Consider the following 57,671-nt stretch of genomic DNA (forward strand, 5'->3'; position numbering starts at 1 on the left):
GGGAGGTTTACCGAAACAGTCAAAAATTCGCAGGTTGTAGGAGAACATTCTTTCAGGAAAGAGTTCTTCTAATTTTGCCTGAATTTCTAGATGTATCAATAGCCAAATTTCTTGTCCTTGGTGTTGCCACACTTTGACTAATTTATCTACATATCTTCTTCCTTGTTCAGCGTTGCGGGCTATTTGTTGAAATTCTTTATCTAGAAATTCGTGGGGACGTTCCCAGTTAATTAATGCGGCTGTTCGTGGGAAGAAAAATTGCATTGCTTGGGGAAAGTATGCTTCTAATATTTCTTTCCATGGACTGTCTTGGTCGGCTCTTTCGCGTTTTTTGGTCATTTGTTATTTGGTAGATGGTACGGTTATTTTATATTGTTAGTGATGCTTTAAGAAGGTCTGTTTACGGAAATTTTTAGATAAATTAACTACATTTTTTTATCTCACGCAGAGACGCAGAGACGCAGAGGAAGAGAGAAACAAGAGTGTGGTATAGATCCCACTATTAACACTTCTTAAAATCAATCTTGCTTAGAGGGTGTTTGAAAAGTCGGTCAGTTTGTAAAAAAGCCCTCTCAGTATACGCTATGAATAGATAATAGACAGCACCGAGAGAGCAACATGAGTAAGGCATACCCCAGCAATCTGACCCGTGAACAATATGAATTTCTGAGTGAGATGATTCCAGAATCCAAACCCGGTGGTCGCAAGCGTGAAGTCGATATGTGGGAAGTTTTGAACGCGATTTTTTATGTCTTGCTAGAAGGGGTGCAATGGCGAGCGCTACCAGGGGACTTTCCAGCTTGGCAAACATGACCCCTCAAAACTTTTCAAACACCCTCTTAGAAAATCGACTACCTCAAATCAAAGCCAAGATTATGGTTTGTCAAAAATCTGGTTGCGTTAAAAAGGGTGGTAAAGGATTATTATCTGAATTAGAAAAAACTTTGTGCAATCACGGTTTGTTAGATAAAGTAACTATTGAACACACCGATTGCCAAAAACGTTGTAGCAGCGCACCCAATTGTATTTTAATGCTTGGTAAAAAGCAATACAAGGAAGTTCATCCTCAAGCGATCGCCTCTTTGTTAGAGAATCATTATGAAAGGTAATTGGTGATTGGTAATTGGTAATTGGTGATTGGTATACAAGATTTATTCCTCCCCTGCCCCCCTGCCTCCCCTGCCCCCTGCCCCCTGCCCCCTGCCCATTTTGATCCCTACAAATTAAAAACCCCTTTCCGACGTGGAAAGGGGTTTAAGGCATATTAATCCAACTTACATTGAGTTATAAATTACCTTTATTCATCATCGAAATCATCATCATCATCATCTTCAAAATCGTCATCCTCCTCTTCTTCTTCCTCTACAAGGTCACTGACCTCATCAGCAATCAACTCATCTTCATCATCCAAAATAGACTTTTCGGTGCGTCTACCACCATAACTACCATCCCCCAAACCAGGAGAATCTAAGTTATAAAGCTTCGCAGTGCGGTCATCTAGCACCATATCCAAGGGATCATCTACTTCATCTAATACCCCATTACCAAGGTCAGTAGTGTATTCCTCAATTGCTCCTGGTTCATCATAGGTATTGTAACCAGTACCAGCAGGAATTAACCGCCCAATAATCACGTTTTCTTTTAATCCCCGCAGCCAGTCAGATTTGCCCTCAATGGCAGCTTCCGTTAACACCCTGGTGGTTTCTTGGAATGATGCTGCTGAAATAAAGCTGTCGGTGTTTAAAGATGCCTTAGTAATCCCCAACAACATGGGTGTATATTGAGCCTTCGCACCGCCAGTAATTGCCATTGCTTCGTTCACCTGCTCAACTTGGCGCAACTCTACCAACTCACCAGGTAACATAGTGGTGTCGCCACCGTCATCAATCCGCACCTTATTAGTCATTTGGCGGACAATAACTTCTATGTGTTTATCAGAAATTTCAACCCCTTGGGACTGATAAACCGTTTGCACCTCATTAACTAAAAAGTTTTGAACCTTTTGCAAAGCATGACTAGCACAGGCATAAATCCCATCTTCCAAGTTGTCAGATACACTACCCAAACTAAAGAAGATTTCTAGTATCTCATGGGGATTACATGGTCCATCAGTCAAGGGTTGACCAACCAAAACGTGAGCGCCATCAGGAACTATCAGGTTTTGTCCAGGACCAAGGGGATAGTCAGTCACAGCACCATTGGATTCTATAACTTTAATAGCATAGGCTTCACGAGCCGCAGGCATCGCCTCATCCCCATCTCCATAAACCACCTTCACTTCTCCAGCCCGGCGGTTCAAAATACAGGCTTCTTTTGGTTTACGGGCTTCTAGCAGTTCTTCAATCCGGGGCAAACCTTGAATAATATCTCCTGTTTTCGCCCGTTCAAACACCAACAGCACCAAATTATCACCCCGTTGTACCAAATCCCCATCTTCTACCTGCAACACCGCCCCAGGGCTGACCCGATAAGGACGGCCAACCCGCAGAGTCAGAGTATAAGAGCCAGATTCAGCCAGGGCTGAAGAAGAAGCAGAAGCAGAAGACCCCACAGATGGTTTTATTTCCACCACTCGTCCCGATTCATGAGCGATCGCACCAGGGACTATTTCTGTTCCTTCTACCAACAAATCGCCCTTCTTCAGTTTGGGCAAGCTAGGAATCGTCATCGTAATCATGTCACTGTGACGCAACACCAAACAACGGCGCAATTGTTCATTACCTTTTTGCGCTCCCCTAACTATCCCCCCCTCTTTACACAAAATTTGAGTCCGGGCTACCACAGATCCAGGGGCAATGGTTTGTCCATCTTCTACTTCTAAACTGGTTTGGGTACTACCTTGGGTAGCATCGGCGGCAATATCCCGACGAATGACTAAAGACTCTAAAATCACCAATTGCAGCCTTAGTGGTTCTGAGGCAACCGGTTCTTCTGGTGTATTTTCACCATCCCCACTCACAGCCGGAACTGTTTCTAGGTCTGCTACTTCATTGTCCAAATCTCCCGACTTAAACCAAGTGGCGTGGTTTCCACCATAAGGGACTGCGTTGGCATCTACATCTGCTATTAACTCAATATCGGCAGTTAGAGGAGAGGCGTTATGGTCATGTTCTCCTTCCTGCTCAATTTCTAAAACCAATTGAGTCCGCAGCAGTTCCACCCCTTCCACAGATTTGACCCGTTCTGAGTCTTTATAAGGCAACCTCTGTACCGCCCGCAACTGAATCGAACGCCCGGTTTGTTGACTAATTGAGGTCGTGGAAGGAACATCTGGGTTACTAGGAACAGCAAATTCAACCACCGGACGGCTTAACAAGGCTGGACCCTCTGGCGAGTCTATATACTGGATGTAGCGCAACTCTGTCGCCACAGTTCCTTGTAACTCTTCTCCTGGTTGCAAAAAGGTGTCATTTCTGCCTATCACCGCCTCTGGATCATCCACCATCAACAGTTCACCGGGCTTAATCACCACTTCCCGCAAAATATCGTTCTTTTGGGTAACTTCTATCACCCCACTGGTTTGGCAAAATATATCTTTAACTACCTCAGTCCCAGCTTCGATAAATTGCCCATCTTCTACCAACAGCAAGGAAATATCTTTATTCACTTCATGGGTTTCTTCAGGAATCCACAGCAGTGTTCCCCCTGTCACCACCTCATAACCTTGCTTGGCTTTACCTTTTTTCTGCACTTCCACCCCAGCGAACTTCAAAAAGCCCCCGGTGGTAGTGCGATAACGGTCATCAATTAACTCTGCTACTACCTGCCCATTTTGTACCTTTGTTCCTGGGGTAGCTCGCAAGTTAAAGACCTGATTGTTGCCAGTGGTAATTAAATAGTGATTCCTTCCTTGGGAACTCTCAACTGTCACCGTTGCCTGGTCTAAAACTACGGAAGCAGTGATGATTTCAATTTCCCTTGTTCCCTTACCAGGAGTGGCTTCTGGCAACCGCACTACTCCACCATGCACCGTCGTTAATTTGGTTTCTGCTAATACCCCGTTGGTGGCAACAGCATCACCATTGTTGACAACTAACTCGGCTCCTGGGGGCAGGTTATACACCTCACCAGAAAGAATCCAAATCAATCCCCCCCTCGCGGCGGTGTTGGTAGTATTGCCTTGACGGTCGGTTTTTTGTTCCGATGCCACATCCGCGAATTTCACCTCTCCTGCCAGGTCAGAGGCCACATCCTTCACGGCTTTTTCTGTATTCGTCCTGGTGGTTCTGCCTCCCAAGGCTACTTCCGCTAACAACTGCCCGATCTGTACCTGTTGCCCATCTACTATATATAATGTTGAGCCTTGGGTTACTTGAATTTCTTGGTGGGCATCGGGGGTTTTGGCTTCTATGGTTAAGGAGCCATTAGCCTCCACATATAAAGCGTCTTCACCGTGTCTGGTGCGATGAACCCTAGTCCGCAGTTTGCGGGGAATTTTTACTGTCCCGGCAATTTTGGATCTCACCTGTTGGGCAACTTCCCCTGTGAATACTCCCCCGGTGTGGAAGGTACGCATGGTTAATTGTGTCCCTGGTTCACCGATACTTTGAGCAGCAATAATCCCCACTGCTTCTCCCAGGTCAACCATTTTGGCATGGGCTAAACTCCAGCCATAGCAGTGTTGACACACAGAACGAGCAGCTTCACAGGTGAGGGGAGAACGAACTATCACTTCTGTCACACCAGCTTTGGTTATTTCTGCGATTATCTCTTCAGAAATTGGTGTGTTACGTGGGGCGACTACTTCTTTGGTGGTAGGATGAATAATATCTTCTGCTACTACCCTACCCATTAACCGATTAGCTAAGGGAATCAACACCTTGCTACCTTCGGTCATATCCCGGATGGGAATACCACGGGTTGTACCGCAGTCAAACTCCCGAATAATCACATCCTGAGATACGTCTACTAGACGGCGGGTGAGATATCCAGAGTCGGCGGTGCGGAGGGCTGTATCTACCAATCCTTTTCTCGCACCATAGGAAGAAATAATATATTCTGTAACGGTTAATCCTTCCCGGAAGTTGGTTTTGATAGGCAAGTCAATAATTTCCCCTTGGGGATCAGCCATCAGTCCCCGCATTCCCACCAATTGCCGGACTTGGGATATATTGCCTCTCGCGCCGGAAAAGGCCATCATATACACAGAGTTGAGGGGATCTGTTTGTTTAAAGTGGGTGACTACTTCATCTTTTAGGGCTTCGCTAGTTCCATTCCAGGTATCAATTACCTTTTGGAAACGTTCTACTTCGGTGATTTCTCCCCGTTTAAATCGGGCTTCTGTGCTGAGGATTTCGGTTTCGGCTGCTTCTAAGAGCGATCGCTTAGTAGGCGGAACCATCAAATCATCTACACTAATAGAAACACCCGCTTTGGTGGCATAGCGAAAGCCCAAGTCCTTCAACTTGTCAGCCATTACCGCAGTCCGGGCTGTCCCATAATGGGTAAAAGACCAGGAAATCAATTTTCTCAGTTGACCTTTGTCAACTACACGATTACGAAAAACAATTTTTTCTGTCATTGGTAAAAGGGAATAGAGGGCAGGGGGCAGGGGGCAGGGGGCAGGGGAGGCAGGGGAGGCAGGGGAGGCAGGGGGAAACATGAAACTTGTTACCCATCACCAATGACCCATCACCAATCCCCAATCCCCAAATCCTGATTAAAATTCAATCGCTTCTTGAATTGCTTTGTTGTAAATTACTCGACCTGGAGTTGTGTATATATATTGAGATATTAAATTTCCTTGGGCATCTTGGCGGACACGGCGGAATTTATAGAGCAGAGTCTGACTACCGTCTTCATTTTTAACGACTTCCAACGGCTCAGTATCCGGCTGACTAGTTTCCATCTCCCCATCAAACCGCACATAAACATAAGCATGGAGGTCTACTTGATCTTGTTGATAAGCCATAATTACATCATCAAGAGAGTAGAAATAATTACCAGCACCTTTAGTTGCCGCCGGATTTTCTGCTGTCAGGTAATATGCCCCCAATACCATATCTTGACTAGGGGTAATAATTGGTTTACCTGTAGCCGGAGACAGAATATTATTAGAAGCCAACATCAATAAACGCGCCTCTGCTTGACTTTCCAGTGACAAAGGTACGTGTACCGCCATTTGGTCACCGTCAAAGTCAGCGTTAAAAGCCGGACACACCAAAGGATGGAGTTGAATTGCTCTTCCTTCTACTAAAATTGGCTCAAAAGACTGAATCCCCAAACGGTGCAACGTTGGAGCGCGGTTTAACATCACCGGATGTCCCTCAATCACCTCCTCCAACACATCCCACACACTAGGATCATTGCGAGAGATCAATTTTTTAGCCGCTTTAATATTATTCACCAGCCCAGAGCGAATCAGACGGTTAATCACAAATGGTTGAAATAGCTCAATTGCCATTTCCCTTGGCAAACCACATTGGTGAATTTTCAGCTTGGGACCAACCACAATTACCGACCGTCCCGAATAATCAACCCGTTTACCCAACAAGTTTTGCCGGAATCGTCCTTGTTTACCCTCGATAATGTCTGACAAAGACTTCAAGGGGCGGTTATTTGCCCCCACCACCGTCCTGCCCCGGCGACCATTATCAATCAAAGCATCTACCGCCTCTTGCAGCATCCGCTTCTCGTTACGGACAATGATTTCGGGTGCTAAAATCTCTTGCAACCTAGCCAGACGGTTGTTGCGGTTAATTACCCGGCGATATAAATCATTTAAATCACTGGTCGCAAATCTACCACCATCCAACTGCACCATTGGGCGCAAATCTGGAGGAATCACCGGAATCACCGCCATTACCATCCATTCTGGTTTAGAACCAGTGGCGATAAAGTTATCAATTACCCGCAGCCGCTTAATCAACTTAGCCCGTTTCTGTCCCTTAGCATTGCCAATTTCTTCCCGCAGACTTTCGGCCTCTTCTTCTAACTGAATATCTGCCAATAATCGCAGCAGCGCCTCAGCCCCAATGCCTACTTCCACTCCCACCAATTGGGAATCTTCACTATAAATTTGGTCTTCAATTTCTAGCCACTGGTCTTCACTTAGCAATTGTTTGTAACTGAGGGTGTCCGCATTTCCTGGAGAAAGCACACAGTAGGAATTGAAGTAAACGATTTGTTCTACATCCCGCAGTGGCATATCTAGGAGAATAGCAATATAGCTAGGAATACCCTTGAGATACCAGACGTGAGCTACCGGTGCCGCCAACTTAATAAAGCCCATGCGGTGACGGCGTACCCGTGATTCAGTAACTTCTACCCCACAGCGCTCGCAAACTATGCCACGGTGACGCACTCTCTTATATTTACCACAATGGCATTCCCAATCTTTCGCCGGTCCAAAAATCCGCTCGCAGAACAAGCCATCCATTTCTGGCTTCAGAGTCCGATAGTTAATCGTCTCTGGTTTAGTAACTTCACCCACAACCTGGCCATTGGGCAAAGTGCGCTCACCCCACTGACGGATACGTTCAGGTGATGCTATACCGATTTTTACGTAGTCAAACTGATTAGTTTGGGCGGGTCTCATAATAATTAAAAATGAAAATTGGTAATTGGGGATTGGGGATTGGTGATTGGGGATTGGTGATTGGGGATTGGTGATTGGTAATTGGTGATTGGTAATTGGTGATTGGTAATTGGATAATCTTTAAATCCGTGTCATCCGTGTAATCCATTAAATCCGTGATCGTAATTTGTGATTTGTGATTGGTGATTGGATAAAAATCTTACCCATGACCCATCACCCATCACCCATCACCCATCACCCATTACCCATTACCTACTCTTCGTCTTCTAAAGATTCACGGGAAAGAGATTCGTAGGTGGGTCTGGGGGGTGTGCGGCGATTGGCTTGGTCTGCCATCAAATCCACCTCCACATCCAAAGAACTGCCGTCTGCCTGAGTCTCAACCTTATGGACGGCAATATCTAAGCCCAAAGATTGTAATTCTCGCATCAGCACTTTAAAAGATTCTGGAGTTCCAGGACGAGGAATGGCTTTGCCTTTGACAATGGCATTTAAGGCTTCGTTCCGCCCTTGCATATCGTCTGACTTCACTGTTAGTAGTTCCTGCAAGGTGTAAGCTGCGCCAAAAGCTTCCAGCGCCCACACTTCCATTTCTCCAAATCGCTGACCGCCTTGCTGGGCTTTTCCACCCAATGGTTGCTGGGTAACGAGAGAGTAAGGTCCTGTGGAACGGGCGTGAATTTTATCATCCACCAAATGCACCAATTTCAGCATATAAGCCACTCCCACGGTTACAGGACGGTCAAAGGGTTCTCCGGTACGTCCATCAAAAACCATGATTTTTCCAGGGTTATTGGGGTTATATACCCAGTCTTTACTTGTTTCATCCCTAGCCTCTTGTAGCTTGCCGTGGACAATGCGCCGGGAAGATTCTTCCCCATACATTTCGTCAAAGGGGGTTATTTTAAACCGGACTCCTAAGTTGTGACCCGCCCAACCTAACAAACACTCAAATACCTGACCAACGTTCATCCGGCTGGGTACACCCAGGGGGTTAAGCACAATATCTACTGGTGAACCATCAGGTAGGTAAGGCATATCTTCCGCCGGCAAAATCCGGGAAATAATCCCTTTGTTGCCGTGTCTTCCTGCCATTTTGTCGCCGACTTGGATTTTCCGCTTTTGGGCTACATAGACCCGAACTACCATATTTGCCCCTGGTGGTAATTCATCCCCTTGTTCACGGGTAAACAGACGGACATCTACTACCCGGCCTTTTTCACCGTTGGGAACTCGCAGGGAATTATCGCGGACATCTCTGGCTTTTTCCCCAAATATCGCCCGTAATAGTTTTTCTTCTGGTGGTTGATCAGATTCACCTTTGGGTGTCACCTTACCAACTAAGATATCACCGGCTTCTACCCAAGCCCCAATGCGGATGATTCCCTGTTCATCTAATTGTCTGAGGGCATCTTCCCCGACGTTAGGAATTTCTCTGGTGATTTCCTCTGGGCCAAGTTTGGTTTGTCTAGCCTCAATTTCAAATTTTTCAATGTGAATGGAGGTGTAGATATCATCTTGAACCAAGCGCTCGGAAATTAAAATCGCGTCTTCGTAGTTGTAGCCTTCCCAGGGCATATAGGCAACGACGATGTTTTGTCCCAATGCCAATTCTCCCCCTTCTGTGGAAGAACCATCGGCTAATACTTGTCCTGCAACTACCTTTTCGCCAATGCGGACTAGGGGCTTTTGGTTCAGGCAGGTGTCTTGGTTGGAACGTTGGTATTTGGAAAGGGTATATCTGATTTCTTGGGGAGGAGATGAATTGTCCCCCTGTTCTCTGGTTCTGACCCGAATCTCGGCGGCATCTGCATAAACAACGTCGCCGTCTGCGCGGGAAACAATTACCATCCCTGAGTCTCTGGCTCCTTGCGCTTCTAAGCCAGTCCCTACTAGGGGACGTTCTGGCTTGAGTAGGGGAACTGCTTGACGTTGCATATTGGAACCCATCAGCGCTCGGTTAGCGTCATCATGTTCCAAGAAGGGAATCATGCTGGTTGCTACTGAGACGATTTGCACTGGGGATACTGCTACATAGTCTACCTGTTCTGGGGTGGTGGTTGCCCAATCTTGGCGATAGCGGACGGGAACTTGTGGCCCTTTGATGTAGCCGTTTTCATCTAGGGGGATATCACCTGTGGCTGTTCGTAGGTCGTCTTCTTCGTCGGCGGTCATGTAGACTGGTTGGACATCAAATCGCACCCGACCGTTTTCTACTGGTCTGAAGGGTGTTTCTAAGAAGCCGTAGGAGTTAACGCGGGCGTGGGTGGCTAGAGAGCCAATTAGTCCGGCGTTGGGTCCTTCTGGTGTTTCAATGGGGCAGATTCGCCCGTAGTGGCTGGGGTGGATGTCTCGCACGGCAAACCCTGCCCGTTCACGGGTCAGACCACCTGGACCTAAGGCGCTAAGTCGGCGTTTGTGGGTCAGTTCTGCTAGGGGATTGGTTTGATCCATGAACTGACTTAGTTGGCTAGAACCAAAAAATTCTTTGATTGCTGCTACTAAGGGTTTGGGGTTGACGAGGGAGGCTGGGGTGAGGACTTCGGCATCGGATACGGTCATCCGTTCCCGAATGATCCGCTCTAGTCTGTTTAAGCCTACTCTGACTTGGTTTTGTAGTAGTTCTCCAACGCTTCTGACTCGGCGATTGCCTAAGTGGTCAATGTCATCTATGTTGCCAATGTCGTATTCTAGGTTAATTAGGTAGTCTACGGCGGCAAGAATATCCCCAGAGGTCAACACGCGCATGGTGTCGGGGACGGAAAGTCTTAATTTTTTGTTGAGTTTATATCGGCCAACTCGTCCTAAGTCGTAACGTTTGGGGTCAAAGAAGCGGGAGTCTAGGAGTTGTTGTCCACCTAAAACTGTGGGTGGTTCTCCTGGTCGCAGTTTGCGATATAACTCCATTAAGGCTTCTTCTTCGGAGAATTGCCCTTCTTTTTCAATGGTTTTTTGGAAGTATTCTGGGTGGCGTAGGGAATCAAAGATTTCGTTGTCTGATAAACCTAATGCTTTGAGCAGGACTTGGGATGATAGTTTGCGGGTTTTGTCGATGCGTACCCACACTAGGTCGTTCCGGTCGGTTTCAAATTTTAACCAGGCTCCCCGGTTGGGTATGAGGCTGGCTGAATAGGTACGTCTGCCGTTTTTATCTATTTCTGATTTGTAGTAAACTCCTGGCGATCGCACTATTTGGTTGACTATTACTCTCTCTGCTCCGTTAATAATGAAAGTACCCCTATCTGTCATTAAGGGCAGATCACCAATAAATACTTCCTGTTCTTTAATATCCCCTGTCTCTTTGTTTAACAGCCGTGTAGGGACATACATCTGGACTGCATAAGTGCTGTCCCGTCGTTTCGATTCTTCGACGCTGTATTTGGGTTCTTTGAGTTTATAGTTATGACCTAAAAAGTGCAGTTCTAGTTTGCCAGTGTAGTCTGTGATCGGACTAAAGGAGTTCAGTTCTTCTATTAGCCCTTCTTCTAAAAACCAGCGAAAGCTCGAACGCTGAATTTCAATTAAGTCTGGCAATAGAAAGGCTGGTTCCATATATGTTTCGTTAGTCATGCCTCTACCTTTGTCAACCTGGTTAAACTTTGATTAATTATTTGTTGTCAGTTATGATTTTTGCCATTAATCCCTGATGTTTGATTAATTGGCCGCAGCAATTAAATCGGAGATGGATGATTTTAACAAGGGGTCAATCACCCTACATTAGGCAGCAATGATCACCAAAACCCAGCTAAAAATTTGATATAACAAGAGCAGGTGATTGTTTTTTCCTGGTTTTGATTTGCTTTCCTCACTACATTCCAAAGGGCGCGTTATTTTATATCTGTATCTGCTGATCTACACTGTTGTGTCTTGAAAAAACACCGTCTATACTCACAGTGAGATACCCAAGATGACAAGCTATGTCAGGACTGCCTTTGAATTACTATGGTTTTACTCACAAGGCAATTACGTTTAACAATTTTTTTCTATAGGTTCAATACGCAAAGACCCACTTTTGGACAAAATGGCAAATCAATCTAGGTGTCCACGGTTTTTTATTGATTGAGAGCATCCGCTTGTTGTAGAGATTGTAGGTGGAGTCAATTGATTCATAATTAAAGGTTAAATTATGAATATAAATTGTGAACCTGGTGTATGGCTAAAATAAAGTTAATAACAGCACAGGTTAGTAGCTACTAGCGAGAGATAATAAATTCCTTCCTTATATCATTATGGCGCAAGCAAAATGGTTTGGAGGGAATAATTCTAGCACATTCTTGATCAGGAATTTGCAGGATTAATGGATGATGGCGGATTATTTTTGGGATTTTTACTTATTTTCTCCTTGATCTTCCTAGAGTTGGATTTTTGGTTATTAGTAGATTTTCTAGGTTGATCATGCTAGTCCGAATAGTTTGCAAGCGTTTTTTGTGGTTTGTTCAGCGATCGCTTCTACTGTTTCCCCCCGCAATTTGGCTAGTTGTTCGGCGACGTGCAGCACGTAGGCTGGTTCGTTGCGCTTTTCTCCTCGTTTGGGTACGGGTGAAAGGAAGGGGCAATCTGTTTCTATTAATAGGCGATCGCTATCCACTATAGTTGCTGCGGCTTGGATGGCTTTGGCATTTTTAAAGGTGACTGTGCCACTGAAGCTGATGTAGAAGCCTAAGTCTAGAAACCATTTTGTCTCTTCTGGCGTTCCTCCCCAACAGTGCATCACGCCACGTACCCTTTCTCCTTCAGCTTTTCGCCATTTTTGCAATACCTCTCTCATTTGTTCGGCTGCATCACGGCAATGGATGATCACTGGTAAATTTAGTTCAGTGGCGATCGCTAGTTGGGACTCGAAAACCATGATCTGTTGGTCATGGTTATTTGCTTTGTAGCTATCTAGTCCCATTTCTCCGATTGCTACCACTTTGGCATCGCTTCTAGCCAAGGTTTTGATAGTCTCGGCTGTTTGCTGATCCCATTTATCTGCATCTAGAGGGTGCAAACCAACAGCAAAGCTAAGTTCGGGAAACTGGGCTGCTATGGCTTGGATGCTGACAAATTCCCCTGGATGAACACAGGAATGGACTAAATGTACTACTCCGGCTTGCTGCCAGCGCGATCGCACTGCTGCTAAATCTGACTGGAATAGGTCAAAGTTGATATGTACGTGGGTGTCTATCAGCCGCATGATTTGGGTAGCAGTCATTGATTGGGATGTTTAGGACATTAGTTTGTTAGTTTATGACTAAGGACTAATGACCAATTGCCATTATGCTGTTTGGGTGATTGGCTTCAGTTTGTGAGCTAATCTTGACTTTTTCCTAGCCCCGTTGTTGGGATGCAACACACCGCGCTTTACAGCTTTATCTATTTTGCTGTAAGCCTCTGACATCCTAGCCTCTACCTGTTGTTGTAGTTCTGGGGTAGGATTGGCCGCATAAGCATCCACAGCAGTAAAGTATTTTTTCATCAATGTCCTTACTGCCGATTTATATGTTTTGTTACGAACTCGGTTACGTTCTCCGATTTCGGCGCGTTTTAGAGCAGATTTTGTATTCGCCACAGTCAATTCCAAAAAATACTATTAATTATGTACACACACTACCAGGCTTACTAATATAACATAAAAATTGCCAATGTGAAGATTTCTTCCAAAATTTTTCCAAATTGGAGATTGGGAATAGGGGGCAGGGGGCAGGGGGCAGAAGGCAGGGGGCAGGGGGCAGGGGGCAGGGGAGGCAGGGGAAGCAGGGGAGGCAGGGGAGGATTAGTGATTTCGCAACCAAGGTGATGGGAAATAGGCTAGAATGAGGTACTCAAACCAAAAAATCAAACAATAATTTGGAAAACCTTGGGAGTATCAAAAAAATCCAGGTTAAGCTAGAGAAGAGAATTAGAGAGAGCTTGATCCTCAAGGGAAACAACTCTGACTAATTTTCAGGTGAGAATATTCTAATTTTGGCATAGTCGTTACTCCATGCTGCGAATTATTACTCAGCAGGCAGAGGTTAGAGCAGAACTGCAACGGATCTGCGATCGCACCCAAAATGAGCAGGTGGTTCACAAAGAGGCCACCGTGCGGGAAGTCTTGCAAGCAGTGAAACGCCAAGGCGATAAAGCTGTATTGCACTACACAGCCGAATTTGATCAACGAAGCTTGAAGCCAGAAGAACTAAGGGTGACAGGTTCAGAGTTGGATGCTGCTTACCAGCAGGTGTCAAAAGATTTGCTGGTAGCGATTCGGTTAGCTTGCCGCAACATTGAGGCCTTTCACCGTCAACGAGTACCAAAAAGCTGGGTACAGTTTGGCGACGATGAAGTGGTACTGGGTAAACGCTACACCCCTGTAGACCGGGCGGGCTTATATGTACCCGGTGGTCGTGCCTGTTATCCTAGTACCGTACTGATGAATGCGATTCCCGCTAAAGTTGCGGGTGTACCCCGTGTAGTTATGGTGACTCCACCGGGGGCGGGGAAAACAATTAATCCAGCCGTCTTGGTAGCTGCCCAAGAAGCTGGTGTACAGGAGATTTATCGGGTTGGAGGCGCTCAAGCGATCGCGGCTTTAGCCTATGGTACAGAAACAATTCCCAAGGTCAATGTAATTACTGGACCGGGTAACATTTATGTAACTTTGGCGAAGAAATTAGTCTATGGTACAGTGGGCATTGATTCCTTGGCGGGGCCTAGTGAAGTGCTAATTATTGCTGATGAAGCAGCCAATCCCGTCCATGTTGCTGCGGATTTATTGGCACAGGCCGAACATGATCCCATGGCGGCGGCAATTTTGTTAACAACAGATGCCGGGTTAGCAAAAAACGTCAAACTAGCAGTAGAAAGACAACTGGTAAATCACCCCCGACGGATAGACACAGAGAAAGCGATCGCTCACTATGGATTAATTGTAGTTGTGGAATCCCTAGAAGCCGCAGCAGAATTATCCAACGAATTTGCCCCCGAACATTTAGAATTAGAGGTTAAAGATCCTTGGGCTTTAATCACTCAAATTCGCCACGCTGGGGCTATTTTTCTCGGTTATTCTACCCCAGAAGCAGTAGGAGACTACTTGGCAGGGCCTAACCATACCTTGCCTACTTCCGGTGCAGCCCGCTATGCTTCTGCCTTGGGTGTGGAAACCTTCCTCAAGCACTCTAGTATTATTCAGTACACACAAACGGCATTGAAAAACGTAGCTAGTGCGATCGATGTTCTAGCTACCGCCGAAGGTTTACCTTCCCATGCCGATTCTGTAAGGCGACGAGTTGAGGAGGAAGAGTAATTTAGTTGGCAAAAGTCACTAAATAGGTGCATAATAAAACCCTGTGACTTTACCCAACTAAAACACCGAGAAATCACTATTTAATAATAATTTGGGATAGTTAGTTATTGTGTGGGATTTTAAGAATAGCCTGTTAGTAGGGGTAATTAAGGGCATTAAGCTACTTATCACACCCCTACGGTTAATCTAAAATCTCTAATTGTTAGAAGGGGTCTACTCTGAGGAAATAAAGGCGTGTTAAAAACTATTTTAGTAGCCATGGATGGCTCGGAAATTACTGAACGAGTAATTCAGACTTTAAATGATTTAGTGCTATTACCAGACACTAAAGTTATTCTTTGTCATGTATTTTCTACACCAGAGTCAGAAATGGAATTACCAGCAGATATTCCTCAGTCAGAGTCAGCCAATTTTTCTTATTTTCAAATCGAAAAGCGTCTCCAATCTTATCAAGACAAGTTATCAGTTAAAAGTGAACTAGAAATGGTGACAGGTGATCCGGCTGATGAAATTGTGCGGTTAGCTAATATTTATAAAGCTGATTTAGTGGTAATTGGTAGTCGGGGTTTAACAGGAATGACGCGAATTGTGAAAGGTTCTGTTAGTAGTCAAGTGGTGGAAGAGGTTAATTGTTCAGTTATGGTAGTCAAACCACTGAATAAATAGATTTTAGTGAAAGCCCTAATTAGTTATTGATTAAATTAGAAATTAGGCGATGTTACAAGATTAAATGTTCTTGAAAATTGAGAATAACAAAAATTTTTAAATATTGATAAAGAAAAGTTGGATATCTGGAAAATTTTACTGATTACTATTAAATCTCAAGAATTACAAAATATAGCCGTAAGTAGGTGGGCGTTAAAAATTGTCGTTGGGGGAAGGTAACAGGTAACAGGTAACAGGTAACAGGTAACAGGTAACAGGTAACAGGTAACAGGTAACAGGTAACAGGTAACAGGTAACAGGTAACAGGTAACAGGTAACAGGAAGAGAGTTTTGGGCGATTTTACTTTTCTTTACATACCTTGAATTTTTTCTGTTTATCTACTTATGCACTTGAATTAGATATACTTGACAAGGTAATAACTTGCGTTTTTACATTCATAGGACTTACGCACGAATTACGGAATGTCAAACCGCAGAGGACGCAGAGGACACGGAGAAATAAGAGTTTGAGAGGTTTTTTGCATAAGTCCTAATCCATATATCCTTTTTAAGTAAAAGCTCAATTTACGCCCTTGCGGAGTATACATGATCAGCCCTCTCCGAAAAAGAGGGGATTCGGGGTGGGGTTTTTGTATTTTGCTCAACCTATAAAACACCATAACACATTACCAAAAAACAAAAAATGCAAATTGTTAAACGTAATATAGAATTAAGAGTTGATGATAGTTTAATGCGGGTTTATGTTGCTTCTCCTAAACCAGAGGGTAAATATCCAGGGATTGTTTTTTATAGCGATATTTATCAATTAGGTGATGCAATAATTCGTTTAGTTAATTATTTAGCTGGTTTTGGTTATGTTGTCGCAGCACCGGAAATTTTTCACCGGATTGAACCTTTGGGTTCTGTAATTGAACCTAATGATCTTGGGAGAATGCGCGGTAATGATGATGCACGACGGACGTTAATTTCTGAATATGATGCTGATTCTCGTGCTGTGATTAATTTTCTCAAAGATGATAGTTCAGTTATTACTGATAAAATTGGAACTTTGGGTTTTTGTATTGGTGGACATTTGGCTGTTCGTGCTGCTTTTGAAAGTGAAATTAAAGCTTGTGTTTCTTGCTATCCTACAGGTATTCCTATTGGTAAGTTGGGTAAAGGTGTAGCAGATACCATCCACCGATTTGAAGAAATAAAAGGAGAAATGTTGTTAATTTTTGGAAATCAAGATCCGCATATTTCTGAAAATGATAGACATACTATAATTAAGGCTTTAGAAAATGCGAAAATTCATCATCAATTTTTTTGTTATGAAGCGGAACACACTTTTATGAGAGATGATGGTTATCGTTATGATGCTGTTGCTGCTACCTCAGCATGGGAGCAAATTATGGCTTTTTTGGAACGAAAATTTAAAAGGTAGACTAATAAGCTTTTAATTTGGATATAGCGGTTGTTAAGCGAGAATACAAGAACCCCACCCCCAACCCCCTCCCCGCAAGCGAGGAGGGGGCTATGATGTATTTCATTCTCTTCGTTTAAAAAAGACCGTTTTGCTAAATAAAAACCTGCAAGCGGAGAGGGGGCTATGATGTTTTCAAGTTCAAATCTCAGCCGTATCGAGTATAATTGGGGTGGGTATCTTGGCTGCTCTATCTACAAGAAGGTATAATTTATTTAGTAGGATTTTCTGATGGTTTTTGAGTCGCTAAATATTGACGCAAGCTGAATAAACTGAGGGTTTGAGCTAAATTGATGGGTAACATTGATATACCTTCTAAACGAGATTGTACCCAACCATCCCCCCAGTACCATTCGTGAAAGCCGTCTATACTGCCACTCAGAAGTAAGCGCAAACAATTAGGTTTAACGACATCTACGTGATGATCAATCTGAATTGGACCTGTCCAAGTGGTAAAGTGAGATCCGGGTTGCAGTTCTTCTGGTATTCCCTGGGAAAAAGTTTGTCCTAAGAGCCATTTTTTTAGTTCGGCTGGATGTAATATGCTGTCATGAATAGCATCGGCGGATGCTTGGATTTCGATTCGCAGTTGGCTTTGTTGAAATGTACCTAGCATTGGTGATTGGTGATTGGTGATTGGTGATTGGTGATTGGTGATTGGTGATTGGTGATTGGTGATTGGTGATTGGTGATTGGTGATTGGTGATTGGTGATTGGATGATCGTCCATTCCGTGTCATCAATGTAATCCATTGAAACCGTGATCGTGATTAAATAATCTTCAAATCCGTGTCATCAGTGTAATCCATTGAATCCGTGATCATGATTGATGATTGGTTTAAAATAAAAAAGTCCTCTTCTTGAGAATTGTAAGGTTTTTCATGGCGGATCAATTAATTCGCGCTACGGCGGCTGATGGTGGTATTCGGGCGGTAGGGGTGATTACTACACGCTTAACTGAAGAGGCACGAGTGCGACATAAACTTTCTTATGTGGCTACGGCAGCATTGGGGCGTACTATGTCAGCAGGACTGTTGATGGCTTCTAGTATGAAACGTGTGGGGTCTAGGGTCAATGTTCGAGTTAAGGGCGATGGGCCTTTGGGTGGAATTTTGGTCGATGCAGGATTGGATGGAACTGTGCGGGGTTATGTACATAATCCATCTGTGGAATTACCTCCCAATGCTAAGGGTAAACTGGATGTAGGGGGCGCTGTGGGTAGTGGCTATCTCTATGTTGTTCGGGATATTGGTTATGGTTTTCCCTATTCTAGTACGGTTGAACTTGTTTCTGGGGAGATTGGTGAAGATGTGGCTCATTATCTGCTAAATTCAGAACAAACTCCTTCCGCTTTGGTTTTGGGTGTGTTTGTGGGGGAAGGGGGAGTGACGGCATCGGGAGGAATTTTGGTGCAGGTGTTACCGAAAGCGGCTAGAGATGAGGCTTTGGTTGAAATATTAGAATCACGGGTGGCTGCTTTGTCAGGGTTTACGCCGTTAATGCAAGCGGGTAAGTCTTTGACGGATATTTTTACTGATTTACTGGGGGATATGGGGTTACATATCTTTCCTGAAAGTCAAATTTTGCGCTTTCACTGTGGTTGTTCTTTTGATCGGGTATTGGGGGCGCTGAAAATTTTAGGGCGGGATGAGTTGCAAGATATGATTGTTAAAGATGATGGTGCTGAGGCGATTTGTGAATTTTGCGGGACTGTTTATCAGGCTAATAAGGATCATCTGACTCAATTAATTGTTGATTTGCAGGTAGAATCTTCGTCATTAGGATAAAACTTGATGAAAAGATTAATTTAGCAAGATAGCTTTTTAATCATAGGGAAGGTAATATGGCAAAAGTGGCATTATTGGTCTGAATGCTATTTAATTACTTTGGTGTGAGATATGACAGAGCGGGATATTCCAGAAGGTTGGTCTCTAGCCAGAGCAAGAAAGCCAGATATAAATAAGAACTCATCCCCAACTCCACAAGCTGGAAAATCTCAAAATTCTGGTGTCCCAGCTACTGGTTATAATTCTAAGTCTGTGAAGCAAAGAAAAAAGCAAAATCCGGCCGGATTATCTATAAATAACGATTCAGAAGCTAATTTTGAACCTAGTCATTCTACAGTGATGCGATCGCGCTGGCTGAAAAGCTGGATTGTGTGGGCAGTGTTGCTGACGTTGATTCCTGGCAGTATAGGGTTTATGGCAACGGCAATGCTGCTCAAATTACCAACAGCGCCTAATTGTCCGGCGATTTTTTGGCCTTTGGCTAGTGCATCGGTAAGGTTACATTGCGCTCAGTTGGCGGCTTCTAAGCAGTCGGTGAAGGATTTGTTGCAAGCGATCGCTCTGGTGAGATCTTTGCCGGGGAATCACCCTTTACGGGGGGAAATTGATCGTTTTTTAGAGGAATGGTCACGGGATATTTTACGGTTAGCTGACCAGAGTTTCCAATCGGGGAATTTAAAGGAAGCGATCGCTACTGCTCATCAAATCCCAGAAGATTTGACTTCTCAGCAATTGGTGGATCAACAAATAGCTAAATGGCAATCTATTTGGACAAGGGCAGAGGGAATGTACCAAGAAGCAGAGAAAGAACTGCGTCAAAGACATTGGCAATCTGCTTTTATGCTGGCAGCTAAACTGTTGCGTGTGGATAATAAATATTGGGCAACTACAAAGTACGACCAATTGAATCGGATTATTATCACAGCACGGGATGATGGCGATCAACTCTACAAAGCCGAAAATCTAGCGAAAAGCAACAGGGTAAATGATGTCCTTAAAGCCATCCAGTTGGCTGAGTCGATTAAGCCAGATAGTTATTTGTATCAAAAGGCTCAGGAATTGATTCTGGGATTTGGCCGCAGAATGCTGAAATTGGCACAAAGGAAGATGGATCAACGGGATGCTGATACAGCGTTGGGAATTGCCAGAAAAATTCCGAAACTGGAAAAATTGCAGATAGAAGTTGATGATTTTATTGCCCTGGGTGAGGCACAAAAAAGTGCTTTTACTGGTGACATTTCTGGTTTAGAAGCGGCTATTTCTCAAGCCCAACAGATTGATATTTCTAGGGGTGTATACGACCAAGCCCAACAATTAATAGCTAGTTGGCAATTAGAAATTGAAGATGTTGCCAGGTTAGAAAAAGCCCGAACCTTAGCTAGTCAAGGAACTATTAACGATTTAGCAGCAGCAATTTCCGAAGTGCAGCTAATCCCCACGACCAATCCCCGCGCTCAAGAAGCCCAGAAAGAGTTAGAACGCTGGAATTATCAGGTACAGACGATTGAGGATCAACCGTTTTTGGATCGGGCTGAACAGATCGCCATATTAGATGATACTAACTCTTTGCGAACAGCGATCGCTGAAGCTAGTCAAATTTCCTCTGATCGAGCGCTATATTCCCAAGCCAGGAGTAAAATTCGGGAATGGACGGGAAAAATTCAAAGAATTGAAGATCAACCTTATTTAGATCAGGCCCAAGCATTAGCTGATAGTGGAAATTTACCTGGTGCTATTGCTACAATTCAAAGGATAGCCTCTTCCAAACGGGCGCTGGCCAATCAAGCAAAAACGGCTATAAATGGTTGGCAACAGCAAATATCTGATCAACAAAATTGGAAAAAAGCCCAAGCATTAGCAGCAGCAAGCACTCCCCAAAGTTTGGTGGAAGCGATACGATTAGCTAATCGGGTGTCAAAAAATAATGTTTTACGGATGGATGCCAACTTTGCAATTGATCAATGGAGTCAGCAATTATTACAAATAGCCAGTTCTGAAAGTGAGGGTGATATTGCCAAAGCCATTGATACTGCTCAGTTGATTCCTCGTAGTAGTAATATCTACAGGCAAGCTCAAGAACAAATTCGTACTTGGAGGCAACTGCTCAATCCTGAGCCATCACCTGAAGTATTACCTGATCTATCACCTCCACCTGAAGAATCTCTGCCATCACCAAGTTTGTAAGGAGACAAGGGAGGTAAAAAACTTTTAAAATCCTCCCTCCTAAGATTAATGTAAAGGTCATGTGTGTACAGGGTAGCTTGAGAAAGTAGGAAATTTATAATGCAACTCTTAAACCAAATCGCTGATACTACAGACAATCGCATCTTACTCTATGGAGTAACTTGGGAGCAATATGAAACCCTGGTAAATCTATTTATTGATCAATTTCCTGGGTTAAGAATGATTTATTTAGAAGGAACATTAGAAATTATGGGAACTTCCTCTGAACATGAAAGATTAAAAACAATTATTGCTCGTTTAATTGAAATATTCGCTCTAGAAAAACAAATTAATCTGAATGGTTACGGAAATACAACCTTTCGTAAACAAGCTAAAGAAAGAGGATTAGAAGCAGATGAATGTTATTATCTGGGAGAATTTTCAGAGTTTCCTGATATTGCTTTAGAAATTGCCCTGACTAGCGGTGGTGTTGATAAACTGAAAGTCTATGAAGGATTAGGTGTTTCTGAGGTATGGTTTTGGAAAAATAACCAGTTTTTGATTTATCATTTTACTGATGGGAAATACCAACAAATTGAACGCAGTCAATTATTACCAGATTTAGATTTCTATTTATTAAGTCAATTTATTGATTATTCTAATCAAACTCAAGCAGTCATTGGTTATCAGAAGGCATTAAGAGAAGGTCAGTAACTATTAGACATCTGATGAAAATTAAATATGGATTTTCTAAAACCCTTGTAGAGACCTTCCATGGAACGTCTTTACCTTTTTTCCTGGAGATGTCTATTTGATTGACAAATTTGCCTTACTACTGTTAAGGCTGAATAACTCACTCCTGCTGTACCTTCCCCTGGATGAGTAGAATCACCAACTAGCCAGAGATGGTTAATGGGGGTGCGATTGGCGAAACCAAATGGTCCAAAGGTGGGGATTCTTTGACCTATACCACCAACAATACCGCGATCGCGTGCCGTGTAATTAGCAAAAGTCCGGGGTGTAGCTGCTTCTACATGAATTATTGTTTCTGGTTTCAAATGAAAATATTCAGAAAGACGAGAAATTGCTTCTTGGGTATATTGTTGTTTTAACCCTGGATAATCTTGACTTTTCTCCCAAGGTGTGGTATTAACAAAAGAAGAAGCGATAATTGTGGCTTTTCCCTCTGGGGCGCGACCATCTCCTGGATGACTGACGGAGACAAACAGGGAATTATTTTCGCCAATTGTGCCATTGGCATCATACATAAATTGCAGGTGAGGTGGACAATTTGCGGGAATTGCACTGGCATCTACACCTAAATAAACCACAAAAGCCCCTGATGATGGTGGTAGTTTTTCTACGCGCTGTTGATATCCTGATGGGGTTTTATTTCCTAATAACTGGACTAAATTCTGAACGGTGACATTAGCTACTACATGATCTGCCGCTTGAGTTGAGATTTCCCCGGTTTTCTGATTTTTAATCACTACACCGATAGCTTGACCATTTTCAACTTGAATCTGTTCTACGGTGTGACGCATTAACAATTTGCCACCATCTCTTTGCAAGGATTCAACCAGGCGATCGCTTAGTACCTGCATACTACCTTGGAGGTGAAACAATCCTTGGGGTAGTTGGGATACACTCAAAGCTGTGGCAGCATAAAGTAAAGCTGTTTCTTCAGCATTGACTTGAGAATAAAGTTTGAGTTGTAAATCTAAAAATGTTCTGAGTCGATAATCATTACCCAAACCATACAACCGCAAAGCATCACCCACAGTCATAAAAGTAAAGGGTGCTGTAATCAAGGTATTAGGACGCAACGCCTTAGTTAGCTGCCACAAATCCCATAAATTACGGGGTGGTAAAACTGGATCACGTCCTTGAAATTCCCAACTAGGATTAAATAAAGTGGCTAATAGTTGCCAAAACCCTTCACTACCAGGAAACTGTCTTTGGCGTTCTTCTCGCCATTTTTCAGGATCACGCCAAACGTTGATGGGTGTGACTTCCCCAGGAAGATAGACTGCACAAGCGGGGTCACAAGGGGTAGCTGGGGGTAAATCTATTTCCAATTCTGAGAAAATCCGGTGGTGGATTCCCCCTGGTTCTAAACCCGCAACCTGAGTTGCACCGACATCAAAGGTAAAGCCTTGGCGTTTAAATGTGGAAGCGCAGCCACCCGGAACTATTGCTTGGTCGAGAATCAGGACATTATAACCTCTGTGTGCCAATAATGCCCCGGCTGTAAGTCCACCGATACCCGCACCAATGACGATGATACGGGGTTGATTTCTCTTATCAGAAAAGTTTGACATTGATGATTAATTTTATAATTCTTAATATTACTAATTATTAGTTTACACTATAAATTTTATTTATTGCCCAATACAGTTAGAGGATGTTTGAAAAGTTTTCGGCGAATATAATTCGCTACTACACAAACGAAGTCCACCTGCGTGGACTAATGAAAAATCAAGGCTTTTGAACCCACGTTCGCGTAGCGTTCCGTAGGAATAGGTGGGTTTTGTCTGTGTAGCCGCGATTTATAATCGCCAAGGAATGTATGAATTTAGACTTTTCAAACAACTTCTTAGGGATAAGAATCTAGATCGAAGATTTCAGGTTGAGAAAAAGGGCAACTATCAGGAAATACACTAATAGGTAATTTAGTTTCTTTGCTTGCAGATTTTCTAGCCATTTGATAACATTTATTAAATACCATATCCAGATATTTTTTTTCTAAACTGGGGCTATCTTCAAAAATAAATAAAATTTGACGACGTTGTTCATCAATAGTTGACAACCAACTATTAGATTGATTTTCTGGTTGATATTTCCATTTTAATAAGTGGATTAGTAAAATAATTAATCTATTTTGTAATTCTCGTTTATCACTTTTGCCCATTGCTTCAATTTCTTCAATGAGATGCTCTAAATCTAATTGATTAAAATCTTGGTTGCGTAAATGCTGTAATGTAGTTTCTATCCATTGTTGATAATCGGTTTCATGGAGTATTGATTTTGCTTGAGTTGTCATGGTCAAATCCTCAAAGAAACGAAGATAAATATATTATACCAAGTAGTCGTGCAAATTAAATTTGAGGGTGAGAGGGGCTGTTCCTTCATCTGTGGTGATGTCTACACCTGCTTGCACAACTGGAGCAACGTTACTGACGTTGGTGGTTATTGTTTGGGATGTGTTTGCACCATTTGTATCGCTGACTGTGAGGGTAACGGTGTAGATGCCGTTGTCAGCAAAGATGTGATTGACGTTTTGTCCAATTACTGCATTTGTTCCATCGCCAAAGTTCCAATTATAGGTGAGGTCGTTACCAGGGTCGGTGGCTGTGGCGCTGAAGGTGCTGATTGTACCTTCTTGAATGTTTGATTCTACCGTAACGTTGTTGATCGTGGGGGCGATGTTGTTGACGGTGACGGTGACTGTGGCAACGTTTGAGATGGCGTTGTTGTCTAGGATGATGTAGGTGAAGGTGTCTGTACCGATGAAGTTGTTGTTGGGTGTGTAGGTGAGGGTGCTGTCGGGGTTGATGATAATGTTGCCGTTTGCTGCTGTACCTAGTTGGACTGTGCCGTTGGGGGTGCTGTCGTTGGCTAGGACGTTGATGAGTAGGGGTTGTCCTTGGTCGGTGGTGGCTGTGTCGTTGTTGGCTATGGGGGTGATGAGGTCGTCGTTGAGGAGGATGACGTTATCTATGGTTATTTTAGCATCTTTGGCTCCGAAGCCCAGGAGGTCGAAGTAGAGGGTGGCTAGGGTTCCGGGGGCGATGGTGCTGATGTCAATGTTGACGGTGCGGGGTGTGTTGAGGGCTATTTTGTCGCCGGAGGTGTTTGCGCCTGCGATTTTGACGTTGTTGCTGAAGTAGGTGTTGCCGGTTTGTTGGAGGTTGAGGAGGGAGTCGGTGTGGGTGAGTCCGGTGGCTGTGCCGATTAGGGGGGTGAGGGTTTGTGTGTCTAGGAGGGCGACTTCAAAGGCATCGTTGGGGGCAAGTTTGTTGGTTCCTAGTTGGGTGTCTAGGATGGTGAATTGCAGGTATTTGGCATTGTCGGGGATGATGAAGGTTTGGGTGAGGTTGCCCAGGAGGGGGGAGTCTTCGGTGAGGACTGCGTGGGAGTTGAGGATGGTGGTTGCTCCACGGGTTGTCCAGTCGGTTTGGCTGTCGAAGTCGCCGTTGAGGATGCCGAGAACCAGCCTACTCCGTTGGCATCATGGTCAATGAGGATTGTGCCACTGTTGGGGCGACCGTATTGGGCGTAGTTGGTGATTTGGGCTTCGGCTAGTTGTCCGGTGGGGAGGTCGGTGATTTGGAGGTTGATGTTGAAGGTGGGGTCGAAGAGATTTAGTGGGTTATACTTGAGAAGTCTATAACTTGCGTTTTTACATCAATATATCCCCTTTAGGCAAAAGCTCAAATTGTAACCTTGAGAAGTATATCTTTATATGTGTTAGTTATAGGAGTTGAGTTGTGGAAGACGAAGAATTTTCGCCAAGCTTGGAAGTTGAAGAGTTGCTGGAAAGGTATGCTGCTGGAGAGCGAGACTTTAGGGAAGTTGACTTGAGTAGCTGCGATTTGACTGGTGTCAATCTTTGTGGTATCAACTTGAGTGAATCCGATTTTACTTATACCAATTTTACTGGTGCTAACCTCAGTAGGGCTAATTTTAGTAAGTGTATGATGATTACTGCTATCTTGGAAGGTGCCGACCTGAGTTACGCTAACTTGAGTGGTTCCGATTGGACTGAGTGTGACTTCAGTGGTGCTAACTTGGTTGGGGCTAATTTTAGTGGTTCCGAAATGTTCACCGCCATTTTGAGAGGAGCCAACCTGAGTGGGGCTAATCTCAGTAATGTGGGTTTGAATGTTGCTAATTTGGTTGGTGCTAATCTCACCGATGCTGATTTGAGTGGAGCTTCTCTCGAAAGTGCTGACATCACTGATGCTAATTTGACTGGTGTTAAAAATGCCAATATCAGCGGAGCTATTATATACATCACAACTACTATGCCAGATGGTAGTGTTGTGGAGCATCGCCAAATTTGTGAGTAAAGAATAACTATTCTCTAAAGGCTGTTGATAAGTATCTGTCCCGATAAATTTCTCGCCCATTAAAGGCGTGGATAACTTAGGAGACCATCCTGTGGGGATAATACCATTACTAAAAAGCTCGGTATTATCTTCAATTTTTTCTTGGAATTTTTTGTCAATATTTGAGAATAAATCATATCCGGTTTGATTCTCAATCCAATTAACAGATTTAACTGTTGATTTCCATTCGTTGGGAGTACTAGATATTCCTGCTGCTGGATCACTAGGTCTTGAGTATTCACGATTTTCCAGATAAAAACCAATAGTATAAGAATTATTTGTAGGTTCTTTATCTGGGTCAATTACTAACATCGCTACCCAAATATTTTCGGAAATGGTAATATTGCCACCACTCGCTATTACTTTGGCATCTCCACTTCCATCTTTTAATTGTTTAATCCCGTCCGTACCTGCTGTTATATAGACTTCTTTTTTACCTTTTGTAACCAAGTTTCGCGCAAAATCTTCGATTGCTCTCCATTCTCTCTGATTATTAGCAGACTGTTGTGGAACAATATTTGATATCAAATTCACTGCCACTATATCTTTGTTATATCTACCTCGATGTAAGACTGGTGTCAAATGTCCACCATCGTATGAAACACCATCAACTTTTGCACCATAAGGGTTTGTAATAGCAGCAAAATCAGGAGGAAGTGTGGGGTCTTTAGTGAAGTTTCGCTTATTTTGTTGGTCTGCAATAGGATATCCTTTACCTTTGATGTACAACCAATATTTATCTAATTGCCAACTAGCCCAATTAGCAGTGTTAGTAGTTCCATTGTACGATAAGGTATATTGTGGTTTTTCGATCAACAAATTATCTTTATACGGATTAGGATCGGTATCACTGTACCTTGCTTCTTTTGGATTACCAAACTTTAGTGCGATCGCTGATCTTGTAGGTTGGGTTGAGGAACGAAACCCAACATTAACGATATCTAATCTAATCTAAAAGAATTAATAACTATAAATGAACTGTACAAATATTTCTACATCATAATATACTCACTTTAACAATACCTTTTCCAAATTGAAAAAAGTCTTAATTTATAGGTTGGTTTGTTCGCGTTAGCGTTGCCAAGCAATGGAATGAAACCTAACGCATTTGTTGGGTTGCGCTGTCGCTTAACCCAACCTACGAAAAATGGACAAGTTGATTGTGTTTACTAGTACAGGAGTTGAGGTATGAACAGAGAGGAACTGGTTAGAAAATATGCTGCTGGGGACAGAGATTTTAGAGGAATCGATTTGAATGAGGCTGATTTGGGAGGAATCAATTTGAGTGGGGCTGATCTGAGGGGAAGCAGCATGAATGAAATTTGTTTGGAATGCGCTAATTTGAGCGGCGCTAACTTGGCTAATGTCCGTATGTCTATGATCATCTTGGAAAAGGCTGACCTGAGTGCTGCCAACCTGAGCGGTGCTAATTTGATGATGGGCATTCTCTTGAATACCAACCTCAATGGAGCTAATTTGAGCGGAGCCAATTTGACTGGTACTGACATGAGGAATGCTAATCTGAGCAATTCCAATTTGACTGGTGTTAACCTCGATGGCGCTAATTTGAGTGGTGCTAACTTGAGTGGTGCTAACTTGAGTGATGCCATATTTTGTGAAACTATCATGTCGGATGGAAGTATTCGGAACGATAGTTGTTCAGGGTGTAATATCAGCTAAAAGTAGACTACGCAAGCTGACAGCATTGATAGGATCAGTTCCAGGGGTAAAAGCGCGATCGCTGATCTTGTAGGTTGGGTTGAGGAACGATACCCAACATTAATCAACTATAATTAACTGTTATCAATATCCGCTTCAATTATTGATAATTTGATTGCGTAAGTCCTGTCAACGAAAGAGAATCGGCTTACAAAGTTAGATCAATACCATTTATTTATGGATGTAGAAACGTTCCATGGAACATCTCTACATTATTGATTTGACTATTAATTAACACACAGTCTCACGAGTCGATTCTGCATTGATGGGTTTAATCAAGTAAATCCGTAACATATACCAGACGATCTTGATTATTAAGGGGATTTTTTGGAAAAACTTGACAATTCCCCAGCGTTGACTATTTTGAAGTGCGAGCAATTTCTGGTTACTGATAGCACACTGTTCTAAAAACCAGAAGAAATAAGGATGATCTGTATTTAAGATAATTGGAAATGCTCTAGCAGCAGTTTTGTTGGTTTCTATGATTACCTGATTGTTGTATTTGCGGGGATGAATACCAAGAATTTGATAGAAATTTGCCCGTTCAAATACTGTCATCGTGTGAGTAACGAATACAGTTAATAAGAAAAACCGCACCCATAAACGAGCTTTCCAATTATTCCATAGTTGGGGTTGAGAACGTAATAGAGCTTTGAAGAAATCTCCGTGTCTATTTTCATCCTGACACCAGCTTTCAAATTTTTTGAAAAGGGGATAAAACTGGTATTCTGGATTTTTGGCTATATGATTAAATACCAAAATATAACGCCAGTAACCAATTTTTTCTGACAGATAAACGGTGTAAATAACCCATTCTGGGGGAAAAAATGTATAGGTGCGATTTTTAGTTAGATAACTTAGATCGAGAGAAAGATTAAAGTCAGCCATTGATTTATTCAAAAAGCCGGCATGACGTGCTTCATCTCGTGCTAAATAACCAAAAGCTTCTGATAATAAAGGGTTACTGTCTTTAAGACGACGTGATAATTCTTTAAATAGTAAAAACCCGGAAAATTCCGAAGTACAAGAACGTTCTAAAAAGTCAATAAATGCTAATCGCTTTTCGCCAACTATGTGTTCCCAACACTGTTTAAATTCTTCGTCACGGATGAAATGATGACGGTTATAATCTGCTTTAAGTTCTTCAATTACTGCTCTTAATTCAGCTTCATTGGCTGAAATATCCATTTTTGCCACAGCATCAAAGTCAGTTGTATAAAACCGTGGTGTTAATAATGTTTCCTGAACTGGTGCTTTTACACCTGGTTTCAGTAAATCAATTTGGTTTTTTTCTATAGACTGAACCATGATACTCCTGCTCTAATTACATCCCTTCAAAAAATATCTAAGCATAAATAGTTGTTAGTAGTCATCAGTTTATTTATGGAAATATTTAGCACAGAATGTTTTTTTAAAACATTGCCTGAACAGAGTTTAAATACTTATTGGTAAAGTTGTTTTGTTGATAAAAATCTAAAGAAATATTAATGTATTTATAGTTATACCCAGATTAATAGTTAAATGTTTTTATAAGGGATAGAAATGGCGGTAATCTGCATTGGCTGTGAATAAGCTGGATGAAGTAGTGTAGAAACCCCAAGAACTAGAATAGGAATTTTCTCACTTTGGCATCGACTTTAAAGTGGTAGATGAGTTGCTGAATGTGGGGAAATATTGTGCTGGAATAAGAAGGAAGTCATAATGAGTAATAATCTTGCCATCAAACTGCGTTCTGGAACACAACAAGCTCACACAAATGCAGAAAATGTAGGCTTCATGAAATGTTTTCTCAAAGGAGTTGTAGATAGAAATTGCTTTGCTAAGTTTCTAAGTAATTTATATTTTATTTACAGTGAACTAGAAGCAGCTATTGATAAACATAAGCAACATCCTGTGATTAGTGTTCTTTATTTCCCTGAACTTAATCGCCACAGTTCTCTAGAAAAAGATATGGTATTTTATTATGGGAATGAATGGCGAAAAATAATCAGACCATCAACGGCTGCGGAAAACTATATTACTCGGATTAAACAACTTTCTGACCATGAACCTGTTTTGTTAATAGGTCATTCTTACACGCGGTACATGGGAGATTTATCAGGTGGTCAAATGCTACAAAAAGTTGCTCAATCGGCTTTACAACTTTCTGGATATGAAGGTACTTGTTTTTACAATTTTGAGCAAATTCCTGATAAAAAGGTATTTAAAGATAGATATCGTCAAGCTTTAGATGCTGTAGCTGTTGATGATGTAACTGTTGACAAAATTGTAGCAGAAGCTAATCATGCTTTCTATTTGAATATGCAGATAGTCAAGGAGTTAGAAAGTAGTTTAATTTTGGCTATTGGTGAAGCTAAATATCAGGAGTTAATTAGCTCTCGTAATACTGGAAGTACAGCACATAATTCTGTACATTAATCGCTTCAGGATGATGGTTTTAGGGATTTGTAAATCGGTGGTATATTCGCAGTAACTCGGAGGTTTTGATGGTTTTTCTATTACCTGGTGTGAAGTTTGATCTGGATCTGATTCAAAAGTATGATACTCGCGCTCCTCGATATACGAGTTATCCACCTGCTACGGAGTTAAATGAAACATTCACTACAGAAGATTTTCAAAGTGCGATCGCTCTTTCTAATCAACGTCAATCACCTCTATCTTTATACTTCCATATCCCTTTTTGTCAAACTGCTTGCTATTTTTGTGGTTGTAATACGGTAATTTCTGGTAATAAGAATATTGCTAAATCATATTTAGAACATTTGGTACAAGAAATCAAAAATACCTCAGTTTTGATTGATCCAAATAGAAAAGTATTGCAAATTCATTGGGGTGGGGGTACACCTAATTATTTAGATCGTGATCAAGTTAAATTTCTGTGGGAAAATATCACTGATAATTTCAATCTTGATGCAAATGCAGAAGTTTCAATTGAAATTAATCCCCGCTACATTGATAGAGATTATATTCTGTTTTTGAGAGAGATAGGATTTAATCGGATTAGTTTTGGTATCCAGGATTTTAACCCCGAAGTACAGATAGCTGTGAACCGGATTCAACCAGAAGCAATGCTATTTGATGCGATGAGTTGGATTAAGGAAGCCAAATTTGATAGTGTGAATGTAGATTTAATTTATGGTTTACCCTATCAAACTCTGGAGACTTTCCGGGAAACATTACAAAAGACAGTTGCTTTAGATCCTGATCGAATTGTGGTGTTTAATTTTGCTTATGTACCTTGGTTGAAACCTGTACAGAAAAATATTCTTCCAGAAACACTTCCCCCAGCGCAGGAAAAGTTAGAAATCCTGAAAATGACGATTGAGGAATTGACCAACAGCGAGTATTTGTTTATTGGGATGGATCATTTTGCTAAAAATAACGACGAATTAGCGATCGCTCAACGCAATGGTACACTAAAACGCAACTTTCAAGGCTACACTACCCACGCAGAAACCGAACTTTTTGGCTTTGGTTCTACATCTATTAGTATGTTAGAAGATGCCTATGCTCAAAATCACAAAGGATTAAAGGATTATTATCAAGCAGTGATAGCAGGTGTTATCCCCACCAGTAAAGGTGTCAAATTGGATAAAAATGACATCATTAGACGGGATGTGATTATGTCAATAATGTCTCATTTTCAGCTACATAAATTAGACATTGAACATAAACATCACATCAATTTTGATCAATATTTTTTCCAGGAATTAGAAGAGTTAAAACCCTTAGAAGCTGATGGACTGGTGAATTTATCAGCTAACGAAATCGAAATTACAGATATTGGTAGATTATTAGTAAGAAATATTGCCGTAGTTTTCGATACTCATACAAAAATGAGAGCCACAAAATTCTCTCGTGCTATTTAAGCTTAGGTAATGGTTAAACTCTCAACTCTTGTAGAGACGCTGCTTGGAACGTCTCTACTGTTCTGATATCTAACTTTTGATTAATACATTTACTTCATTTGATAGAAATATATTTAAAACATAATTGATAAATTAAATACCAATGACATTATAGAGGCAACGAGGAATGATCAATATTATTGCTTGGGTGGTTTTAGGACTATTAGCTGGTGCGCTTGCTAAAGCTATTTACCCAGGTCATCAAAGCGGTGGGATGGTTTCAACTATTATTTTAGGTATTGTTGGAGCTTTCATTGGTGGTACTTTATTTACACTTCTACGGACAGGAACTTTACAGATTACGGCTGCTACATTAAGTATACCTGGTCTTTTAGTAGCTATCCTTGGGGCAATAATAGCAATTTATTTATGGACATTATTCCAACGTAGCAGTAGAGCTTAAATTTCACACAAATAAATATTTCCTGGGTCTGAATTGTAAATCTTTAATAGTGAAATAAAGTCATGTTTTTCCACAAAAAACAACCAATTCATACAGTCAAGGTTAATGAAGCTAACCCTCGTTTTGCTCAATTACTGTTAGAGCAATTTGGGGGAGCAACTGGAGAATTGACCGCAGCTTTACAATATTGGGTACAATCTTTTCATGTAGAAAATCCTGGTATTCGGGATATGCTACAAGATATTGCAATAGAAGAATTTGGTCATTTAGAAATGGTGGGTAAGCTGATTGAAGCTCACACTAAAAATACTGATCAAACAGAAGCTTACAAAAGCACTCTTTTTGCAATTCGAGGAATTGGTCCCCATTTTCTAGATAGCCAAGGTAATGCTTGGAGTGCAAAATATTTGAATGAAGGTGGTGATGTAGTACGTGATTTACGTGCAAATATTGGCGCAGAAGCTGGTGCAAGACAAACTTATGAAGAGTTGATTAAACTAGCTACTGATGAGGGAACAAAACAAACTTTGGTGCATTTATTAACAAGAGAAATTTCCCATACCCAGATGTTTATGAAAGCTCTGGATTCTTTAGGTAAGTTAACAGATCCCATATTTGGTAATATTCAACCAGATGAAACTGTTTCGCTTTACTATAACTTATCAACCAACGGAAATGGTAAAGATGAACGGGGTCCTTGGAACTCTGCACCAACATTTGAATATATTGCTAATCCTGTAGAAAAAATTAGTTAGGAGGATATTTGTTTAATATCTGACAAAAGGACATATACAAAACACGTTTTCATCAAGGGGTTTAGCGATGCTAAACCCTTAAAAATCTGGATTTTAGCACCGACAAATCTAAATCATTTCCGTCTCGAAAATTAAATTATAAATATCTTCTGATCCTGGATTAAGATAGGGATATTGTATATTAATAGAGTGCCATGCAAAATGTTGATGAATAGTTTGCATCCTTTCTTCAATGGCATTTTTGCGTGTTTGCCAAGCTTCTAATAAAATATTCACAAACTCTTTTGAACAGCACCTTTCAGCATCCTTAAAAGTTTTTACTACTCAAATCCTACTCATTTACCTCAAAAAAAGGAGCGATCGCACTCAACCTTATAGCGATCGCTCTTTTTCCTTAACTGCTCATTACCTACTCATAATACTATGCGAGTACACTGGTATAGTACATATTTACTGTAATTAAAAATAAAATGGCTGAACTAACTTTGGCTGAAGGACTGGGTGAGAATGCAACTCAGACAGCAACGGATATCATTCTTAAAAAAGCTGACCTTGGCATAACTGCCACTACTGCTACATCTGACCAGGTGTTGGCTGCCATTGCAATTAAGGCGAAAGCAACTCACACAGAAACCCAATTCAACACTGAAGCTGACCAGAATATTTATGTTTCTGATGGTTTTAAATCATTTATTACCAAAAATGATGAATCATATATCCTTGACCAGATTACTATAAATCTGGCAAAACCTGACACCGGGGCGACACTCAATCCTAACGATTACTAAAATTATGGAACTAATAGCCACGGTAATCGGAATAGCTTTAACTTTCGCCGTGACAATCGGCAAAGTTACATCTGACTTTAAGGATGAATCCGAGCGTAACAGCGTTGAACGTCAGGAAATTATAGGGAAACTTAATCTCATTTCTTGGAGGCTTGATCAACTCGAAAAAACTTTACACGATAAGTAAGCCTATCTTGTGTCAGATTTGTCCAACAAGTTATTGGACAAATCTGACACAAGCTATATAGAGGGAATAAAACAATGACAATTTGTACTGGGACTTGGACGGTAAACTATTTTTTTAATGGTTCACAATCATTTACTATGATCGGCAATAGTAATGATGCACCATATCAGTCATTTGAAACTATAGAAGGTTGTAGTAATTACAGTGTCATTAGAAGCAGTTTCGATAATCGCGAAATGTCTTCTTTTACCTGTAATGCTTCTGTATCAGGTGTAAATTTTACTTTTGTAGCTGATGACCCTAATTGTGGGATTGCCTACGACTGTATTAATGGTGCTTGCTTACCACAATCCACCTACAATACACCTGGTCAATACCCAACGCTTGCAGACTGTGAATTAGTCTGTGGTGGCGATAGCTGCACTGGTAAATGTATTAGCAACAATGAATGGGTGCAAATTGAAAATCTAGCTAACCAGGTTAAGAACAATGTCTGCAACTAACGTTATCAATACCTTACAACAGGCTGTTAATTGTAAAGGTAAGTGTGATTGTTGTACAAGTTTGCAAAATCAAATAAACCAATTAAATAGTAAAATTAATTTACTTCAAGGACAGTTCATACCAAAATCAGACCGACCCCAAATAATTGATAGTGCCGTGCTTGTAGCGGGTGCGGTAATACTTCCAAGGGCTGCACAGCAAGCGTCACAAATTACCGAAGGTGCAGTACGCCCACTTCGGTATATCATTAGTGAAACTGTTAAGAAGATTGATAATTTAATTAATCAACTTCCACCAATCAGAAACCAAGTAGAAGATAACCGACTAAGGATAGGAAACCTTGCTGGGGCTGTGGCTGGCATTTTAACAATGCTTCAATCAACGCTCAACGATATAGGCATCCTAAAGCTATTAGGTAGGCGTATTGACCTAGTAGAGCGTGGTTTGGCTATGGTTGAAGCCGCTACATTTAGAGCGCAGGATACAGCTAATCGAGCGTTAACAAATAGTAGAGAAAATAAATCAGCTATCGAAGTCATCAAAAGAGATTTAGCAATTGTCAACGATAACATTGATATTGTGCAATCTAACCTGTTCAATTTTATTAATGAATTTAACCGTTTTCAATCTTACGTTAATAGTCAACTCGGAAGGATAGACCAACTTTTTCAATCACTTGCAGAGTTAGCACAGCGTTTTAGAGATGATATTAACTATGTGTTTAAAATCGCACAGCAAGCATTATCAAAAGCTGATAATGCCGAAATAATAGCCACAGGCGCATTTAATCTTGCCAGGGAACTTAGTGGGCAATTCCCTGGATTAAAAGCAAGTATTGGGGAAGCAAGAGAACTCGCATTAAGAGCGTTAGGATTAGGTGAAGTAAATAGCCGTGACATCGCCACCAATAAGAGAGACATTGCAAGTAATTCTAATCGGATTACTCAAAATACTAATAAAATCAACCAAGTTGAGGGCAGTATTTGGCAACAACTACAAAACTTATCAGGGAATATTAGTAACCTTGCAACTGATACAAATAACAAGATTAATAACACTCGTACCAATTTAGAGTTAAAACTTGAACAAGAGAATAATAAATTAAGAGCCGACTTGAAAAAAGAGACTGAAAATATTAAATATATTGGACAGCAAGAATCCTTAAAACTAGAGGAAAGATTCATTGAACGGCAAAAGTCAGAGAGGGAACTATCACAAGAACGATTTGATAGGCAGGTTCAACAGCAAAATCAAAACCTATTTAAGGAAGTAGATAAATTTGCAAAACAAGCGCAAACAGAGAGGGACTTGTTTAGTGCGGAACAGGATAGAAAACGCAAATTGTCAGAACAGCAATTAAGGCAAGAATGGGATAGAGACAGACAAGAAGATTTAAAGAATTTTGATTTGTACAAAGGGGACATTAAGAAGATTCAAGAAGCATCCAAGCAGAGGGAAGATGCTAGGACTTTGGAGTTTGTGAAACTCAGGCAAGAGCAAACTAAAACAGCTACACAAATACAGCAAGAAAAACAACAACGAGTAATGCAAGACAAAAAGTTAGATCAACTTATTAACCTAAGTAAACAAGCTAGGCAACAACGTGAAAGAGATTACGGAACTCTTGCGGGTATAGGTCTAGCTGTAGGTGGCTTTAATGCCATACTCACAGCTATTCCGGGGAAAACTGCGGGTCAAATTGTACCTGCAATTACACCAAGTGTTAACAATGCACTTTGTAACAACAATTGCTTAAAACAATCATTCGATAATAATGCAAACAAAATTAACCAAAATACTAACAGAGCAATTGACCCGATAAACGCTGGCAATGCTGCGGCTAATGCTGGACTATTAGCAGGACAACGTGAAATATTGAAGCGGTTAGGGAATTACGTACCACAGGGATTGAGTGGGTTTATGCAACGGTTTAGTCAATGGTCAATGTTGAACCAAGCATTGAACATATTAACCACAGCCGCAACCATCCACAATGCAATGATGTTATCGAAGGATATTGGGACAACCTTAATACAAACTATTCAGAATGTGTTGCAATTCGTAGGGTTGAAAGACTCTGAGGGTAAAGGCTACGATATTGGGGCTATTGTTGGGGCTGAAATTACATTTTTTCTCAAAGGTTTAGTCGGGGCTGAAAACTATGTAAGTATTACTCTAGCGTGGGCTAAGGCTAACAGGATATATCAGGCATCTACTAATATTCTTAATAGTTTTCAAGGTATAGGCTCAACAATTCTTGATGGGTTGGAAATGGTAGGAAGTGGACAAGGGAAGATAGGTAATGCACTACGAGCGTGTGGGGCAGTTCTTGACAATGCTTATGGATGGATGAACCCACAACCTAAATTTAATAGGATTACACAAGCGTTAGAAAATGCTCAAAATCTAGCGAGTACAGTTGAACAAATCAGCCAAGTTCCATTAGAGCTAACTGAACAAATTACCCAACTAACAACAGAAAGCACAGACTTAATCAAAGCTATCAAGGAAGATGCTAACCCAAATAATAAGGGTAAGGAATTACCGGAGGCTGATACGGTTAAAGCTAAAAAACAAGCAGAGAAAACAGCAAGTGTGGCAGTTGAACCCGAGTTTTTTGACTTTAATTTTGATATTGACTTAATAGATGGAGGGATTGAGTAAATGCCATTACCAGAGGATTTTGATAGCTGGACGCACTTAAAGGATATGGTGCAAAAACACCATAACAAATTGGTGAAAAAATACTTTAAAAATACTCCAGATGATGATATTAGCACTGCCAAAGGTGGAATTAAGAAAGGCTGCATTATAGAAGATGAGGACACAGTAAACTATGTATTAATGAGAATGTGGTTATTTGAGATAACCGCAGGACACGCACAGTCAATACAAGCACCTATTTACGGTATGCCTGTACAGGAATTTCAACGTGATACCAAGTTCAATCCACAGGTTTACCTTTATTTCAGCCAGACGGAAAGAAATGATGATGATGATAATTCTGACGTAGTTACACCAGCTAAGGGGACTATCACGTTCAAGATTAAAGACGAAACATCAGCCACATGGACACGGGCTAAAAGTGAGACACTAGCAAGGCAGATAAAAGAGGAGTTCGCAACACCGCCATATATATGGAAAAAAGGATGGTTTAAGTGTACATACCAGGATATAGAAGAAGGGTATGATTTGCGTCCATTGGTGTTCAGTCGTGCCGAAGGTGTGGAACTTGTTAGGAAGGTTTTGTCTATTAGGAATGATGTCTACAATGATGACAACTTCCAATTTATAGCCCATGACAAGGTATACAGTCCTAATCCTGGTACTCATACGGTATACGGCAGGGTATCCAAAAAACCTGTTAAACGTCCTAGAATAGATGTAAAATTTACGCACGCTCAACTACATCTATACGGTAGATACAAACCAGTAAACTTGGTAGCTATGCAGTGGACGCGGCTTAAAGAGGTTATCGAATTAGTCGATTATTAAGCGTAATTTGCCCCGCTAGTTAATTGGCAGATGAGTAGGAATTTTTAAATCTAGTCAGTTATAGTGGGTGAAAAGCTTACAGGATAACGATTATGTCTTATCGCGATATCAATAAAGCAGCGCAACTTAAAAAAGATTATGACAACCTCAAGGAATGGCAAGAGAAGTCTACCGAACAGAAACAAACAGCCTTTGAAGGCGTGAACACACCCGCAAATACTGTAAAAATTAACCGTATTGATGGTTACATTGCTCCTTTTGGAGTTACGGGTACGTCATTGGTATACGTTCCAATACAGGTAATTTCAGCCACTAACGCAGGTCGTGGTGGTGGTTTGGCTACTTCTATTCGTACTGTGTTAAATGATGATTACACCTATGAAGCTTTAACAGGTACGCCGATTATCGTAGCAGGTGCAAAAAACTTTAAACCTGCTAAAGTTACCGTCAAGGTGCGGGTGAGCACAGCAAGCACTAAATCGCGCAGCCGTATTACAGGGAGATTGTACTACAAGCATGAACATGACAGTGTATCTAGTCCGTTCGGCAAAAAAATAGTAGGGAACGATTATGTAACGGTGAGAAACGCTATTGACGTGGCGTTAAAAGCTCTTAACTTGCCTAATCAAACCTTTGCAAGTTTCACTACTATTAAATTTACACCAGAAAAATACTAAGATGGAATTTACAGAGCGTAATGGGTTGTATTTACCTTCTGACATTGGCGACTTACTTACGCTATCGGCTGATATTAATGACGCTGATGGTGTGAGAAATTCTAACCTGATGAACGAGTTAGCTTATGGGTGGTTAGACGGTGAAGTTGAGTTTGATGTATATGCTGACTGCTTAGAACAAAACGGTATAGATGCCATTGGACACATCACTGATGCTTTTGACCATATTGAAAATCTAAAGAAATATGGCATTAACGGAATTACAGGATAGTGATAAGTGGTCGTTGGTGTGGGAGGATAGTCAACAAACTCAACCATATCCACCACCTTTTGACAATCTTTGGGAACCATTAGCCCCGTTCAACTGCCCATTACTGCTTACTGGTAAAGCCCTACTTATAAAAAATATAGTCCCCATCCCTGAAGATGTAAACTGGTACTTCGGAGGCAACGCCTACATTTATCAATCTTTTCCCGTATTGAACACCGTCCCGGCCTTGGTGCTACGGCGGAGACTGCAAATAAACGACACGACGATCTTTACTATCCCAGAAATTGCACCACAATACAGCCTCACGATCAAGGATGCGTATTGGGTGCGGAATCAGACGGTTCAGGTTTACGAATACATTGGGGCATAAAGACAGGGGAGAGCGATCGCACAACCGATCACCTCCCTTTTTTATAAGTCTTGTCAGACAATCGTTTCACAGGTTGGCAGTTTTGACGGCTGCGGGGGAGCGATCGCACTTGCGATCGCTCTTTCCTTTTTGGTTACGCCTTGGATAACTCTAATTGGGAAACAGTGAGTGATGCTGTGTGTGAGTCAAAATTCGCTGTTTTGTCAAACTTAATTTCAGCTATCCCATTTTTCAGGGACCGTATAACGCCTTCATTACAAACTAGATAAGCCAGTTTGTAGGGAACCCCAGATCCCATCTTGACCTTCACGCGATCGCCCACCTTCAAACCAGTCTGATCAATTATTTCTATTTCGTGAGCATATAGGGGACCCTTCGGAAAATCCCCCTTTGCCCCAGTTCGGATCAAGAGACTACGCCCCCCGTCGGTGGGAACGACTGCGCCCTGGAGTCCCTTGAATCTTCCCTTGATAGCCTTGGCTTCCTTACCCCTAATCACAGGTGAAGATTCACAGGGGTAGAGATGCTGCCATTCGATTTTCTCAGTCGTGACTTCACCCTCAAAATATCCTTCAGCCTTTTGCACGCTGGGAAAATTTTTCTTGATCTTGAATTGCTTCCCTGACCGTCGATCGCCGTCTGGTGACTTGTATAGGTATATCCCCCCATCCTGGTAAATCAAGACCTCATCAGGATTGAGATAAACCTGCTTGTCTGTTGATGCCCCCTGATTTTTGAGGTTCTTAATTGCTTCCCGATCTTCCTCTGTTAGCAGCTTCCAGACGGCTTTTTTGAAGTCAGTTGGCCAGTTCTCAGTCAACGCCTCAACCATAGCCCAGTCTTTGTCTGCTAACGCCTCAGTCAGTAACTCAGCACTAGCCGTTACTGTTTCTTCGTTCACTTGAGGAATATATTTTGCCGGAACAGCCGGAACAGCCGGAACAGCCGGAACAGAATTTTGTAAATCCTTATTTATCAATGGTTTTGACTGTTCCGGCTGATTATCAATTATTTTATCTAAGGGAACAGAATTAGAGTGTGTATCTGTTCCGGTGTTCCGGTCTAAGGGAACACCAGCCGGAACGGGTTCAAGTGCCTGTGTAGGCTGGGTTTCAGGGGTTGAATTTTTGTCTGTTCCGGCTGTTCCGGCTGTTTTGGGCATCCAAACATTAAGAGAATTTCCGGCTATCCGTTTTTTGCAAGCGAACCACTCAAGCCGCTTCAGGATTGAGGTTATACGTCTTTGATTGAAATTATCTTGTCTAGCCGGCTCAATTTTTAATTCATAATAAATGTCCTGAAGGGTGACATATTCCCTTACATTGATGAACTGGCTAATAATGTCAGTCCATGGATCGCTAACTTGATATTCTTCATTCTGTGCTTCCCTCAGTTGATCTTCTTGTGCAGATAGTCGGTAGTCGTAGCCGGATTTGTAGAGCGCCGCCGCCGCCGCCCAAATTTTATCCCTAAGTTTCAGGCATTCCTCTACCGGGATTATTCCCACAACTGGGATAATCCAAAACCGTCTATTTCCGGTCGGATCGTTCAAAACTTCCTTCTCGTTGGTTGTCCCTACAAAAACACACGCACGCTTATAGTCTTTTGGTAAGCGATCGTAAGGCGTTCTGAAAGTTTCGTGGCGACGAGCCAAGAACGATTTTAGTTGGGCGATATCTTTCCGCTTGTAGACGGTTTCAAATTCTGACCACTCCAAACACCAAAATCGGTGCATCTTCATACGTTCGTCTTTGTCGCTGCCATCCCCCAAATCATCAGAAAAGAACTCGTCGCCGTAGAGCGTCCGCCAAAAAGTTGATTTCCTGATACCTTGATTACCCATCAACAGTAAGGCGCAATCCATCCAGCACCCTGGATTTTTGGCACGGGCAACACTGGCAACCAGAAAATTCTTGAAGTATTTAGCGTGTAACGGATCGTCAGTCCCAAAAAATAATTTAGCCAGTCCATCTAAAAATGATGATTCAATATTGGGGAATTTTGCCTCTACTTCATCCAGATATTCAGTAATCGGTGAGTAAGTGTTCGACTTGGCTATTCTCTCAACGATGGTGAAAGCGTCATCCTTGCTAACGTCGATATCAAATTCCAAAGCCAAAATTAACTTTAGGTGTTCAACGTCCAGGGCCGTCCCTTCCTTCTCTATATCTTTCTTGAGGGAGTTATACCGAAGTCCATCCCCCCATACTTCATTAATCAGATGGTAGCGTTGAGCTAGTTTCGATCTTGTACTTGATTCATCATCCTCAATATTTAACTCTGCCATTTCTTCCTTCCATTCTGGGAAGGTGACAGCGTTATCTATTAATTTTTTGAATGCTTGGCAGCCATGCAGCGAGATGTAATCATCCATCCCCTTGGCATCGCCATCTGGTAATTGAATTACCATTATGTTGCTACCGTTTTTCGCAAGTTGTGAAGCTAACCCGGTTAGTCCATCTTGTACCTGTTTTTTGTACAAAATATCGTTATCAAAGCACAGGTAAAACGTCCGGCTCAACACTGCGAATAGTTCCAATGATTGGTGTAACCTTCCCTTTTTTCTGCAAGTGGACACACCAGGAATTGATATTGTAGGCAATCCACAGGTTAGCCCTGCCCCTGCCTTTTTAGCTCCCTCGGTAATAATTACGGGCTGCAATTTGTCGTAAATTATAGATTCCCAATAACCTTCGATTCCTGTGTCTAAAAACAGGGGGGAAAGCTCGAAGCCTTTTGCCCCTTTATACTTCACCGGCTTACCATTCCGCCCAATGGGTGGCGTATCTGGTTTAATTTGGCAGCCTTGCAGCGTTGACTCACCAGTGAGAGGATCTACCCCAGCAACAAGCCAACAAGGTATTAAGGAATCTTTCTTACCCCATTGTCTTTTAGATGCCCTGCCTAAGACATTATCTAATTCTCTACTGTCTAATATTGTCCTGACGTTTCTGTTAATAATCTCGTCAGAAACCGCGCTTTCTTTCCACTCGTCCCAGTGCCTTGGATCAATTGTATCCGGTGTGGTTCTAATTGTTGCTGGCATCACACACCGTCCTTGTTTTGATTGGTTGATAGTTTGATGTACCATCTAATAGTATGAAATTACTATTAGGAAATACTGGTTTTGGGGGGTTGAATATGTTAGAATTGTGGGGTATTAAAAGCATATTTTTCATTTTTTGTGGGGGTGCGATCGCTTAATCGCACCTTTTTTTTTATTGATGAAAGTTACCAGGGAATATCATCAGGATCTATCTGACTCTCTGCCTCCGGGATTAAGTACCCAGGTTGTAGGTAGAGGTGAATTGCTCCAAATGGTTCGTAGAGGGTCTGTCTCCCACGGAACTCCACCTGTAAAAATCTTGTTTTGACAGAAAGCTTTCCGTGTGCCGTGACTGTTATATGGAGGGTCATAAGTTCATGCCCTCTGGAATACTGTTATCTAGGATAGATATTTCTTTTTTCTCTGCGATATACGTCCTAATAGCAATTTTTTCTTGTGAGTAGTCAAGCCCGGTGTATTGTGCGAGCTTAACCAGAAAATCTAGTGCTTCTTCTCCAAAAAATCCAAATGATGATTGCTCGATATGGGGGCTATCATTCCCCATCATCCATCCATAAACTGATGCGGTGGGTGTGTGGACACAAATTTCCTGACAGTATTCCAGGTTGATAGTGTGTCCGCCTGATTTGATCCATTGTTGTGATGATTTCATGTTGAAACACTTGGTATTTGGTAAAGAAATTAGTAACGTCCTTTGTCGCGGTCTAAATCAAAAATTGCCTTTTCGAGATACCATCGGTCTGTTTCTCCAGGATGCTTACGGCGCAAATGAGAAATTATCCTTTCCGCCGTTGCCGTATCAGAACTGACTTTTACAAGTAATTGATGCCATAGGCCGGATGACCGATAACCGGAATTGGGTGAAGCTTTGCGCTTAATGTTTGAAGTCCGCCTATTTATGTCACTACTTGGTTTCCTGGGTCTGTCTGGTTCACTCCAGGTATTTTGGTAATTGCCTGTAGTGTCGGATTTTTGTGTTTCCTCCAAATTCACCTGGTCTGTTGGTGGTGGTGGGAATCGTCGGGTAGGAATAGTTCTGTCTATGACAGAAAATATTATCTTTAGCACGGCGCATAACAGGAGAATCTGTCCAAGTATTAGAATTAGAGGAATCATGATGAATTAAGTAAGTAGTAATGTACTTAATTTATCATTAGCCAGTTTGAAGGCTGTCACAGTCCTTGAACACCAAAAAAAACCATCTTGCCTATAGGCAGGATGGATTAATTTTTATGCCCGTTCCCATTGGGATGGTTTTGAGCCGTCACCAAATTATAAATATCGGTTTTAATTTGGTTCGCCTCTGCTATAAATTCTTTTTCTGCTTCTTCACTTTCCCCCAACCGCGCCTTTAGTCGGGATTGGTGGGCATGGACATACTGTAGGTGTTGAGACTCTAAGGCTTCCAGGCGCTCTAAGATTTTCCCAGGATCTGTGTCTCTGATTGGGGCAAGTTTCCTATTGAAATTTCCCCCCTCCCTATTTTCGCTACTAGCTCTGATCGGCTCAACCCCATTGATTTCGCTACGACTTGGAATTGATTCCAGTCCCTCTCGCTCAGGTTGAGTGATACGTTTTTCGCATCCTCTGCTATTTTCCTTGGTCGTCCCATTTTCTGAAGTCACAACGGCTGTTCCTATTTTACATACCTTGAATAAAATGTCATACCGAAAACTCTTGACATTTAGTTTCCGGTACGATTAATATAGCATTTAGTTTCCGGTATGTAAAACAAATCAAATAAATTTTTCCAAATCACAAACCGGAGTGGTGGCAGCCTCCAAGAACAAAGCCCGCTAGTGATAAGGATAAATTTAATTTGATTTTGGTGAACTACCAAAGTGAACTAGAAAAAGCAAACCAGGGAGAGGTGGCAGCCTTCCAGCAATGAGCAAAACCAACGAACTACCAGCCAAATTCTAGTCACCAATTACCAGTCACCAATTACCAGTCACCAATTACCAATTACCAATTACCAATTACCAATTACCAATTACCAATTACCAATCACCCCAAATGAAATTAGAGGTCAAAGCGTCAGGCTATATCTATCTCTCAATATTTGGCTTTTCCTTTGAAGCACGCGCCAGCCATGGCGGTTCAATCTTCCCCTTTGGATATATTGAAATATTCCATGGAGAGAACCCGTTGGTATTGACTGTCCCGTATTCATGGAAACTATCTTTTAACCCATCTGAGGATATCCCAAAATTTTTTTAACAATATGAAGCTAGAACGCAGAGGGTCAGGAAGATGACTAAACCATTAGGATATTACGAATGGAAACCATACAGAATGTACAGCCAACAAACAGGGCTGTTTATCTGTGGTTTCCGATTCAAAAATGAGGCAGAAGCACACGTCGCCACATTGAATCGAATAGCAGGGAAATCGCTATTCTTCATAAAATACGACCCTGTAACCGTTGCCTCAAGCCATGCCTAGATATGTCTGCGGTCTAATCCTAGAATGCAGATATTGAATTTACCTAATAGCAGAGATAAAACAAAAATGACTTTAGAAATTTATTGCGGTGGATTTATCCTATATATAGGAAAGTTGGAAATTTATAGCAATGCTACCCAGGGGTATTTTTTCCCGTTCGGGTACTTTGACGTTTACTATGTCCATAATCATCTATTAAAAATTCGAGGCAATTAAACACCAGTAGAGGGGGATATTAAGACAATGAGAAATTCAGAAATAGCCGTTAATCTATTCCTTCAACGGCAAAGGATCAGGAAGATTATTGAGTTAAAGGGTTGGTATGTTTCAACCAAAGGCTATGCAAAAATAATTATTCTTTAAACAATGAAAGCATTAAGTTTATGGCAGCCTTGGGCTAGTTTGATTCCTCACTATTTAAAACGGGTTGAGACTCGCACATGGGGGACAAACTACAGAGGCGATTTGTTGATATGTGCTTCCGCAAGGGACACCCGCGAACAAGAACTATTTTTTCACGAAAAGATTAAACCTATTGTTCGGGACAAACTCACCTACAATGATTTCCCCTTCGGAGTAGCAGTAGCTCAAGTAACTTTAGTTGATTGTTTGGTAATGACTCAGGAATTAATAGACAGTCAGTCCAGTTTAGAAAAAATGATGGGTAATTGGCAAATAGGGAGAGTCGCCTGGGTGTTTGAAAATATTCGTTCTATAACTCCTTTTGAAGTGAAAGGAAAGCAAGGGCTATTCGATGTAGAGAATCTTTAAATGGATTACGTCACTTTAATGGAACTACTCCTTAAATATTGGGAGCAATTGCCCACAGAATTAATCTCGGACATAGAACAAGTAACAAAAGCTAAAAACCAAGAAGAGGCAACAAGGAAATACGGCGTGTGTTGTTACTGTGGTGGAGAAAGAAGGACTGACGATACAAGAGTGTATTGTCTTGACTGTGGACACAATTTCTTTGATTATAAGGAGTATGATTAATGGCTGTAACTGTTGACCCTAAATCAAAAAAAATATTAATTAGATTTAGAGTCAATGGTTACGCCAAACAATTTTACTTATCCACCGGACTGAAAGACACCAAGAAAAATAGAGTAATTGTAGAATCACGCTGGGAATTAATTCAGCGTGAAATTTCTTTAGGTGAATTTGATAGCTCATTAGAGCGTTATAAATTTGGTGATAAAAATTCAACCACCCAAAAATCAGAATTACCAATTAACGAACTTTGGACAAAATTTACAGAATTTCAAGAACCCCAATTAGAGCAAACAACTATCAGAGGGACCTATAGGAAAGTTGAACGCTACATTAGGCGATTCCCTACACACAAATTATCAAAAGCTTCTGAGATTAGAAATTGGTTACTACTCAACACATCAGCTTATATGTCGTGGGATATTCTTCACCACCTGGACCGATGTTGTCGGTGGGCAGTTGGCTCTAAGTTAATCCCCCATAACCCATTTGAGAGCTTACTTATTCCTAAGCCAAAACGAAAATCTACAGATACCGATGGTTTCAGAGCCTTCAGCCTAGAGCAGCGCGACATTATCATAGAAGCCTTTGAAAATCACTCATCTTATTCTCACTACGCACCCCTAATAAAATTCCTATTCTGGACTGGATGCCGATTAGGAGAAGCATTCGCCTTGACTTGGGGGGATGTGTCAGAGGATTGCTGCCAAATAGCGATCGCTAAATCCAGAAACTTACACGGCATCGCCAAAGGTACAAAAAATGGGAAGAAAAGGATCTTTACCGTCTCTAGTGATTCCCGCCTTTCAAAATTATTACTAGAAATAAGACCACATCCTGTCGTTGCCGGACAAATAATTTTCCTGACCAAGCAGGGTAACAGAATAACCAGCTACACCATTAATGATTTTTGGAAAGGCTACACAGTCAAACGTGGGGATAAAAAATATTTTTATCCAGGAATTGTAACTGAATTGGTTAACGCCGGGGAAATCCCCTATTACCTCAAACCCTACGCCACACGTCACACATTTGCAACTTGGGCGATCGCTTCAGGGGTAACGCCTGACAGAGTGGCCTTATGGATTGGGGACAATGTTGAGACAGTGCTTAAATATTACGTTCATCCCAGCGTCACAGAGAGCAATTGTCCCGACTTTTGATTTACTACTCATTTACTACTCAAAACAAAGGGTTATAAACATCTTCCGAGTCTGGATTAAGATAGGCTCGCTGCACGTCCAAAGCTTGCAGTGCAAAGTGTTGATGAATAATCTGCATCCGTTCCTCAATGGCATTTTTACGATTATGCCAAGCTTCTAATAAGGCATTAGCGACTATTTGGCAACGGTTCATTCCAAAACTTTCTTGTGCGGTAAATTTTTGATTTGGTTCTTCTGCTAAACCTAATCCTGGTGCTAAAAATTTGGTAAATAAGGGAATTTTTGAATCAAAGTAGGATTGATGTTCGATGTAAACAGGCTGAAGAATTTTGTGTATTTCTGGATAGTTTTGGCGTTCAAAATGGAGTACACCTGAATCATAACGTCCGTAGGCTGAGGGATTGTAAAGAACTTGAAAACTAAAGGGAATAGTGGCGCTGTTTAGTTGTTGTGTTAAACTTTCCATGAGAGCGATCGCACCCAATGGCGTAAAATTAAAATAAATTCGCACTATATCGGCATCTTCTGTATCTTGTCCTTCCTGTCCTACATTACTCACCGCTAAATAACAGCCGTTCTGCAACCGATTTTTAGGCATCCAAATTGCTATTAATTCACCCACTTTAGCAGCCTTTTTACCAGATTTAAGTTGACATTCTGGTTCAACATACAGTGTCAAACCACCCTTGCTAACGGCCATACTTCCATCTGGTTCTAGTCGTAAAACCTGCCAATTGGGATCATAGTTTCCGTTACCATGATTACTACTGTGTAGTTGATCATAAAAATCTCTATCAATTCCTAAACTGGAATTTTGAGCTAAATCCTGCGGGAATAAGTTGTTAACAGTATCACCATTTACTGCCAGAATTGTTTGTAATGAGCCATTATAATAGATACCGTGCAGGAAGTTTCGCAATAATAAAGCGAGATATTTATATTGTAAAATTGGCGAGTTTTGTTGAAATCTAGCTGCTACATTCGTCGGCAAAGAAAAAGGTTGATAATGAGGATGGTGAATACAGAAATTAGGCTCTATCTCAATATTACTAGCAATGTCTAGCAAAGAAGTCAGAATCTGATTGGTTGAAGAATTATACATTAATGACCACTAAAGATGGGGGATAACAATTGATTAATTTTTACTAAATTAACAACCGCGTAAACGAGTCTTTTCGTAATATATCGGTAGTATTTTTTCTTCCTCTTCAGGTTGAAAAATATTTTCTAAGTCAGCTACAGGTTGGATAATCTCTGATTCGGATATACCAAATATAGTTAATACAGCTTTTTGAGGCATGGTCAGTATATTTTTGCCAAATTCCAACATATAAATGTGATGTTGATCGAAGTATTTCTTATACTCAATCATCTCTTTAATTTGATGAATTAGCGATAAACCCGTAAACTGAACCACACGCAAAATTAAATCATGTCGATACTCTAAAATCAAGGGAAAAGTATCAAGATAAGCTCGCAATAAAGCTAACATTGAAGGTTGGATAATGTCTAGCGGTATCATTGCTAAATTCAGCGATTCCTCTAAATTCAAAGTATTATCTACTACTAAACTCGACAGCCAAATTCTTAAATAACTAGCCAATAAACTTCCTAAATCAAAAGCAGGATCTCCCCAACTACAAGCTTCCCAGTCAATTAATCGAATTAAGCAATTATCTAATTGTTCCCATCGGGAATGTAATAAAATATTACTTAACTGCAAATCATTATGGATCAAGCAGCAAGGAGTCCATTCATAAGACAAATCTGCGATCGCTGATGCTAAACTTTGATCATGCTGATAGAAAATATGAAACTTTATCGCTTCAGTAGGAATCCTACCCAAAACATCTGGATTAATTGAATCTATACCTTGGGACGGGTTATAAAAATGATAGCGAAACTCCCCTGGAGGAGCAATATTCATAAAATCACGATACTCTTTACCTAGAAAAGTAGTACGATGTAATTCTGCTAATGCAGTACCGATAGAATTAGCAATTTCGATGGGGAAAATACTGCTATTTTGGTAAAATTTTCCTAACTCTATATATTCGCTTAAATAACTGCGGACTAGAATAGAATTTTCCTGATCATAACATAGTATTAATGATGACAACTCAGAAATATTACCAAGGATTGGGAATTGCTGTAATAACTGATGGAATAGCCACTCATTAAATAATTCATGGTGATTATTCTCAATATCTATTTTATATTTTTGTTTAATTAATAGTTGGCGATTATTAGTGAAAGTTACCAGTAAATTCTGATTATCTTGGCTACTTTCTTTTAACTCATATTGATCTAATACCCTATCTTCTGAGCTAAACAGATCGGCATTTTGCAAATACTGGATAACATTTAAAGAAGACAGCGATAACAACATATAATATTTCCTATTTACTTAAAGTATTGAGAAAATTACCGAAATTAAAATTGATGAAACTTGAATAAGCCTGAATGGTAAACAAGAATAAATACGATTGTTGATAATTAGTAATATCTTATTCTTGACAGTAAAACTTGCCATAATGGCAATTTACAATTTATTTTATTAGGTCTACAGTAGACAAAATTTAAATTGTATATCTGATTTAACTAAGTTATACCGTTATTATTTTTATAGCAAGTTGTGTACTGCCCCCCATGGGTGTCACAATGTACTGAACTACATTCTCTAAAATTATTAGATATAGACAATGAAATACACTTACATCTATGTAAAATGTAAAAAATATTAAAACCTAAAATTTTCAGATACGATGATGTGTTATCTATTATAACTAAGTGTAGTTAGTTTGGGAATCAGCAACACTGAACCTTGGAATCAAGATAATTTGAAGTTTTTCAGGAGTTTAGAACTCTTGTAAGGATTTACAGATGACAAAATCGAGTAACTTATTATACAGCGAAATTCAATTTTTTCAGCGTCAAGCAGCCTCTCTTTTGCTATACCAATCGGTTCTGCAAGGAGAAATAGCGATCGCCTTTCTTGATCTCCTGCAAGCTATACGTTACACTGACGCAGATGGGCGAGACTGTCTCCAAGCCTACGGTAACTATTTTCGCGCTTTAGCAGCCAGTAATCAAACCTGGGAAGAATATTTAATTAATCAAATTCTGGTAGCTGAAAATCCCTTTACCAAGCTGCTTCAACAGCAAGAATTGACCAAATTACCCCCAGCACTAATAACCGCAGCCCAACATGATTTACAAATATTACAAAGTTTGTATGAATGTAACAGCGCTGTCTTGAGTGAGTGGGTACAAATTGTAGCTCATTTACCAGTTTCCCCCGTAGTCTGGTATCGAGAACCAGATCAAATAGCGGTTGAAGCCAGTTTAATCGCCTCCTTGCCACACTTAGAAAATTGGGGCGATGCTTTAGAAGATTTAGCAGTTTATTATCAGCAACACGGAACAGGCTTATTTGCTCAATATCGGGCTTTTCGCTGGCAAAATGGACAATTAACAGGTATTGCCCATGCCGATGGAATTAAACTCAGTACCCTAGTGGGTTATGAGTCGCAAAAAGAGGCATTATTAAAAAATACAGAGTTTTTATTGTCAGGAGAAACAGCGCTACACGTATTACTTTACGGTAGTCGAGGTTCTGGTAAATCATCCTTAGTCAAAGCCTTGTTAAATGAATACAGCGAGAGAAACCTGCGCTTAATAGAAGTAGCAAAATCAGAATTACAAGACTTACCCCAAATAGTCGAACAGTTGCGGGGAGTGCCACAGAAATTTATTATCTTTGTAGATGACCTTTCTTTTGAGGAAGATAACGATGCCTTTAAAGCCTTAAAAGTCGTCTTAGAAGGGAGTTTAACCGCCAAACCCCCAAACGTAGTCGTCTACGCTACCTCCAACCGTCGTCACTTAATCAAGGAGTATTTTACCGACAGACCCGCCCCTAAAGATCACGAAGAAGTCCATGCTTGGGATACAATGCAGGAGAAGTTATCATTTAGCGATCGCTTTGGTTTAACTATCACCTTTACACCCGCAGATCAAAAAACTTATTTGCAAATTGTCCAGCATCTAGCAGCACAAGCTGGCATTAATATTACTCAGCAAGACTTAGAATACCAGGCTTTACAATGGGCAACCCGTCATAATGGCCGTTCTGGCAGAACAGCACGCCAATTTATTGATTTCTTGAAAGCAGACCTCACCTTGTTTGCTAAAAATAATAATATAACAACAACATAATAATCAAAGAGAGGATTAATGACCCTAGTAACTAATGATTCTAATCATATTACTGATTTAAAAACAAGTAAAATGCAAACAGTAATCATCAGCAATAGATTAATATTAGGTCTAATCGCCTTTAGTATCAGCTTTGGGTTGAGTCTTGTTCCCACCTGGGATATTACCAAAGCCTTTTTCACAGGTTTAATCACTGTAATAGCTACCTATTCCGCAGCATTATTTGTTGATAAACGACACAAAAATCATGAATTGCTAGTTTTAAGTTCTCTTCATCGACGAATTAGAGAGCGTGAAGGGCTAAAATCTCGCCTGATTAGAGAAATAGAACAACTACAAGATCATAATAAACTACTGTATATAGAATCCCAACAACTACAAAATCAAATATTAGAATGTCGTAATCAAAGAGATACTCTTCATCGAGAATTAGGTAATTTTGCCGGACAGAAAAAACAATTAGAATCAGAAATTAGCATCCTGAGAACAGAATTTAATACCTTAGAAATTACTACGGCAGAACTAAACGATTACTATACTAATCTCACAGCCGATAAACGTCGTTTAGAATTAAATTATAATGCATCTCGCGCCGAAATAATCCAATTAGAAACTCAAATTGAACAACTTCAACAACAACAACAAGAAATTCAAAATAATTTAACTCTATTAGGTAGACTAAAACCTCAACTAGAGGAAAAAATGTATGAATTGCGAATTGAAATCCAAGAACTAGAAGTTGAAAGCATCAACCAAAATCAGTTACTAACAGCCACCAGAAACGCCAGAGAAAATCTAGAACATAGTTTTAGCTCTTTACAAACTCAAACCACAGCCCAAAAAATAGAACTCACACAATTACAAAATCAAATTTCCCTCTTGCAAAATGAACGGGACTCGTTGCAAAACCAAGTGTGGGAATTACTTCAACAAGTAGAAAATTTCAATCCAGACCCATTACTTGATAATCCACAAGATAATAACATTGAATTATTTCCCTTCGATGAATTACTAGAACCATTAGAACCCAGAGGTTATCAACTTCCTCCAGAATGGAATAAATTTTTAACCAATTTATCCGCATATCAAATTCAAATTTTAAAAGCCATAATCGAGCAAAATAACACTAAAGCCACTATTAAGAAAATTGCTGAAGCAAATATCACCATGCCGAATTTATTAATAGACTCTATCAACGAAAAAGCCAATGATATTATTGGTGAATTAATTATTGAAACAAACTTAGAAATTCCCGAAATAGCCCAAGAACATACACACAACCTGAAAAAAATGCTTGCCATGTATGAAGAAAATACAAATAAAACCATTTCAGCCAATTAAAATATTAATGATATAGGACTGATATCTGATTTTTAAAATACACGTAGGGTGGGCATTGCCCACCGGAGATTATTTTTAGTTATCTACTCTACTTAACTCAAGTTGCTAGTTATTAATTTTTTGGATATTTTGTAGTCTGTAGGGTGCGTCAGACAGAATAATTTAGATTGAAATGAATAATTTTAAATTTCTGACGCACCTTATGTCACTAAAAAAGCAACTGTTACTTACAACTTTTCGGATATTTTGTAGTCTGTAGGGTGCGTCAGACAGAATAATTTAGATTGAAATGAATAATTTTAAATTTCTGACGCACCTTATTTTACTAAAAAAGCAACTTACGTTATTTACAACTTTTCGGATATTTTGTAGTCTGTAGGGTGCGTCAGACAGGATAATTTAGGCTGAAATGAATAATTTTAAATTTCTGACGCACCTTATTTTACTAAAAAAGCAACTTACGTTATTTACAACTTTTCGGATATTTTGTAGTCTGTAGGGTGGTCAGGACATCAATTGTTAGCGCAGCTTGACATAAGCCATTCATGAACCTCCTTTCACAAGTATGGGCGTATGCTCCTGCTTTTCTGTATTTTACTTAGAGAACCGAATTGATTTAGAATAAAAAACAGTAACTAAAGTTTTTAATTTTTGTTCCAAACTACATGACAAAACCAAAAATATCGAAAAAAATATCCACTGCTTTAATCAATTCCCTTGGTGCAGGAGTAGTACCCAGAGTAGGAATTGAACATATAGCAGTAGGGAGAGAAAAAGAACTCGACAGCCTTTTACAAAATCTCAACGATATTGCAGAAGGTGTCGCAGCATTTCGGTTTATTATCGGTAACTACGGTTCAGGTAAAAGCTTCATGCTGCAAATGATTCGTAACCGCGCCATGGAACAGGGTTTTGTAGTAGCTGACGCTGATTTATCCTCTCAACGCCGACTAGCAGGAAGCAACAACGAAGGTTTAGCCACCTATCGAGAATTAATGAGCAATCTCGCCACGAAAACTCGTCCTGACGGTGGTGCTTTAATATCAATTTTAGAAGGTTGGATTAATAAAATTCAACAAGAAGTAGCCAAAGAAACAGGAATGCGTCCCAATGACCCCGGTTTTGATGACCAAGTAGAAGCAAAAATTCGGGAAGTAGTTCAATATATTGAAGACTTAGTTCATGGCTTCGATTTTGGTAGTGTGATTATTGCTTATTGGCGTAGTTATCGCTTAGATGACGATGATTTAAAAAATGCGTCTTTGCGTTGGTTAAGAGGAGAATTTAACACAAAAACAGAAGCTAAAGCAGCTTTAGGCGTGCGGGTGATTATTGACGATAATAGTTGGTATGATTATATCAAATTATTAGCTAAATTTGTCGCCGAAATTGGCTATAAAGGATTATTAATTTTAGTAGATGAAGCCGTAAATTTATATCAAATATCCACCACAGTCACCAGAGAAAAAAACTATAACAGACTCCTAACCATGTTTAACGATACCATGCAATGCAAAGCTGAACATCTTGGTATTTTAATTGGTGGGACAACAAAATTTTTAGAAGACCCAAATCGAGGACTATTTGCTGACCAAGCTTGGCGCAGACGTACCAAAGAAAGCCGCTTTGCAACCCAAGCAGGTGTACAAGAATATTTAGGCCCAGTAATTCGCCTTAACCCCTTGAGTGAAACGGAAATTCTCACTTTATTACAACGGTTAACAGAAATTCATGCACTCAATTTTGGCTATGAAAAAACTTTAAAAAATAGTGATTTACAGGAATTTGTTCAAGAAATTATCAGTCGGTTAGGTGCAGAAGCTTTACTCACACCAGGAGAAATAATTAGGGATTTTATTAGTGTGTTGAATATTCTCCAACAAAACCCAACAATTAAGCTTAAAGAACTCATTCACGGCTCTAATTTTAAACCTACTGTGGCAGGTAAAGATATTAATTTAGATGATGAAGGAGCAGAATTTAGTTTGTAATTCAGGACTTTTTTCTAAACAACGTTGGTGAATAAATACAAACTCTAAGTAAAGTGCGTCAGAAGCTTAAAACTACTGATTTCAGCCTAAAATATTCTGTCTGACGTGGTTGGTGAGCTTGCCGAACCACACTCTACAGACTACAAAATATCCGAAAAATTAATAACTAGCAACTTGAGTTATTACAAATTTTATCTCTTGTAGGGTGCGTCAGACCCGATAATTAAGCATCCAACAGATTTTATCTATCTGACGCACCGCACTAATATACAATTCTAAAAACCTGAAAGTAGGCAATTTCATTATATATATCATCTGGATTTTCTACAGTGCATAAGTCCTATAATCGTCGGCTAAAACTATAGAGTCTGACGTGGTTGGTGAGCTTGCCGAACCACACCCTACAGACTACAAAATATCCAAAAAATTAGTAATTAGCAACTTGAGTTATTATGAATTTTATCTCTTGTAGTATCGGCATCTTGCAGGTCAGATATGTACCCCATAACATCAGAAAGTGCTGTATTTCCTAATTTCTAGTAATTGGCAATTCTAGCCAGTTGCTAAGTTCTTCTGCTAACCAGTCTAGTTCTAGGGTACTTACAGAAAAGAGATTATTTTCGCCAGCGTTAATTTGATACTTCCGCATTCCTGACCAGATGATTAAACAAGGTTGAGGTTCGTTATTATGGTAAATATTAGTTCTTTCTAAACGAATAATATATTGTCTCTGGCTAGGAAGTGGATGATTACGCACAATTCCCAACAATTCATAAGATAAAGAAATTTGTTTTCTGTTAATGCGGAGTCTTTTTTTGCCCAAAATATACATAGAACCAACCAAGAATAAACTTAATAAACTAGCTAACGGAAACAAAGGAATAATTAAGAAATAAGTTGCTAAACCTAAACCTATACTAAATAAGATTATATTCCTTTTAAATCCATGAAATGGGGGGATAATTATTTCTATAAAATCAGCATTTTTAAACAAGAGAATCTTACTACCAAACGGTTTACACAAATTTAAATTAGCTGCCTTAACTGGAGTTTGAGTTGTCTTTCCCAGTTGCTCTAAAACTTGCAAAGCCTGTTCAGCAGAAGCCAAACGTTTACTCAAAATAGGTTGTGTCATTTTCCGTAACCAACTACTAAAACCAGGACTAATATTAGCCGCTTGTTCAAATTTAATTACTAAATCTTGTTGGGGTAAATCTGCTGGGTGCTGACCTGTGACTAAATAAATTAAAGTTGCACCCAAACCGTAAAGATCAGAAGCGGGAGTTGCTCTACCATTAAATTGCTCAGGTGGCATATACCCATAACTACCAACAACTGTCATAGTGCTGTTAGTTCTCACAATAGTTTGTACAGAACCAAAATCCACTAAATAAACCTCACCCACATTATTACCAGAGCGATTGGTCAACAGAATATTACTAGGTTTAATATCACGATGAATTACAGATGGTTGACGACCGTGTAAATATTTGAGAATCTTGAGAATAGCTGTTGCTATTTGCTTAACTTCTTCTTCGCTAAAACTACGTCCTGCTTTTAGTTGTGCTTCTAAAGATTCAGCCGGAATATAACTCTGTACCAGCGCGAATCCTTTGTTTTCTGGAGAATCTAGTTCAAAATAATCTAGATAACGAGGAACTGCGGGATGAGAAATTGCTTTGAGAGTTTCTGCTTCTCGTTCAAATAACTTTAAATCGTCCCATTGAAACTCATTGTTAAAAGAAAGTAGTTTCACAACTACCAGTTCTTGAGTTTGCAAGTCACGAGTCAACAGTGTCCGTCTTCCTGCTTTTTTACCAAGTTGTTGCTGTACTTCGTAGCGTTCTGATAATATCTCTTTGGCAAAATCACCTATAATTTGACCTGTCATTTTACTAAATGCAGAGTTTGGTTAATTTTATAATAATTAATTATACTCGTTTTTTCGATACTACCCCATTTTTTGGGGATGAGAGATTATTTGGATAAAAATTGACATGAACAACCGTACTTTTTCTAGACTTGCACCCTTTATTCAAGAATATATTTATCATCACAACTGGATTGAATTACGACCAGTACAAATTGCTGCTTGTGAAGTTATATTCAACACTGATGCTCATTTACTGATTGCTGCTGCTACTGCTGCGGGGAAAACTGAAGCTGCCTTTTTGCCAATTTTAACTTTATTACACGAAAATCCTCCTTCTAGTATTGGTGCATTGTATATTGGACCGATTAAAGCTTTAATTAATGACCAATTTGAACGACTTAATGATTTATTAAAAACCGCAGATATTCCTGTATGCTCTTGGCATGGTGATGTTGCTCAAAGTCGAAAACATAATCTTTTAAAAAACCCTCAAGGGATTCTCCAAATTACACCAGAATCTCTAGAAAGTTTATTAATTAACAAAAATCAGCAACTAATACGCCTATTCGGTGATTTACGGTTTGTGATTATTGATGAAATCCATGCTTTCATGGGTTCAGAACGTGGTGTACAAATTATTTGCCAATTACAGCGTTTAGCAAGGTTGACAAAGACCCAACCTCGACGGATTGGTTTATCAGCAACTCTTGGTGATTATTCAATGGCTGAAAAGTGGTTAAGTTTAGGAACAGATAAACTGGTAATTACACCAATAATTGAGGTAGAAAAGCGGCAAATTAAACTGGCTATAGAGCATTTTTATGTTGAAAAAGAAGTGGAAGAATCAAAATATGAACAATATATTTTTAATTTGAGTAAAGCTCGTAAATGCCTAATATTTGCTAATAATCGCACACAAACAGAATCTATTATTGCTTCACTACGCCAAGTTGCTACTAAACAAGGATTTTCAGATATATATCATGTTCATCACGGTAGTATATGTGCCAGTTTGAGACAAGCTGCTGAAAATGCGATGCGTGAACCTAATCAACCTGCTGTGACTGCTGCGACTTTGACTTTAGAATTAGGGATAGATATCGGTTATTTAGAAAGAGTAATTCAGTTAGAATCACCCTTATCTGTTGCTAGTTTTTTACAAAGATTAGGACGCAGTGGCAGAAGAGGTGAATCGGCTGATATGCGTTTTGTTTGTGCAGAAGAAGAACCATTAGCAGACGCTTCATTACCAGAACAAATTCCCTGGCAACTTTTACAGTGTATTGCTATTATTCAACTTTATTTAGAAGAACGTTGGCTAGAACCAATCAAACCAATAAAATATCCTTTGAGTTTGCTTTATCATCAAACAATGAGTATCTTAGCAGCAATGGAAGAATTATCACCTCATGCTCTGGCTCAACAAGTTTTAACTCTAACACCATTTGCGGCTATTTCTCAAGATGATTATAAGTTGTTATTGCGGTATTTAATTGATATTAATCATATTC

43 protein-coding genes and 4 pseudogenes (1 of these 47 running past the window's edge) are annotated in these 57,671 nt (G+C 40.5%); 27 read left to right on the top strand and 20 right to left on the bottom strand.

Features of this window, described 5'->3' with window-relative positions:
• Positions 1 to 339: pseudogene (locus VB711_RS16795) on the bottom strand (hypothetical protein); the annotation flags it as partial.
• Positions 340 to 618: 279 nt separating this feature from the next.
• Between VB711_RS16795 and VB711_RS16800 the strand changes: the two are divergent.
• Positions 619 to 810, top strand: a pseudogene (locus VB711_RS16800) (transposase); the annotation flags it as partial.
• 32 nt (positions 811 to 842) lie between these two features.
• Positions 843 to 1,109: pseudogene (locus VB711_RS16805) on the top strand ((2Fe-2S) ferredoxin domain-containing protein); the annotation flags it as partial.
• Positions 1,110 to 1,297: 188 nt separating this feature from the next.
• Here the strand turns inward: VB711_RS16805 and VB711_RS16810 are convergent.
• The 5 genes from VB711_RS16810 to rpsT all read right to left on the bottom strand — a co-directional run bounded on the left by VB711_RS16810 (position 1,298) and on the right by rpsT (position 13,088).
• Positions 1,298 to 5,521, bottom strand: coding sequence for a DNA-directed RNA polymerase subunit beta'' (locus VB711_RS16810; RefSeq protein ID WP_323287322.1), 4,224 nt, complete (start codon positions 5,519 to 5,521; stop codon positions 1,298 to 1,300).
• A gap of 138 nt (positions 5,522 to 5,659) precedes the next feature.
• Positions 5,660 to 7,537 (bottom strand): DNA-directed RNA polymerase subunit gamma, encoded by a 1,878-nt coding sequence (locus VB711_RS16815; RefSeq protein WP_323287323.1) that lies wholly within the window; start codon positions 7,535 to 7,537, stop codon positions 5,660 to 5,662.
• A gap of 252 nt (positions 7,538 to 7,789) precedes the next feature.
• The gene (gene rpoB / locus VB711_RS16820; protein ID WP_323287324.1) at positions 7,790 to 11,107 is read right to left on the bottom strand and encodes a DNA-directed RNA polymerase subunit beta; all 3,318 of its coding nucleotides are present in this window, start codon (positions 11,105 to 11,107) and stop codon (positions 7,790 to 7,792) included.
• Positions 11,108 to 11,930: 823 nt separating this feature from the next.
• Positions 11,931 to 12,713 (bottom strand): TatD family hydrolase, encoded by a 783-nt coding sequence (locus VB711_RS16825; protein ID WP_323287367.1) that lies wholly within the window; start codon positions 12,711 to 12,713, stop codon positions 11,931 to 11,933.
• Positions 12,714 to 12,794: 81 nt separating this feature from the next.
• Positions 12,795 to 13,088, bottom strand: a complete 294-nt coding sequence (gene rpsT / locus VB711_RS16830; protein WP_323287325.1) for a 30S ribosomal protein S20 — start codon at positions 13,086 to 13,088, stop codon at positions 12,795 to 12,797.
• A 414-nt stretch (positions 13,089 to 13,502) separates the two neighbouring features.
• On the opposite strand from rpsT, the gene hisD reads away from it, so the two are divergent.
• From hisD to VB711_RS16845, 3 genes are all read left to right on the top strand, one after another.
• Positions 13,503 to 14,804 carry a histidinol dehydrogenase gene (gene hisD, locus VB711_RS16835; protein WP_323287326.1) on the top strand — a complete coding sequence of 434 codons (1,302 nt, stop codon included), beginning with the start codon at positions 13,503 to 13,505 and terminating at the stop codon, positions 14,802 to 14,804.
• A gap of 234 nt (positions 14,805 to 15,038) precedes the next feature.
• Entirely contained in the window at positions 15,039 to 15,470 is a 432-nt protein-coding gene (locus tag VB711_RS16840; protein WP_323287327.1) for a universal stress protein, read from the top strand.
• A gap of 682 nt (positions 15,471 to 16,152) precedes the next feature.
• The gene (locus tag VB711_RS16845; RefSeq protein WP_323287328.1) at positions 16,153 to 16,893 is read left to right on the top strand and encodes a dienelactone hydrolase family protein; all 741 of its coding nucleotides are present in this window, start codon (positions 16,153 to 16,155) and stop codon (positions 16,891 to 16,893) included.
• A gap of 250 nt (positions 16,894 to 17,143) precedes the next feature.
• Here the strand turns inward: VB711_RS16845 and VB711_RS16850 are convergent, their stop codons facing one another.
• Positions 17,144 to 17,548: a hypothetical protein gene (locus tag VB711_RS16850; RefSeq protein WP_323287369.1), complete on the bottom strand. Its 405-nt coding sequence runs from the start codon at positions 17,546 to 17,548 to the stop codon at positions 17,144 to 17,146.
• Between the two features lie 264 nt (positions 17,549 to 17,812).
• Between VB711_RS16850 and hslO the strand changes: the two genes are divergently transcribed.
• The 3 genes from hslO (at position 17,813) to VB711_RS16865 (ending at position 21,595) form a co-directional block, all read left to right on the top strand.
• Positions 17,813 to 18,718, top strand: coding sequence for an Hsp33 family molecular chaperone HslO (gene hslO / locus VB711_RS16855; RefSeq protein WP_323287330.1), 906 nt, complete (start codon positions 17,813 to 17,815; stop codon positions 18,716 to 18,718).
• A 111-nt stretch (positions 18,719 to 18,829) separates the two neighbouring features.
• On the top strand, positions 18,830 to 20,902 hold the full coding sequence (locus VB711_RS16860; RefSeq protein WP_323287331.1) for a chromosome segregation ATPase: 2,073 nt from the start codon (positions 18,830 to 18,832) through the stop codon (positions 20,900 to 20,902).
• 99 nt (positions 20,903 to 21,001) lie between these two features.
• The gene (locus VB711_RS16865) at positions 21,002 to 21,595 is read left to right on the top strand and encodes a Uma2 family endonuclease (protein ID WP_323287333.1); all 594 of its coding nucleotides are present in this window, start codon (positions 21,002 to 21,004) and stop codon (positions 21,593 to 21,595) included.
• A gap of 71 nt (positions 21,596 to 21,666) precedes the next feature.
• Here the strand turns inward: VB711_RS16865 and crtD are convergent, their stop codons facing one another.
• The 3 genes from crtD to VB711_RS26495 all read right to left on the bottom strand — a co-directional run bounded on the left by crtD (position 21,667) and on the right by VB711_RS26495 (position 25,097).
• Positions 21,667 to 23,202 carry a C-3',4' desaturase CrtD gene (gene crtD / locus VB711_RS16870; protein WP_323287334.1) on the bottom strand — a complete coding sequence of 512 codons (1,536 nt, stop codon included), beginning with the start codon at positions 23,200 to 23,202 and terminating at the stop codon, positions 21,667 to 21,669.
• A gap of 275 nt (positions 23,203 to 23,477) precedes the next feature.
• Positions 23,478 to 23,924 (bottom strand): DUF29 domain-containing protein, encoded by a 447-nt coding sequence (locus tag VB711_RS16875; protein ID WP_323287335.1) that lies wholly within the window; start codon positions 23,922 to 23,924, stop codon positions 23,478 to 23,480.
• Positions 23,925 to 23,957: 33 nt separating this feature from the next.
• A complete protein-coding gene (locus tag VB711_RS26495; RefSeq protein ID WP_416233592.1) occupies positions 23,958 to 25,097 on the bottom strand; it encodes a PKD domain-containing protein in 1,140 nt (379 codons plus the stop codon).
• Positions 25,098 to 25,371: 274 nt separating this feature from the next.
• Between VB711_RS26495 and VB711_RS16885 the strand changes: the two genes are divergently transcribed.
• The gene (locus VB711_RS16885; protein ID WP_323287370.1) at positions 25,372 to 25,953 is read left to right on the top strand and encodes a pentapeptide repeat-containing protein; all 582 of its coding nucleotides are present in this window, start codon (positions 25,372 to 25,374) and stop codon (positions 25,951 to 25,953) included.
• A gap of 162 nt (positions 25,954 to 26,115) precedes the next feature.
• Here the strand turns inward: VB711_RS16885 and VB711_RS16890 are convergent.
• A pseudogene (locus VB711_RS16890) lies at positions 26,116 to 26,811 on the bottom strand (DNA/RNA non-specific endonuclease); the annotation flags it as partial.
• Between the two features lie 369 nt (positions 26,812 to 27,180).
• On the opposite strand from VB711_RS16890, the gene VB711_RS16895 reads away from it, so the two are divergent.
• Entirely contained in the window at positions 27,181 to 27,672 is a 492-nt protein-coding gene (locus tag VB711_RS16895) for a pentapeptide repeat-containing protein (RefSeq protein WP_323287337.1), read from the top strand.
• A gap of 270 nt (positions 27,673 to 27,942) precedes the next feature.
• Here the strand turns inward: VB711_RS16895 and acsF are convergent, their stop codons facing one another.
• Positions 27,943 to 29,019 (bottom strand): magnesium-protoporphyrin IX monomethyl ester (oxidative) cyclase, encoded by a 1,077-nt coding sequence (gene acsF, locus VB711_RS16900; protein WP_323287338.1) that lies wholly within the window; start codon positions 29,017 to 29,019, stop codon positions 27,943 to 27,945.
• A 393-nt stretch (positions 29,020 to 29,412) separates the two neighbouring features.
• Between acsF and VB711_RS16905 the strand changes: the two genes are divergently transcribed.
• The 4 genes from VB711_RS16905 to VB711_RS16920 all read left to right on the top strand — a co-directional run bounded on the left by VB711_RS16905 (position 29,413) and on the right by VB711_RS16920 (position 32,777).
• A complete protein-coding gene (locus VB711_RS16905; RefSeq protein ID WP_323287339.1) occupies positions 29,413 to 30,129 on the top strand; it encodes a heme oxygenase (biliverdin-producing) in 717 nt (238 codons plus the stop codon).
• A gap of 68 nt (positions 30,130 to 30,197) precedes the next feature.
• Complete coding sequence (hemN, locus tag VB711_RS16910; RefSeq protein ID WP_323287340.1) at positions 30,198 to 31,580, top strand: oxygen-independent coproporphyrinogen III oxidase; 1,383 nt, start codon at positions 30,198 to 30,200, stop codon at positions 31,578 to 31,580.
• Between the two features lie 169 nt (positions 31,581 to 31,749).
• Entirely contained in the window at positions 31,750 to 32,022 is a 273-nt protein-coding gene (locus tag VB711_RS16915) for a GlsB/YeaQ/YmgE family stress response membrane protein (RefSeq protein ID WP_323287371.1), read from the top strand.
• Between the two features lie 62 nt (positions 32,023 to 32,084).
• On the top strand, positions 32,085 to 32,777 hold the full coding sequence (locus tag VB711_RS16920) for a manganese catalase family protein (protein WP_323287341.1): 693 nt from the start codon (positions 32,085 to 32,087) through the stop codon (positions 32,775 to 32,777).
• A 108-nt stretch (positions 32,778 to 32,885) separates the two neighbouring features.
• Here VB711_RS16920 and VB711_RS16925 read toward each other — a convergent pair whose 3' ends face one another.
• Complete coding sequence (locus tag VB711_RS16925) at positions 32,886 to 33,053, bottom strand: hypothetical protein (protein WP_323287372.1); 168 nt, start codon at positions 33,051 to 33,053, stop codon at positions 32,886 to 32,888.
• Between the two features lie 194 nt (positions 33,054 to 33,247).
• Here VB711_RS16925 and VB711_RS16930 point away from each other — a divergent pair, with 194 nt between their 5' ends.
• From VB711_RS16930 to VB711_RS16960, 7 genes are all read left to right on the top strand, one after another.
• Positions 33,248 to 33,565, top strand: coding sequence for a hypothetical protein (locus VB711_RS16930; RefSeq protein WP_323287343.1), 318 nt, complete (start codon positions 33,248 to 33,250; stop codon positions 33,563 to 33,565).
• Between the two features lie 261 nt (positions 33,566 to 33,826).
• Positions 33,827 to 34,255 (top strand): hypothetical protein, encoded by a 429-nt coding sequence (locus tag VB711_RS16935; RefSeq protein WP_323287345.1) that lies wholly within the window; start codon positions 33,827 to 33,829, stop codon positions 34,253 to 34,255.
• Positions 34,242 to 36,920, top strand: a complete 2,679-nt coding sequence (locus VB711_RS16940) for a hypothetical protein (protein WP_323287346.1) — start codon at positions 34,242 to 34,244, stop codon at positions 36,918 to 36,920. The genes VB711_RS16935 and VB711_RS16940 overlap by 14 nt, the downstream gene beginning before the upstream one ends.
• A complete protein-coding gene (locus VB711_RS16945) occupies positions 36,921 to 37,751 on the top strand; it encodes a hypothetical protein (protein ID WP_323287347.1) in 831 nt (276 codons plus the stop codon). It begins immediately after the preceding gene.
• 92 nt (positions 37,752 to 37,843) lie between these two features.
• Positions 37,844 to 38,428: a hypothetical protein gene (locus VB711_RS16950; protein WP_323287348.1), complete on the top strand. Its 585-nt coding sequence runs from the start codon at positions 37,844 to 37,846 to the stop codon at positions 38,426 to 38,428.
• A gap of 1 nt (position 38,429) precedes the next feature.
• Positions 38,430 to 38,699, top strand: a complete 270-nt coding sequence (locus VB711_RS16955; protein ID WP_323287349.1) for a hypothetical protein — start codon at positions 38,430 to 38,432, stop codon at positions 38,697 to 38,699.
• Positions 38,674 to 39,069 (top strand): hypothetical protein, encoded by a 396-nt coding sequence (locus VB711_RS16960; RefSeq protein ID WP_323287350.1) that lies wholly within the window; start codon positions 38,674 to 38,676, stop codon positions 39,067 to 39,069. Before VB711_RS16955 ends, VB711_RS16960 begins: the two co-directional genes overlap by 26 nt.
• 133 nt (positions 39,070 to 39,202) lie before the next feature.
• On the opposite strand, the gene VB711_RS16965 is transcribed toward VB711_RS16960, so the two are convergent.
• The 4 genes from VB711_RS16965 to VB711_RS16980 form a co-directional block, all read right to left on the bottom strand.
• Positions 39,203 to 42,160 (bottom strand): VapE domain-containing protein, encoded by a 2,958-nt coding sequence (locus VB711_RS16965; protein WP_323287351.1) that lies wholly within the window; start codon positions 42,158 to 42,160, stop codon positions 39,203 to 39,205.
• Positions 42,161 to 42,482: 322 nt separating this feature from the next.
• On the bottom strand, positions 42,483 to 42,788 hold the full coding sequence (locus tag VB711_RS16970) for a hypothetical protein (protein ID WP_323287352.1): 306 nt from the start codon (positions 42,786 to 42,788) through the stop codon (positions 42,483 to 42,485).
• Positions 42,789 to 42,817: 29 nt separating this feature from the next.
• Positions 42,818 to 43,204, bottom strand: coding sequence for a hypothetical protein (locus VB711_RS16975; protein ID WP_323287353.1), 387 nt, complete (start codon positions 43,202 to 43,204; stop codon positions 42,818 to 42,820).
• A 155-nt stretch (positions 43,205 to 43,359) separates the two neighbouring features.
• A complete protein-coding gene (locus VB711_RS16980) occupies positions 43,360 to 43,761 on the bottom strand; it encodes a hypothetical protein (RefSeq protein WP_323287354.1) in 402 nt (133 codons plus the stop codon).
• A 1,186-nt stretch (positions 43,762 to 44,947) separates the two neighbouring features.
• On the opposite strand from VB711_RS16980, the gene VB711_RS16985 reads away from it, so the two are divergent.
• Both VB711_RS16985 and VB711_RS16990 read left to right on the top strand, forming a co-directional pair.
• Positions 44,948 to 45,352: an ASCH domain-containing protein gene (locus VB711_RS16985; RefSeq protein ID WP_323287355.1), complete on the top strand. Its 405-nt coding sequence runs from the start codon at positions 44,948 to 44,950 to the stop codon at positions 45,350 to 45,352.
• 224 nt (positions 45,353 to 45,576) lie between these two features.
• A complete protein-coding gene (locus tag VB711_RS16990) occupies positions 45,577 to 46,737 on the top strand; it encodes a tyrosine-type recombinase/integrase (protein WP_323287356.1) in 1,161 nt (386 codons plus the stop codon).
• Between the two features lie 19 nt (positions 46,738 to 46,756).
• Here the strand turns inward: VB711_RS16990 and VB711_RS16995 are convergent, their stop codons facing one another.
• Both VB711_RS16995 and VB711_RS17000 read right to left on the bottom strand, forming a co-directional pair.
• Entirely contained in the window at positions 46,757 to 47,839 is a 1,083-nt protein-coding gene (locus VB711_RS16995; RefSeq protein WP_323287357.1) for a T3SS effector HopA1 family protein, read from the bottom strand.
• A gap of 48 nt (positions 47,840 to 47,887) precedes the next feature.
• Positions 47,888 to 49,126, bottom strand: a complete 1,239-nt coding sequence (locus tag VB711_RS17000; protein ID WP_323287358.1) for an aminoglycoside phosphotransferase family protein — start codon at positions 49,124 to 49,126, stop codon at positions 47,888 to 47,890.
• A 494-nt stretch (positions 49,127 to 49,620) separates the two neighbouring features.
• Between VB711_RS17000 and VB711_RS17005 the strand changes: the two genes are divergently transcribed.
• The 3 genes from VB711_RS17005 to VB711_RS17015 all read left to right on the top strand — a co-directional run bounded on the left by VB711_RS17005 (position 49,621) and on the right by VB711_RS17015 (position 54,287).
• Positions 49,621 to 50,955 carry an ATP-binding protein gene (locus VB711_RS17005; protein WP_323287359.1) on the top strand — a complete coding sequence of 445 codons (1,335 nt, stop codon included), beginning with the start codon at positions 49,621 to 49,623 and terminating at the stop codon, positions 50,953 to 50,955.
• Between the two features lie 18 nt (positions 50,956 to 50,973).
• Positions 50,974 to 52,296, top strand: a complete 1,323-nt coding sequence (locus tag VB711_RS17010) for a tellurite resistance TerB C-terminal domain-containing protein (RefSeq protein WP_323287360.1) — start codon at positions 50,974 to 50,976, stop codon at positions 52,294 to 52,296.
• Between the two features lie 665 nt (positions 52,297 to 52,961).
• On the top strand, positions 52,962 to 54,287 hold the full coding sequence (locus tag VB711_RS17015; protein ID WP_323287361.1) for an ATP-binding protein: 1,326 nt from the start codon (positions 52,962 to 52,964) through the stop codon (positions 54,285 to 54,287).
• 529 nt (positions 54,288 to 54,816) lie between these two features.
• Here the strand turns inward: VB711_RS17015 and VB711_RS17020 are convergent.
• Positions 54,817 to 56,178, bottom strand: coding sequence for a serine/threonine-protein kinase (locus VB711_RS17020; RefSeq protein WP_323287362.1), 1,362 nt, complete (start codon positions 56,176 to 56,178; stop codon positions 54,817 to 54,819).
• Positions 56,179 to 56,284: 106 nt separating this feature from the next.
• On the opposite strand from VB711_RS17020, the gene VB711_RS17025 reads away from it, so the two are divergent.
• A protein-coding gene (locus VB711_RS17025) for a DEAD/DEAH box helicase (protein WP_323287363.1) crosses the window boundary here: on the top strand, positions 56,285 to 57,671 show its 5' portion. It continues 776 nt past the right edge of the window; 1,387 of the gene's 2,163 nt are visible here — the first part of the coding sequence; its start codon is at positions 56,285 to 56,287; the stop codon falls past the right edge of the window.

It is taken from the genome of Cronbergia sp. UHCC 0137 (assembly GCF_034932285.1).
Lineage (GTDB): Bacteria > Cyanobacteriota > Cyanobacteriia > Cyanobacteriales > Nostocaceae > Cronbergia.

Coding starts and splice junctions, on each gene's coding strand:
- VB711_RS16810 (WP_323287322.1), bottom strand. CDS start 5,521: ATGACAGAAAAAATTGTTTTTCGTAATCGTGTAGTTGACAAAGGTCAA.
- VB711_RS16815 (WP_323287323.1), bottom strand. CDS start 7,537: ATGAGACCCGCCCAAACTAATCAGTTTGACTACGTAAAAATCGGTATA.
- rpoB (WP_323287324.1), bottom strand. CDS start 11,107: ATGACTAACGAAACATATATGGAACCAGCCTTTCTATTGCCAGACTTA.
- VB711_RS16825 (WP_323287367.1), bottom strand. CDS start 12,713: ATGCGGCTGATAGACACCCACGTACATATCAACTTTGACCTATTCCAG.
- hisD (WP_323287326.1), top strand. CDS start 13,503: ATGCTGCGAATTATTACTCAGCAGGCAGAGGTTAGAGCAGAACTGCAA.
- VB711_RS16845 (WP_323287328.1), top strand. CDS start 16,153: ATGCAAATTGTTAAACGTAATATAGAATTAAGAGTTGATGATAGTTTA.
- VB711_RS16850 (WP_323287369.1), bottom strand. CDS start 17,548: ATGCTAGGTACATTTCAACAAAGCCAACTGCGAATCGAAATCCAAGCA.
- hslO (WP_323287330.1), top strand. CDS start 17,813: ATGGCGGATCAATTAATTCGCGCTACGGCGGCTGATGGTGGTATTCGG.
- VB711_RS16860 (WP_323287331.1), top strand. CDS start 18,830: ATGACAGAGCGGGATATTCCAGAAGGTTGGTCTCTAGCCAGAGCAAGA.
- VB711_RS16865 (WP_323287333.1), top strand. CDS start 21,002: ATGCAACTCTTAAACCAAATCGCTGATACTACAGACAATCGCATCTTA.
- crtD (WP_323287334.1), bottom strand. CDS start 23,202: ATGTCAAACTTTTCTGATAAGAGAAATCAACCCCGTATCATCGTCATT.
- VB711_RS16875 (WP_323287335.1), bottom strand. CDS start 23,924: ATGACAACTCAAGCAAAATCAATACTCCATGAAACCGATTATCAACAA.
- VB711_RS16895 (WP_323287337.1), top strand. CDS start 27,181: ATGAACAGAGAGGAACTGGTTAGAAAATATGCTGCTGGGGACAGAGAT.
- acsF (WP_323287338.1), bottom strand. CDS start 29,019: ATGGTTCAGTCTATAGAAAAAAACCAAATTGATTTACTGAAACCAGGT.
- VB711_RS16905 (WP_323287339.1), top strand. CDS start 29,413: ATGAGTAATAATCTTGCCATCAAACTGCGTTCTGGAACACAACAAGCT.
- hemN (WP_323287340.1), top strand. CDS start 30,198: ATGGTTTTTCTATTACCTGGTGTGAAGTTTGATCTGGATCTGATTCAA.
- VB711_RS16920 (WP_323287341.1), top strand. CDS start 32,085: ATGTTTTTCCACAAAAAACAACCAATTCATACAGTCAAGGTTAATGAA.
- VB711_RS16930 (WP_323287343.1), top strand. CDS start 33,248: ATGGCTGAACTAACTTTGGCTGAAGGACTGGGTGAGAATGCAACTCAG.
- VB711_RS16935 (WP_323287345.1), top strand. CDS start 33,827: ATGACAATTTGTACTGGGACTTGGACGGTAAACTATTTTTTTAATGGT.
- VB711_RS16940 (WP_323287346.1), top strand. CDS start 34,242: ATGTCTGCAACTAACGTTATCAATACCTTACAACAGGCTGTTAATTGT.
- VB711_RS16945 (WP_323287347.1), top strand. CDS start 36,921: ATGCCATTACCAGAGGATTTTGATAGCTGGACGCACTTAAAGGATATG.
- VB711_RS16950 (WP_323287348.1), top strand. CDS start 37,844: ATGTCTTATCGCGATATCAATAAAGCAGCGCAACTTAAAAAAGATTAT.
- VB711_RS16955 (WP_323287349.1), top strand. CDS start 38,430: ATGGAATTTACAGAGCGTAATGGGTTGTATTTACCTTCTGACATTGGC.
- VB711_RS16960 (WP_323287350.1), top strand. CDS start 38,674: ATGGCATTAACGGAATTACAGGATAGTGATAAGTGGTCGTTGGTGTGG.
- VB711_RS16965 (WP_323287351.1), bottom strand. CDS start 42,160: ATGGTACATCAAACTATCAACCAATCAAAACAAGGACGGTGTGTGATG.
- VB711_RS16970 (WP_323287352.1), bottom strand. CDS start 42,788: ATGAAATCATCACAACAATGGATCAAATCAGGCGGACACACTATCAAC.
- VB711_RS16985 (WP_323287355.1), top strand. CDS start 44,948: ATGAAAGCATTAAGTTTATGGCAGCCTTGGGCTAGTTTGATTCCTCAC.
- VB711_RS16990 (WP_323287356.1), top strand. CDS start 45,577: ATGGCTGTAACTGTTGACCCTAAATCAAAAAAAATATTAATTAGATTT.
- VB711_RS16995 (WP_323287357.1), bottom strand. CDS start 47,839: ATGTATAATTCTTCAACCAATCAGATTCTGACTTCTTTGCTAGACATT.
- VB711_RS17000 (WP_323287358.1), bottom strand. CDS start 49,126: ATGTTGTTATCGCTGTCTTCTTTAAATGTTATCCAGTATTTGCAAAAT.
- VB711_RS17005 (WP_323287359.1), top strand. CDS start 49,621: ATGACAAAATCGAGTAACTTATTATACAGCGAAATTCAATTTTTTCAG.
- VB711_RS17010 (WP_323287360.1), top strand. CDS start 50,974: ATGACCCTAGTAACTAATGATTCTAATCATATTACTGATTTAAAAACA.
- VB711_RS17015 (WP_323287361.1), top strand. CDS start 52,962: ATGACAAAACCAAAAATATCGAAAAAAATATCCACTGCTTTAATCAAT.
- VB711_RS17020 (WP_323287362.1), bottom strand. CDS start 56,178: ATGACAGGTCAAATTATAGGTGATTTTGCCAAAGAGATATTATCAGAA.